We start from the raw sequence: 57,671 nt of genomic DNA, 5'->3' as shown, positions 1-57,671 counted from the left end.
CATCGACAGCCCCGTCTGCCCCGAGTTCGAGGTCTACGCCCAGAACATCGACCGCGACGACCGGCTGGTGCCCGGCGCCGAGGTCGTCCTGCACTGGAACCCGGCGCACACCTTCGGCCTGGACGCGGCCCAGTCCCTGCTTGCCGGGACGACGGGCTCCGCCGGAATCCAGGAAGAGGCGACGGCCTGATGGCGACCCTCACCGAGGCGCCGCCGCCTCTCACCCCGACCGCGCCCGAGAAGAGGCCGCCCCGCAGAAGAGGCCGCCTCACGCCGTACTGGCTGCTGCTGCCCGGCATGCTCTGGCTGGTCGTCTTCTTCGCGCTGCCGATGATCTACCAGGCCTCCACCTCCGTACAGACGGGCTCCCTGGAGGAGGGCTACAAGGTCACCTGGCACTTCGCCACCTACTGGGACGCGCTGTCCGACTACTGGCCGCAGTTCCTGCGCTCGATCCTGTACGCCGGTGCCGCGACGATCCTCTGCCTGGTGCTGGGGTATCCCCTGGCGTATCTGATCGCGTTCCGCGCGGGACGCTGGCGGAACCTGATCATGATCCTGGTGATCGCGCCCTTCTTCACCAGCTTCCTGATCCGCACGCTCGCCTGGAAGACGATCCTCGCGGACGGCGGCCCGGTCGTCGGCGCACTCAACACCCTGCACGTACTGGACGTCACCGACTGGCTCGGCTGGACGGCCGGCGACCGCGTGCTGGCCACCCCGCTCGCGGTGGTCTGCGGTCTGACCTACAACTTCCTGCCGTTCATGATCCTGCCGCTCTACACCTCCCTGGAGCGCATCGACGGACGGCTGCACGAGGCCGCGGGCGACCTGTACGCCAGGCCGGTCACCACCTTCCGCAAGGTGACCTTCCCGCTGTCGATGCCGGGCGTGGTCTCCGGCACGCTGCTGACCTTCATCCCGGCGGCCGGTGACTACGTCAACGCGGACCTGCTCGGATCCACCGACACCCGCATGGTCGGAAACGTCATCCAGACGCAGTTCCTGCGCATTCTCGACTACCCGACGGCCGCGGCCCTCTCCTTCATCCTGATGGCCGCGATTCTCTTCATGGTCACGCTCTACATCCGCAGGTCCGGGACGGAGGATCTGGTTTAAATGGCCTTCGTCAACTGGCTCAAGCGCCATCTCGTCGTCATGGCGGGACTGTGCACGCTCGGTTATCTGCTGCTGCCGAACGTCGTCGTCACGGTGTTCTCCTTCAACAAACCGAAGGGCCGTTTCAACTACGAGTGGCAGCATTTCTCCACGGACGCCTGGCAGGACCCCTGCGGGGTCGCCGGTATGTGCGGCTCGCTCTCCCTCAGCCTGCAGATCGCGTTCTGGGCGACGATCGGCGCGACCGTCCTCGGCACGATGATCGCCTTCGCACTTGTCCGCTACCGCTTCCGGGCGCGCGGCGCGGTGAACTCGCTGATCTTCCTGCCGATGGCGATGCCCGAGGTCGTCATGGCGGCCTCGCTGCTCACCCTGTTCCTCAACATGGGCGCCCAGCTGGGCTTCTGGACCGTCCTCATCGCGCACATCATGTTCTGCCTGAGCTTCGTCGTCACGGCGGTCAAGGCGCGCGTGATGTCGATGGACCCGCGCCTGGAGCAGGCCGCCCAGGACCTCTATGCCGGGCCTTTCCAGACCTTCATCAGGGTCACCCTGCCGATCGCGGCCCCCGGAATCGCCGCGGGTGCGATGCTCGCCTTCGCGCTCTCCTTCGACGATTTCATCATCACCAATTTCAACGCGGGCTCGACCGTCACCTTCCCCATGTTCGTCTGGGGTTCGGCACAGCGCGGAACGCCCGTCCAGATCAACGTCATCGGTACGGCCATGTTCCTGGTCGCCGTGCTGCTGGTGCTGACCTCCATGGTCATCGGCAACCGCCGTAACAAGCAAAAGGCATAAGGCTTTTCGCGCACCTTCCGTAGGGAGTTGAAATCATGGCCCCAAGCGCCATGAGCCGTTGGACGAAGTCACTCTCCGAAGCGCAGCCGGTCCCGTACTGGCTCGAAGACCCGGGCAAACCCCACCCCGAGCCCGCGCTCACCGGCGCCGAGACCTGCGACCTGCTGGTCGTCGGCGGTGGCTACAGCGGGCTGTGGACCGCGCTGAACGCCAAGGAGCGCGACCCGGGGCGGGACGTGGTCCTGCTGGAAGGCCGCGAGGTGGGCTGGGCCGCCTCCGGCCGCAACGGCGGCTTCTGCGCCGCCTCGCTCACCCACGGCCTGGCCAACGGTCTCGCCCGCTGGCCGGACGAGATCCACACACTGGAGGAGCTGGGCGCCCGCAACCTCGACGAGATCGAGGCGGCGGTCGCCCGCCACGGCCTGGACTGCGACTTCGAACGCACCGGCGAGATCGACGTCGCCACCGAGCCCTACCAGGCCCGGGAACTGCGGGACTGGTACGACGAGATCGCCGGCCGGGGCCTCGCCGACGGCATCGAGTTCCTGGACGCCGACGCCGTACGCGACCAGGTCGCCTCACCGACGTTCCGCGCCGGCCTGCACGACCGCCGGGGCGTCGCCATGCTGCATCCGGCCAAGCTCGCCTGGAACCTCAAGCGGGCGTGCCTGAACCTGGGCGTCCGTGTCTACGAGCACACCCCCGCGCTCGGCCTCAAGGCGTACGGCGCCGGCATGGCCGTCCGCACCCCCTACGGCCAGGTCCGTAGCCGGCAGGTGGCGCTCGGCACGAACATCTTCCCCAGCCTGGTCCGGCGCGTCCGCGCGTACACCGTGCCCGTCTACGACTACGCCCTGATGACCGAGCCGCTCACCGCCGAGCAGCTGGCGTCGGTCGGCTGGAAGAACCGGCAGGGGCTCGGGGACTCGGCCAACCAGTTCCACTACTTCCGGCTCAGCGCCGACAACCGCATCCTCTGGGGCGGCTACGACGCGGTGTACCCCTACGGCGGCCGGGTGCGCGCCGAGTACGACGACCGGCCGGAGACGTACGCCAAACTCGCCGGGCACTTCTTCACCTGCTTCCCCCAGCTGGAGGGCCTGCGGTTCACCCACGCCTGGGGCGGCGCGATCGACACCTGCTCCCGCTTCTCGGCGTTCTACGGCACCGCCCACCAGGGAAGAGTCGCCTACGCGGCCGGTTACACGGGGCTGGGGGTGGGCGCCACCCGGTTCGGCGCGGACGTCATGCTCGACCTGCTCGCGGGCGAGCGCACGGAGCGCACCGCACTGGAGATGGTCCGCAGGAAGCCGCTGCCGTTCCCGCCGGAGCCGTTCGCCTGGACCGGTATCGCCCTCACCAAGTGGTCCCTGGCCCGCGCCGACTCCCACGCCGGGCGCCGCAACCTGTGGCTGAAGGCCATGGACCGGCTGGGACTGGGCTTCGACAGCTGAGACACCGGAACCGGAGTCCGAGGGTCGGCGGGGCGTGAAGGCGCGCACGTGATCGACAGGCGTACGCCCCGCTGGGGCGGGCTACTTCCTTCACCACCAAGAAGTGGTCGGAACCCGCGTAATGACCGGCCGGAACCTCTGTCTGTGCTCCTGACGCGAAAACCGCGTCCGACGGAGCTCTAGAGAGAGGAAGGTCCCTGTCATGACTGGGGCCAAGACGGCGGCCGAGTGGCTGGCATCCGTGTCACCGGATCCCGAGGCCTGCCGCCGGGAGTGGGAGCGCAACCCCCTGGGGGTCGCCCTGCTTCCGGCGGGCAGGGCCTGGGACGTGCTGATCCTGCCGGGCTTGCTCGGCTATCCCACCCTCGATGTCCTCACCCGCATCATCGACCGGCCCGGACCCGTGCTCGCCGACTTCGGCGACGACCGCATGGGTTTCTTCGTCCCGCCGGGCACGGCGTCGCGGTGGCTCGGGACGGGGGTGCGCAGCGCGGGCGGCGGCACCTGGATCGTGGTGCCGTACCCGGGACGGCAGACCGGCGGGGTCCGCTGGCTGATCCCGCCGGACGGCAGCGGCACCCTCACCGATCCGGCACTGCTCGAACTGGCGATGCACGAGGCGGCGGCGAGCCTGGCCAGGGACGAGGACCGGCAGCCGGGGAGCTGAGGACCACAGCCGACGGCGGCCGTCCCCCGGCCGCCCGGGTGGGGTGACGGCGGTCCTTCCCGGCCGTTCAGCGCTCTCGTCGGCCGCCCGTGCGGCCGACGCGGACGTCACCCGCGAGGACTTCCGGGCCCCCGGAACCACAGCGAGGAGAGCAGCGGCACGCACACGCACCAGCTCGCCACCACGTCGAGCGGCCAGTGGTATCCCTGACGCACGAGACCGAAGCCGACCCCGAGGTTCAGCACGACCGCGAGGACCACGACCGCGCGGCGCGCGGGGGCGCCGCGCAGCAGGGGCAGCAGGAGCAGGACGGCGGCGCCGTACGCGACGGAGGCGGTCGCGGTGTGGCCGGAGGGGTAGAAGCCCGTGCCCGGTCCCATGACCGGCGGACCCGGCCGGGCGATGAGTTCCTTCAGCGGGATCACCCAGAGCGGTACGGCGGCCAGGAGGAGCGCCGCCGCGGCGGACGGCCGCCACGCGTACCGCCGGCCGTCGGCCCGCGCGCGCCACGCGACGACCAGCAGTACGAGGGCCAGGACCGGGACGGCGACCGAGACGTTGCCGAGGTCGGCGAGGAACTGGGTGGGCGCTCCCCGGTGGACGAGCAGGTCGCTGAGGCGTTCGTCCGCCCGGGCCAGCGGGCCGTGCGCGAGGATCTGCCAGGTGATCAGGGAGAAGAGCAGGGCCGGGGCGCCGAGAAGGAGGAGGGCGGCGGGCCGGCGGAAGGGGCCGGAGAAGATGGTCGGCCGCCCTCGAACAGGGGGGGTGGTTCGAGGACGGCCGTCCGGATCGGTGTGCCGCTCGCCCCGGGGGGTTTGGGGCGGGCGGCCGTCCGATCCGTGAGGAGATCCGGAGCCGGAAGCTCCGTGTGTGTGCGCGAGGGCACGACCAGGGCGAAGCTGGGGAGGCCCCGACCCGGTGTCGCCCACAGTCCCCTGTGGGCGGGGTGTATCTCTCATCTGTATCAGAACCTACGGCAGGGAACGCGGCCGGGACAGCCGGAATCGCGACCCCTCATGCACTTTGCACACCTTCTTCACGCGCTCCGACGTCTGTGCGCGCGGGCCGGAATCCGGATCGGACCCCTGGTCGGATTCCGGTTCCGGGGAGCGTGGGACGTCGGGGGCGGGTGGGGGATTCCGTATGCGGGCGCCCCGCATGCAGGGGCGCCCGGGCACGGTGCGGGGGTGCGTCAGACGCCGGCGAACGCCTGCTCGATGATGTCGAGGCCCTCGTTCAGCAGGTCCTCGCCGATGACGAGCGGCGGCAGGAAGCGCAGCACGTTGCCGTAGGTGCCGCAGGTCAGGACGAGCAGGCCCTCCTGGTGGCAGGCCTTCGCCAGCGCGGCGGTCGCCTCCGGGTTCGGCTCCTTCGTCGTACGGTCCTTGACCAGCTCGATGGCGATCATGGCGCCGCGGCCGCGGATGTCGCCGATGATGTCGAACTTCTCGGCCATGGCGCCGAGGCGGGCCTTCATCGTCGCCTCGATGCTCTTCGCCCGGGCGTTGAGGTCCAGCTCCTTCATCGTCTCGATCGAGCCGAGGGCGCCCGCGCAGGCGACGGGGTTGCCGCCGTAGGTACCGCCCAGGCCGCCCGCGTGCGCCGCGTCCATGATCTCCGCGCGGCCGGTGACGGCGGCGAGCGGGAGACCGCCGGCGATGCCCTTGGCGGTGGTGATCAGGTCCGGGACGATGCCCTCGTCCTCGCAGGCGAACCACTGGCCGGTGCGGCAGAAGCCCGACTGGATCTCGTCGGCGACGAAGACGATGCCGTGGTCGGCGGCGAACTTCCGGATCGCGGGCAGGAAGCCCTTGGCCGGCTCGATGAAGCCGCCCTCGCCGAGCACCGGCTCGATGATGATCGCGGCCACGTTCTCCGCGCCGACCTGCTTGGCGATCTGGTCGATCGCCTGCGCGGCGGCCTCGGGCCCGGCGTTCTCCGGGCCGGTCGGCCAGCGGTAGCCGTACGCCACCGGCACGCGGTACACCTCGGGCGCGAACGGGCCGAAGCCGTGCTTGTACGGCATGTTCTTCGCGGTCAGCGCCATCGTGAGGTTGGTGCGGCCGTGGTAGCCGTGGTCGAACACGACCACGGCCTGCCGCTTGGTGTACGAGCGGGCGATCTTCACCGCGTTCTCGACGGCCTCGGCGCCGCTGTTGAACAGCGCGGACTTCTTGGCGTGGTCGCCCGGGGTCAGCTCGGCGAGGGCCTCGGCGACGGCGACGTAGCCCTCGTACGGGGTGACCATGAAACAGGTGTGCGTGAAGTCCTGGAGCTGGGCGGTGGCCCGGCGGACGACGGCCTCGGCGCTGGCGCCGACGCTGGTGACGGCGATGCCCGAACCGAAGTCGATCAGCCGGTTGCCGTCGACGTCCTCGATGATGCCGCCGCCCGCGCGCGCGGTGAACACGGGCAGCACGGACCCCACGCCCGCCGCGACGGCGGCGACACGACGAGCCTGCAGTTCCTGGGACTTCGGTCCGGGGATGGCGGTGACTACGCGGCGCTCCTGAGGAAGTGCGCTCATGTGGGGCTCCTGGGGCTCTTGCGGACGCTTGTCTTCTTTTACTCGCAGGCTAGGACCGGGAAGGAACACTGGGCATGCTCCATGTGGGCGTTGTTGACGGCACCGCTTGTCCTTGATGGACATGGCGCGTCGCCGGAGCCGAATCCTCGATCGAGGGGCACGGACGGACCGCTTCACGGCCCGCCCGGCCGCGTAAGCGGTGAACTCCCCTTGCGAGGGCGTTAGATTGGCTCGCTGATGGTGGACGGAACGGCTGGTCAGGGGGCAAGCGCGATGGACAGCGACGGGACGCGCGACGTGCGGGGCACCCAGGCGAATCCTGTGCCGCGCCCGGCGGGGCCACCCGAGGGGCCCTTGACGCCCCCGCGCCCCGGGCACGCACCAGGGGTTCCGCCGATGCCGGACGGGTCTTCGTTTCTCGCGTGGCTGCGGGCGCCGCGGCCGGACGCGGCACCGGGGATGTGGCGGTTCGGGCACGAGTCCCGGCCCGATGAGGAGCCGGAGACCGTCCCCGCCCGGCAGCTGCTCGGCGGCGCGCTCATCGCCTTCCTCGTCGGCTGGCTGATCTGGTCCCTGCTCTGGAACGGCTATCTCGGCGGCTGGTGGCTGGTGCCGCTCTTCGCGATGATCCCGGACTCCTGGGCGCCGGCCCACTCCTACTCCGCCGTGGTCATCAGCTACGTCTGGTACACGGTCGTCGCCCTCGCGATCCTGGTCGGCGTCGGGCGGCTCGGCCGCTGGGGCGAGGTCTGGCGCCGGTACGGCGCCCCGCGCCTGCGCCAGCCCCAGGCACGCCAGGTGGTCCCGCCGCCCCAGGACGACCCCGCCCGATGGAACCCGCTCCGCGAGGCCGGGGCCGGGGAGGCCGCCGAGCGGCTCGCGACGGAGGCCGCGGCCGGGCTCATGCGGGACGTGGACCATGCGCGGATCATGCGGGCGTGGCAGGGCGTGCGCAGCGGACGGCACAGTCTGGCCACCTTCACCGGCGCGGTGCTGAAGGACGGCGCGGCGGCGTGCCTGCACCCCTCCGGGGAGCGGGACCTGCCCGCCCGGCTCGCCCGGCACGACCTGGTCACCGGCCAGGTCCGCCTGGGCGGCACCGTCGACGACCCGCGCAACCCCTACGCCTACCGGGGCGCGGGCGTCGCCCTCGGCCCCGATCTGCTCGGCACCTCCCTGCTGGCCGTCGGACCCGCCGGATCGGGCAAGACCGGCAGCGTGGTCTGGCCCGTCGCCGAGTCGCTGTGCCTGCACGCGCTCGCCGGACGGGCCGCGGTGGTGGTCGTGGGGGCGGCCGGGGCCGGACTCGGACCCGCCGACGCCTACGACGTCGTCGTACGCATCGGGAACCCCGAATCCGTCTACGACCTCGACCTCTACGGCGGGACCACGGACCCCGACGAGGCCGCCGCCGTCCTCGCGGAGGCGCTCGTCGGCGACCTGGCCGACCCGCACCCCGGCGGCGACAGCCGGCGCTCCACCACCGTCCTCGCCCAGCTGCTCGGCCCGTACCGGGCGGTGCACGGGCGTTTCCCGTCGGTGCCGGAGCTGCGCCAGCTGCTGGACGGTTCGCCCGGTCCGCTGGGCGAGCTGCGCCGGGCCCTCCAGAACGCCGGGCAGGAGTCCCTGCTGCGGGAGCTGGACGCGCGGGAGCGCCAGCTCGGGCACCCCGGCGACGTCGGAGGGGTCCTGGCCGACCGGGTCGCCCTCCTCGACCGGCCCGCCTTCGCCGCGTTCTTCGACACCTCCGGGCAGTCCCGGCCCTTCTCCCTGCGCGCCCTCGACCACCCGGTGCGGGTCCGTATCGACCTCCCCGAACGCGGCCACGCCGACGCCTCGCGCATCCTGGCACGGCTGGTGCTCGCACAGTTCACGGCGAGCGTCGCCGTACGGGAGGACCGGTCGCTGTTCGCCTGCCTCGTGCTGGACGACGCGACCGGGGTCGTCACCCCGGAGGCCGTCCGCGGCATCCAGCGGCTGCGCTCGACCAACGCGGGCGCCGTCCTCACCCTGCGCACCCTCGACGACGTGCCCCGGCCGCTGCGCGGGCCGCTGCTCGGAGCCACCGGCTGCCGGATGGCGCTGTCCGGACTCACCCCGTGGGACGGGCAGGACTTCGCCGAGGTCTGGGGCAAGGAGTGGACCGAGGCGCGGGACGTCACCGACCGGCAGATCATCGCCGACTCCCCGGCCGGAAAGGCCTGGCACGCGCTGCGCCGGATGATCACCGGCCACGCGCCCACCGCACGGGCCGTGACCGTGCGCCAGGTCGAACGGGAGCGCTGGTCCGCCTCCGAGCTCGCGCACGGCGTACCGCCGGGGCACGCGGTGCTGTCGCTGACGACCGTGCGGGGCGAGCACGCGCCCCCGCTGCTGGTGGATCTTCGAGGCTGAGCGGCGAAGAGGTCCGAGCGGCTGAGGCGGCCGAGCGGCTGCCGGTCGAGTGGCTGAGCGGCGGGGCCCGGGGCCGCTCGGTTCGAGCCATTCGAGGGGCGGTGTGGGGGACCTGTGACCGTACGGTGAGGCAGAATCGGGACAGGTCGTTCATACGCGGCGGCCAAAAGGCCACCCGACAGTTCCCCCCCCGGTGCCCGCGAAGCCCACGTCGACCTGAAGGTCTCATGCCCCCCACGCTCGCCTCGCTCGTCCACCACTCCACGCTCAAGCTGACCGTGCGGGCGGGCGAGGACCGCCTGGACGTGCCGGTGCGCTGGGCGCACGCCAGCGAGCTGGCCGATCCCGTGCCGTACATGGAGGGCGGGGAGCTGCTGCTGATCACCGCCCTGAAACTGGACGCGGAGGATCCGGAGGCGATGCGGCGCTACGTCCGGCGCCTGGTGGGCGCCGGGGTCGTCGGGCTCGGCTTCGCCGTCGGGGTGCACTACGAGGACGTCCCCGAGGCCCTCGTCGCCGCGGCCCGGGGGGAGGGCCTGCCCCTGCTGGAGGTGCCCCGGCGCACGCCCTTCCTCGCCATCAGCAAGGCGGTGTCGGCCGCCATCGCCGCCGAGCAGTACCGGGCGGTGACGGCGGGGTTCGCCGCCCAGCGGGAACTCACCCGGCAGGCGCTGACCGACGGTCCCGAGGGGCTGCTCGGCGCGCTCGCCGGGCAGGTCGACGGGTGGGCCGCCCTGTACGACGCCTCCGGCGCGGTCGTCGCGGTGGCGCCCGAGTGGGCGGAGCGGCGGGCCGGCCGGATCACCGTCGACGTCGAACGGCTGCGCGACCGGCCCGCGCCTGCCAGCGCGGTCGTCGGCGGCGAGGACCGCGTCGAACTGCACTCCCTCGGCACCGGGCGCCGGGCCCGTGCCGCCCTCGCCGTCGGCACGGCGGCGGCCCTCGGCACGGCCGAGCGGTACGCCGTCCACTCCGCGATCGCCCTGCTGACGCTCACCACGGAACGCTCGCGCTCGCTGCACGCCGCCGAGCAGCGGATCGGCGCGGCGGTGCTGCGGATGCTGCTGGCCGGGGAGTGCGACCACGCGCGCGCCGTCGCCGGGGATCTGTACGGAGGGCTGCTGGACGCCCCCTTCCGGCTGATCCTCGCGGAGTCCGCCTCGGGGCCGGCGGGCGCCGTCGGCCCGGGCGGTGATCTGCTCGGGCAGCTCGTGGAGGTGGTCGAGGCCGCCGCCGCGCGGGCCGGGGAGGCCGTGCTCGTCGTGCCGGACGGGGAACGGCTGGTGGTGCTCGCCGTGGACGGGGGTGCTGCGGTCGCCGCGTGCGGGGTGTTCGCGGGGGCGTTGGAGACGGCTCGGGCGGAGGGGCGGGACCCGGGGGCCGGGGCCGGCGGCTCCGGCCCCGCGGGTGTCCCCGCCTCCGTCGAGGAGGAGGAGCTCGTCGTCGGGCTGTCCGCGCCCGCCGGGCCGATCGCGGCCGCCGCCGCGTACAAGCAGGCCGAGCAGGCGCTGTCCGTGGCCCGGCGGCGTGGGCGGTGTCTCGTCGAGCACGAGGAGCTGGCCGCGGGGTCCGTGCTGCCGCTGCTCGGTGACGACGCGGTGCGGGCGTTCGCGGACAGTCTGCTCCGGCCGCTGCGGGAGCACGACGCGACCGGGCGCGGTGACCTCGTGGCCTCGTTGCGGGCGTGGCTGTCCCGGCACGGGCAGTGGGATGCGGCCGCCGCCGATCTGGGGGTGCATCGGCATACGTTGCGGTACCGGATGCGGCGGGTGGAGGAGATCGTGGGGCGGTCGCTGGACGATCCCGATGTGCGGATGGAGTTGTGGCTGGCGTTGAAGGCGACGGCTGCCGCGGGGGAGTAGGGGGTCTTTTTCGCCCCCGCCGCCCCTACCCGTCCCATCCTCCAGGGGCTGCACCCCTTCGACCCCAGGCGTCCGCCCGGTGGGGGCTGGTCGCGCAGTTCCCCGCGCCCCTGAAAGCATCAGGCCCTGAGGGCCTGAAAGCCGAGCCCGTGCGGGCCTGAAAGCCACCGGCGCTGCGGGCCCGAAAAGCAGTGGGCGCAGCCCCTGCTTTTCAGGGGCGCGGGGAACTGCGCGAGAAGCCCCACCGGACGCGCACCCGACCACCCCGCCAATCCGGCACACCCCCCGACCGTACTCATACGTCCCGGACAAGCCGGCCTCCGCCCTCGCGGGCCTACCGTGGTTGCCGGAAGACGACATGTGTACCCACCGAAGGGCCGGGATCGACTATGACCGCCACTCACGACTTCTGGCTCGCCGGCCGTCGGGCCACCGGTGCGACCACGTTCGATGTGACGTCGCCCTGGGACGGCCGTCTGGTCGGCACGGTGAGCGTGCCGACGGACGAGCAGGTCGAAGAGGCCGTGGCCGCCGCGTACGCCGTACGGGACGAGTTCGCGGCGACGCCCGCGCACGTGCGGGCGGCCGTGCTCGACCACGTCAGCAAGAGCCTCGTCGAGCGGACGGAGGAGATCGCGCAGCTGATCTCCGCCGAGAACGGCAAGCCGATCAAGTGGGCGCGCGGCGAGGTCGGCCGGGCGGTCTCGGTGTTCCGGTTCGCCGCCGAGGAGGCCCGGCGGTTCAACGGCGGTGAGGCGCAGCGGCTCGACACCGACCTGGGCGGACAGGGCCGGCTCGCCCTCACGCGCCGCTTCCCCAAGGGCGTCGTCCTCGGGATCGCGCCCTTCAACTTCCCGCTCAACCTCTGCGCCCACAAGATCGCCCCGGCGATCGCGGCGGGTGTGCCGATCATCCTGAAGCCGGCGCCGGCCACCCCCCTGTCCGGGCTGATCATCGGTGACCTGCTCGCGGACGCGGCGACCGCGCTCCCCGCTGGGTCCTGGAGCATCCTGCCGGTCGCGAACGACCGGATGCCGGCCCTCGTCCAGGACGAGCGACTGCCCGTGATCTCCTTCACCGGGTCCGAGAAGGTCGGCTACGCGATCATGGACTCGGCGCCGCGCAAGCACTGCACCCTGGAGCTGGGCGGCAACGGCGCGGCGGTCGTGCTCGCCGACTACGCGAGCGACGAGGACCTCGACTGGGCCGCCGGCCGCATCGCGACCTTCTCGAACTACCAGGGCGGCCAGTCCTGCATCTCCGTGCAGCGGGTGATCGCGGACGCCTCCGTGTACGACCGGCTGCTGCCGCGGATCGTCGCCGCGGTCGAGGCGCAGGTCACCGGCGACCCGTCCGACGGCGCCACCGACGTGGGCCCGCTGGTCAGCGAGGACGCCGCCAAGCGGGTCGAGGCATGGGTCCAGGAGGCGGTCGACGCCGGCGCCACGCTGCTCACCGGTGGCAAGCGCGACGGCGCCTCGTACGCGCCGACCGTCCTCGCCGACGTGCCCGCCGACGTGAGCGTCTCCTGCGAGGAGGTCTTCGGGCCCGTCCTCACCGTGCGCAAGGTGGAGGGGGAGGCCGCGGCCTTCGCCGCCGTCAACGACTCCAAGTACGGCCTGCAGGCGGGTGTCTTCACGCACGACCTGCAGACCGCCTTCCGGGCCCACCGCACGCTGGAGGTGGGCGGCGTGGTCATCGGTGACGTGCCGTCCTACCGCGCCGACCAGATGCCGTACGGCGGGGTGAAGCAGTCCGGCGTCGGCCGGGAGGGTGTCCGCTTCGCCATGGACGACTACACCTACGAGCGGGTGATGGTGCTGACGGGGCTCCAGCTCTGAGCGTCGCCCGAACCGGCGGATCGCCCGCAGTTCCCGGCCACCTCTAGCTTGTGACAATCATTTTCATGTAGTCTCGGGTCGGATCCCGGGACGAAGGGGCCCGGCGCCGATGCCTTCCGGTGCCGGGCCCCTTCTCTGTGCCGGCTCGCTCCGGACCCTCAACCGGAGAAGCCGACGTGCGCCAGCCGCAGCGGGCCGCGCAGCACCAGGCGGACGTCACGCGTCCCGGCCGCCGAGACGGCGGCCCGCAGGGTCGTGTACGCGTACGGGCCCGCGGTGGGCCGGTCGAGCGTCAGGGTGACCGGGGCCGGGCCGTCGGCGAGAGCCAGCTCGACGCTCCCCGCACCCGCCACCTCGACCGTCACCTCGGTGACCCCGGCCCCGAAGTCGCAGGCGCGGTACAGCAGTTCACCGGGGCGGTCGCCCGCCGGAGTCACCGCGTCGCCGGACACCCTGGTGCGGTCGACGATCTCCGTGTCGCGCTGTTCGTCGTAGTCCGCCGCGTCCAGACCCCGGGCCAGGACCGGGCGCGGGGCGAGGGGTTCGCCGTCGACGGTGACGGTCGTGCGCAGGCGGATGTCCTCGCTGGACGCGCCGGCCAGCAGTTCGTAGGCGCCCGGCTCCCGGTGCCAGGCGCCGTGCGTCACGTCCCAGAACTCCAGTACGGAGAGCGGGAGCCGGAAGGTCAGCTCCGTGGAGGCGCCGGGGGCGAGGGTGACCCGGCGGTGGCCCGCCAGCTCGCGGCGCGGACGCGGGACCGACGGGTCCTCGGCACGGACGTAGAGCTGGGCGACCTCGTCGGCGGTCACCGCGCCCGTGTTGGTGACGGTGAAGGAGACCGTCAGATCGGCGTCACCCACGCGGGCGGTCAGGTTGCCGTAGGCGAACTCGGCGTAGGACAGGCCGTGCCCGAACGGGAACAGCGGGGTGCCCTCGAAGTAGAGGTACGTCTGGCGGGAGCCGATCACGTCGTAGTCGAGGAGGCCGGGGAGGTCGGCGTCGGACGCGTACCAGGTCTGCGGGAGGCGGCCCGCGGGGGAGACGTCACCGGCGACGACCCGGGCCAGGGCGGTGCCGGCGGCCTGGCCGCCGTGCGCGGTCCACAGGACGGCGGGCAGACCGGTGACGTCGACGGCGTAGGGATAGGCCGAGACCAGGACCAGGGCCGTGTTCGGGTTGGCCGTGCGGGCCGCGCGCAGCAGCCGTTCCTGGTGGGCGGGGAGGGCGAGGGTCGTACGGTCCTCGGTCTCGCGGCCGTTGATGTGCGGGTCGTTGCCCGCGACCACGAGGACGACGTCGGCCTCGGCGGCCGCCCGCGCGACGGCGGCCTCGCCGTGTTCGGTCACGACCACGTCGAAGGTTTCCGGATCACCGTCGGCAACCTTCACTCCGTCGGTGCCGACAGTCACGTACCGGCCTGTTCCCAGGTGCTTGAGGAGGTGGCCCGTTCCGTGGGGTGCGCAGGGCTCCAGGCGGAACGTCTCCTGGACGAACCAGCCCCCCGGCTGGTCGGCGGAGGCGCGCAGGAATCCGTCGTCGGCGACCGAGAGATAGCGGCCGTCCGGCGCGCGGAGGGTGAGCACGCCCTCGCCCCAGTCGACGAGGGCCAGTTCGCTGCCGTCCGGGTCCGTGGTGAGAGGCGAGAGGTCGGTGCGGCCGGCCAGCAGCGCCGGGTCGAGCGCCCCCTGCGCGCCGCGCACCTCGTCGGCGGCCTCCGGGGCCTCGGGGACGGACACGAACGCGCCGGTGGAGTGCGCCCGCAGGCGTACGCGGTCCACGCCCTCCGCGAACGTCACACGCTCCGCGCCGAAGCGGTCGTACAGACCTTCGAGTGGGGTCGAGCGGTGCAGCAGGGTGCCGCTGTACCAGTCGAGCTTGCACTCGTCGGCGAGCGGACCGACGACGGCGACGCGGGTGTCGGCGGCCAGCGGCAGCAGACCGCCCTCGTTCCTGAGCAGGACGACCGCCTGTTCCGCGGCCTCCCGGGCGAGGGCACGGTGGGCGGGAGTGTCGAAGTCCTCGACGCCGGCGTACGGGTCGCTGCCGGGGTCGAACTCGCCGAGGCGGAAGCGGACGGAGAGCTGGCGGCGGACCGCCTCGTCGATGTCGTCCATGGTCAGCAGGGACCGGGTCAGGGCGTCCCGGACGCGTCCGGTGATCGTCGAGCCGTCGGTGCCGTGGTCGGTGAAGCTGTCGACGCCGGCGCGCAGCGAGGCTGCGGTCGCCTCCTCGTGGGTGTCGAAGTAGTGCTCGGAGTCGACCAGGTTCGACGGCGCGCCCGCGTCCGAGCAGACCAGCAGGGGCTCGTCGGTCCAGGTCCGCAACTGCTCGGCCAGCAGGGGCGAGACGTGGTTGGGGCGGCCGTTGACCAGGTTGTAGGCGGGCATCACGCCGGCCACCGCGCCCGCCTCGACGGTCTCGCGGAAGGCGCGCAGGTCGTACTCGCGCAGGACCCGGGGGCGGACCGAGGAGGAGGTGGTGGAGCGGTCGGTCTCGTTGTTGTGCGCCAGCCAGTGCTTGAGGACCGGGGCCGTGCGCCAGTACGTGGGGTGGTCGCCGCGCAGGCCGCGGGTGTACGCGGTCGCGATCGCCGAGGTCAGCCGCGGGTCCTCGGAGTAGCCCTCCTCGTTGCGGCCCCACAGCGGGTGGCGCAGCAGGTTGACCGTGGGGGACCAGACGTTGAGGCCGACCCGGTCGTCGCGGGCCCGCATCGCGCGGACCTCGCCGGACACGGCCTCGCCGACCCGGCGCACGAGCTCCTCGTTCCAGGTCGCGCCGAGGCCGACGGCCTGCGGGAACACCGTCGCCGGTCCCATCCAGGCCACCCCGTGCAGCGCCTCCTGACCGGTACGGAACGCGGCCACCCCGAGGCGGTCGACGGCGGGCGCGAACTGGTGCAGGAACGCGATCCTCTCGTCCGGGGTGAGCCGCTGGAGCAGATCGTCGATGCGCTTCGCGACCGGCAGCTGCGGATCGCGGAAAGGTGGCGTGGGGGTCGTCTCTGCGGTCACGTGGGGATCCCTTTGCGATGGAGCGACGAGATGCTTTCGAAGCGCTTCGATGCTGGTTCGACGGTGGGGTGGGTGTCAAGGGACCGCGAGGCGACAGATCCGTACCCTCACCCTCAATCGGGCCGTGGAGAGCGAAGATCGGAAGGCTGTGCTCCAGTCCCCGGCGACGCCGAGGAATCTGCGGATCGACCCTTGTGCGCCCCCGGTCGTTCACTTAACCTCGCAGCAACATCGAAGCGCTTCGACTGTGGAGGGCACCGCTTCGCCTGCTCCCCCTCCCCCCGGCGCGCATCGCTTCTGCACAGCCAGTTCTGTCGAAGACACCGCAGCCGACGGCCACCGCCGGGTGTCCTGGTGTGCGCCATGAAGGGTTGACGCAATGACGCCGAACTCCGCCCCCTCCTCCCCCAGCCGGAGAAGCTTCCTGGCTTCCACTGCGGTCGCCACCGCAGCGGTGGCCGGGGGCCTGCCGCTGCTGTCCGCCTGCGGCGGCTCGGACGGCGGCTCGCGTGAGGGCACCACCTCGGGCAAGGACGCCAAGAAGATCCTTCCGGCGCACGTGGCCAGCAACGTGGTGAAGCCGGACATCCCGGCGAAGTACGGCTCGTCGACGGGCTTCACCGCCCCGCTCGACGGCTCCGCGCTCAAGACCTCGGTCGCCAAGAAGCTCGGCAAGGGCGGCAGGGTCACCATCATGTCGCCGTTCTGGGGCTCGCCGCCCAAGAGCGACAACTCCTACTACACGTCGATGAACGACCTGATCGGCGTCGACGTCCGGTGGCGGAACCAGGACGGCAACACCTACGACCAGAAGCTCGGCGCGGTCCTCGCCTCCAGCGACGTCCCGGACATGGTCGTCATCCCTGGCTGGAACATGATGGGCAAGATACCCAGCGCCATCATCGGCAAGTTCGCCGACCTCGGCCCGTACCTCTCCGGCGACAGGATCGAGGAGTACCCCAACCTCGCCGCGATCCCCAGCGACGCCTGGCAGCGCTCCATCTTCGGCGGCAAGCTGATGGGCCTGCCGATGCCCGCCCCGACCGTGCCGAACATCGTGCCGCTCTACCGCCAGGACATCTTCGACAAGGAGGGCTACGAAGTCCCGCGGTCCGCCGAGGAGTTCATGGCCCTGTGCAAGGACATCACCAACGCCCGGGCCAAGCGGTGGGCCTGCGGCGACATGAAGTGGACCGCGATGAACAACTTCGGGGTGATCGGGGGCGGTGAGAAACCGCTCTGGTGGAACATGGCCGACGGCAAGCTGGTCAACCGCATCGAGACCCCGGAGTACCTGGAAGCCATCGAGTGGACGCGGAAGCTGTTCGCCGCCGGGGTCGTCCACCCCAACTTCAAGCTGGGCAAGAGCCAGATCGCCGACCCGGCACCCAAGTTCGCCGCCGGCGAGTTCCTGATCTGGAACAACAACATCGTCCACTGGTACGGCCAGCAGGCCTCCCAGATCACCCAGAACCCCGACTTCAAGATCTGGGGCATGGACATCTGGGGGCACGACGGCGGTGATCCGGTGCTGTACGCCGGGAACCCGGCCGGCATCTTCTCCTTCGTCAGCAAGAAGGCGTCCGAGTCCGTCATCCGGGACGCGCTGGCGATCGCCAACGTCACCGCGGCGCCGTACGGCACCAAGGAATGGATGATGACCAACTACGGCGTCGAGGGCACGCACTACACGATCAAGGACGGCATCCCCGTCAAGAACGACAAGGGCAACAACGAGGTCCTCAACGCCTACGTCATGGTGGCGAGCCCGGCCGCGACCACCGCCCACCCGGACATGCCGGACTACACCAAGGCCATGGTCGAGTGGGAGCAGCGGATGGGCGCCTTCACCACGAAGACACCCTTCTGGGGCCTGCAGATCACCGAGCCCTCCCGCTACACCAACCTCGCCAACGACTTCGAGCAGCTCGAGGACGACATCATCCGCGGGCACAAGAAGATCGGCGACATGCAGCAGGCCGTGTCCGACTGGAAGAGCAAGGGCGGCGACAAGCTGCGCGACTGGTACAAGAAGCTCCTCGACGAGAACGGCTCGGCGGCGAGCTGACCAGGCCCTGAGGCAAGGAGAACGGCTGTGTCCCACAGCACGGTGCCTCGCAGCAGAGCCGAGGCCAGCACGCCGGAGAAGACCCGGGTGGCGCCCGGCGGCCCCACCGGCTCCCCCGGGAGCCGCCTCCCGGAGCAGCTGAGCCGACGGCACAGGTTCCGACGCGACCGCGTCCTGCTCCTGATGACGCTGCCGGCCGTCGTGCTGGTCCTGGTCTTCAACTACCTGCCGGTCCTCGGCAACGTCGTCGCCTTCCAGGACTACGACCCCTACATCAGCGACAACGGCATCGTGTCCATGCTGAACAGTCCCTTCACGGGCCTGGAGAACTTCCAGCGGATCTTCGAGGACTCGGCCTTCTGGAACGCCGTCCGGAATACGCTGGTGCTGTTCATCGTCCAGCTCGTGCTGTTCTTCCCGATCCCGATCCTGCTCGCGCTGCTCATCAACAGCGTGGTCCGGCCCCGGGTGCGGGCCGTCGCCCAGGCCGTGCTCTACCTGCCGCACTTCTTCTCCTGGGTGCTCGTCATCGCCGTCTTCCAGCAGATGTTCGGCGGCGCGGGCATGCTGTCCCAGCTGCTGCGTCAGAACGGGTACGACGGCCTCGACATCATGACCAACCCGGACACCTTCGCGTTCCTGATCACCGCGCAGAGCGTGTGGAAGGACGCCGGGTGGGGGATCATCGTCTTCCTCGCCGCACTGGCCTCGGTGCCCTCGGACCACTACGAGGCCGCCGCGATGGACGGCGCCGGACGGTGGCGGCGCATGTGGCACGTCACGCTGCCCGCCCTGCGTCCGGTGATCGCCCTGCTGCTCGTGCTGCGCGTGGGCGACGCCCTGACCGTCGGGTTCGAACAGATCCTGCTGCAACGCGACGGCGTGGGACCGGGTGCGGGGGAGGTCCTCGACACCTTCGTGTGGTGGAACGGCGTCCGCAACCAGGACTTCGGATACGCGGCCGCCGCCGGCCTCGTCAAGGGCGTGGTCAGCATCGGCCTGGTCCTCGCCGCGAACAAGGTGGCCCACCTCATGGGCGAAGCGGGGGTGTACAAGAAATGACATCCGTGATGGCGCGGCCGCGTCAGGACACCGGGCCGGACGAACGGGAGCCCGCGCCCCGCTGGTGGCAGGCCCCGCCCCGGCCGTCCTGGGAGGAGGCGCCCTCGAAGGCCGGCCTGGCGGGCAAGGGGATCGCCCTGTCGTTCGCCTGTCTGGCGGTGCTCTTCCCGCTGTGGATCGTGGTCGTCACCAGTCTGTCGTCGCGGAAGACCATCGACGAGGCGGGCGGCCTGGTGATGGTGCCCAAGGGCATCACCTTCATCGCCTACGAGGAACTGCTCAGCGGCGGCCAGGTCACCCGCGCCGCGGTCATCAGCGTCCTCATCACCCTGGTCGGCACGCTGTTCTCCATGGCGGTGTCCGTGCTGTGCGCCTACGGCCTCTCGCGCACCGGCTCCTTCGGCCACCGCTGGATCCTGATGACGCTGCTGGCGACCATGTTCTTCAGCGCGGGGCTCATCCCCACCTATCTGCTGGTGCAGTCCCTCGGCCTGATGGACAGTTACCTCGCGCTGATCCTGCCGAGCGCGGTGAGCATCTTCAACATCCTGGTGCTGCGCGGCTTCTTCATGGGGATCTCGCCAGAACTCATCGACAGTGCGCGCATCGACGGCGCCGGCGACGTCCGGATCCTCTGGCAGATCGTCATGCCGCTGTCCCGGGCGGTCCTCGCCGTGATCACGCTGTTCTACGCCGTCGGGTACTGGAGCGCCTGGTTCAACGCGTCGATCTACCTGAACGACCAGGACATGATGCCGCTGCAGAACGTCATGATCCAGCTCGTGCAGAAGCAGGAAGCCCCGGTCGGACTGAGCCAGGCCATCAGGACCGGCCAGCTGTCGGGGCTGGCCGTCCAGATGGCGGTCATGGTCATGGCCCTGCTCCCCGTCGCCGTCCTGTCCCCCTTCGTCCAGAAGCACTTCAAGAAGGGGATGCTGACGGGCGCGGTCAAGGGCTGACCGGGGCGCCCGCCCCTCCGGGGGGTGCGGGTTCGTGGGCGGGTGCGGGTGGTTCGTTGTTGCTCGCGCAGTTCCCCGCGCCCCTAGAAGCCCAGGCCCTGCGGGCCTGAAAAGCACCGGGCGCAGCCCGTGCTTTTCAGGGGCGCGGGGAACTGCGCGACCAGCCCCCACTCACCCGCGGTCGCCGACGAACCCGCACCCCCGAGCCCCAAGGCGCCCACCCCCCACCCCTCCCCGCAAAACGAGGTATGCCATGCGCACCCCACAGCCGAGCCGCCGCACCGTACTCGCCGGAACGGCAGCCGCCGCAGCCCTCACCACCTTCCCCGCACCGACAGCCCAGGCTCACACCACCGGGGTTCACAGCGGCCCCACCGCCGGGCGCTACCGCTGGCGCACCGCCGTCATCGGCGGCACCGGCTTCGTCACCGGCGTCCTCTTCCACCCGGCGAGACGGGGCCTCGCCTACGCCCGCACCGACATCGGCGGCGCCTACCGCTGGGACGATCACAAGGCCCGCTGGACCCCTCTGACCGACCACCTCGGCTGGGACGACTGGAACCTCCTCGGCGTGGAGGCCATCGCCGTCGACCCGGCCCATCCGGAACGCCTCTACCTCGCCCTCGGCACCTACACCCAGTCCTGGGCCGGCAACGGCGCGATCCTCCGCTCCGAGGACCGCGGCGCCACCTGGACCCGCAGCGACCTCATCGTCAGGCTCGGCGCCAACGAGGACGGCCGGGGCACGGGCGAGCGCCTGCTCGTCGACCCGCGCGACAGCGACACCCTGTGGCTGGGCACCCGGCACGACGGTCTGCTCAGGTCGACCGACCGGGGCGCCACCTGGGCGCCGGTGACCGGCTTCCCGGCGGCTCCCAGCGCCTCGGGCCAGGGCGTCACCCTGCTCGTCGCCGCCGGACGCACCGTCTACGCCGGCTGGGGCGACGGCGACGGCACCACCGCCAACCTCTACCGGACCGGCGACGGCGCCACCTGGGAAGCCGTCCCCGGCCGCCCCACCGGCGCCTCCGCCAAGGTCCCGATCCGCGCCGCGTACGACCGGCACTCCCGCGAGCTGTACGTGACGTACGCCGACGCGCCCGGCCCCAACGGCCAGTCCGACGGCAGTGTGCACAAGCTCCGCACCACCACCGGCACCTGGACCGACGTGACCCCGGTGAGGCCGGGCGGCACCACGGGCGACGGCGGCACCGACTCCTTCGCCTACGGCGGGGTCGCCGTCGACGCCCGGCGCCCCGGCACGGTGGTCGTGTCGACCAACAACCGCTGGGCCGAGATCGACACCGTGTTCCGGTCCACCGACGGCGGCCGCACCTGGACGTCCCTCAAGGACTCCGCCGTCCTCGACGTGTCCGAGACCCCGTACCTCAAGTGGGGCGCCGACCAGCCGAAGTTCGGCTGGTGGATACAGGCCCTCGCCCTCGACCCGTACGACTCGAAGCACCTCGTGTACGGCACCGGCGCGACCCTCTACGGCACCCGGGACCTGAAGCGCTGGGCGCCGCAGATCCGGGGCCTGGAGGAGACCTCCGTGCGTCAGCTGATCTCACCGCCGACCGGCGAGGCGCACCTGATCAGCGGCTGCGGGGACATCGGCACGGTGTACCACGAGCGGCTCACGGCGTCCCCCTCGCGCGGCATGGCGTCCAACCCCGTGTTCTCGACGGCGACGGGACTCGCGCAGGCCGCGGCGAAGCCGTCGTACGTGGTCCGCACCGGCTGGGGCGACCACGGCAACGGGGCCTTCTCCCACGACGGCGGGCGTACCTGGGCGCCGTTCGCGGCCCAGCCCGGGATCGCCAAGGACGCGCCGGGGCCGATCGCCACCAACACCGACGGCACCGCGCTGCTGTGGTCCTTCGCGCACTGGGACGGCACGAAGTACGCCGCCCACCGCTCCGCCGACAACGGCGCCACCTGGACCGAGGTCCCCTCCTTCCCCAAGGGCGCCACACCGGTCGCCGACCCGGCCGACCCGGCCCTCTTCTACGCGTACGACACCGATACGGGGACGCTGTACGCCAGCACCGACGGCGGCCGGTCGTTCACGGCGCGCGCCGGCGGACTGCCGCAGGGGGACAGCCAGTTCGAGCTGGTCGCGGCCCCCGGACGCACCGGCGACCTGTGGCTGAGCCTGAAGGGGAACGGGCTGTACCGCTCCACCGACGGCGGGGCGGCCTTCGCGAAGCTCGACGGCTGCCGGGCCGCGTACGCCCTCGGCTTCGGCAAGGCGGCCAAGGGCGCCCGCTACCCGGCGGTCTACCTGGTCGGCACGACGGACACCGGCACCGCCGTCCACCGCTCCGACGACGGCGCGAAGACCTGGACCCGCATCAACGACGACGCCCACCAGTGGGGCTGGACCGGCGAGGCGATCACCGGCGACCCGCGCCTGTACGGCCGGGTGTACCTGGCCACGAACGGGCGCGGCATCCAGTACGGGGACCCGGTCTGATGCCGGGGGAGACACGGCCGTCCCTGGCCGCGGTCACCCGCGGACGGGTCCTGTTCGGCGGCGACTACAACCCCGAGCAGTGGCCCGAGGAGGTGTGGCACGAGGACGTCCGCCTCATGCGGGAGGCCGGCGTCACCACCGTCACCCTCGGCGTCTTCTCCTGGGCGAAGCTCGAACCCCGCCCGGGCGCGCGGGAGTTCGGCTGGCTGGACACGCTGATGGACCTGTTGCACGCGAGCGGCGTCGGCGTCGTCCTGGCCACCCCCACCTCCTCCCCGCCGCCGTGGATGGGCCGCCTCCACCCCGAGACCCTCCCGCGCGACGAGAACGGACAGGTCGAGTGGTGGGGCTCCCGCCAGCACTTCTCCCACTCCTCCGCCACCTACCGCCGCTACGCCGCCGCCATCACCGAGGACCTGGCCGCCCGCTACGCCGGCCATCCGGCCCTCACCCTGTGGCACATCAACAACGAGTACTGCACCTACGACTGGGGCGACGAGGCGGCGGCCGCCTTCCGCGACTGGCTCCGGCGCAGGTACGGCACCCTCGACGCGCTCAACCGGGCCTGGGGCACGGCCTTCTGGAGCCAGTCCTACGACGGCTGGCACGAGATCATCCCCCCGCGACGCGCCCACTACCTGCGCAGCCCCACGCACGTGCTCGACTTCAGGCGCTTCACGAGCGACATGCTCCTGGAGTGTTACGCCATCGAGCGCGACATCGTCCGCCGGCACACCCCGCACATCCCGGTCACCACCAACTTCATGCCGATGTGGGCGGGCCAGGACGCCTGGCGGTGGGCCGGGGAGGAGGACGTCGTCTCGGTCGACATCTACCCGGACCCGCGGGACCCGCTCGGCGCGCAGCACGGGGCGCTGGTGCAGGACATGACGCGCTCCCAGGCGGGCGGCGGGCCGTGGATGCTCATGGAACAGGCGGCCGGTCCGGTCAACTGGCGCGGCGTCAACCATCCCAAGCCCCGCGGCCTCAACCGCCTGTGGTCCCTCCAGGCCGTCGCCCGGGGCGCGGACGCCGTCTGCTTCTTCCAGTGGCGGCAGTCCCGGCAGGGCGCGGAGAAGTTCCACTCCGGCATGGTCTCCCACGCGGGCGAGCAGGGGCGCACGTACCAGGAGGTCAAGCGGATCGGGGCCGAGCTGGCGGCCGTGGGACCGGCGGTGGCGGGCCGGCCCCTGCACGCCGAGGTGGCGGTGCTCTTCGACTGGCACTCCTGGTGGGCCGGCGACCACGACGGCCGGCTCTCGTCCGAGGTCGACCTCGCCGAGGTCGTCCGCTCCTGGCACCGCGCCCTGTGGGAGTCGAACCTCACGACCGCCTTCGCCCACCCCGGGCACGACCTCTCCGCGTACCGGATGGTCGTCGTGCCGCAGCTCTACCTGCTCACCGACGCGGCCGTCGAGAACCTCCTCGCCTACGTACGGGGCGGCGGCACCCTCGTCAGCGGTTTCCTGACCGGTGTCGCCGACGAGGACGACCGGGTGCGCCCCGGCGGCATGGACGCGCGGCTCCGCGACCTCTTCGGCATCCGCACCCTGCACGAACGGTGGCCGCTGGACGCCGGGGAGGAGGTCGGGTGCGCGGGCCCCCGGGGGGTGTTCCGGGGGTCCCTGTGGTCCGAGGAGATCGAGGCGGCGGACGCGGACGAGACCTTCGCCTACAAGGGCGGTGAACTCGACGGCCACCCGGCCTTGTTGCGCAGGGGCCGGGCCTGGTACGTCTCCACGCTGCCCGAACCGGCCGCGCTGCGGGACCTGCTGGCGGGCGTCGCGGCCGACGCCGGGGTGCGACCCGTGCTGGACGGCCTGCCCGACGGGGTCGAGGCGGTCCGCCGCGGCGATGTGCTCTTCGTGCTCAACCACGGCCGCGACGCGGTCACCGTCGAGGTGCCGGGCACCCTTCACGACCTGCTCACGGGGGCGGTCGTCACCGGCACGCTGTCCCTCGGCCGCTACGGCGTGGCGGCGCTGAGGTAACCCGGACTTCCTCCGGCGCCGGACCCTGCGTGGCGATCGACCCCGTCGCCGGAGAAGACCGCGTCCTCACCCCGAGGACGCGGTGGCTCCCCGCTCCATCCCCCACCCATGGAAGGAACGACACCCATGGCAACACGCACCCGCACCCGCTCGCGCACCCTGGGCCGGATCGGCAAGGGCCTGCTGGCCCCCGCCCTCGCCCTCGGCGCCACCGTCGGTCTCGCCTCCGCCCCCGCCTCGGCCGCCGTCTGGAACACCTGCGACCAGTGGGGCAACACGAGCCTGGGCGGCTACACCCTCTACAACAACATCTGGGGCTCCGGCGCCGGCAGCCAGTGTGTCTGGGCCAACTCCGGTACCAACTGGGGCGTCTGGGCCAACCACCCCAACACCGGCGGCATCAAGTCGTACCCCAACTCCAAGAAGGTGATCAACAAGTCGATCACCTCCCTCGGCTCGCTCAACAGCAGCTACAACGTCACGGTCCCGTCCTCGGGCGCGTACAACACCTCGTACGACGTCTGGGACACGGACCACGACTACGAGATCATGCTGTGGGTCAACCGCACCGGTGCCGTCGGCGCCCTCGGCAGCTTCCAGCAGAGCGTGTCGGTCGGCGGCCACAGCTGGAACGTGTACAAGGGCCGGGCCTACCGGTCCGACGGGACGTACTGGGACGTGATCTCGTTCCTGCGCACCTCGAACTCGACCTCCGGCACGGTCCAGATCCTCCCGGTCCTGAAGTGGATCAAGGACACGAAGGGCTGGATGGGCAACGAGACCATCGGCGACGTGCAGTTCGGTTTCGAGGTCACGTCGTCCTCCGGCGGCCTGAACTTCACCGCCAACAACCTGACGGTCAGCAGCAGCTGACACATCGTCGTCACCCGGCCGCGGACGAACCCCTCGTCGCGCTGTCTTGACGACTCCCGTGTGACCGGTCACAATTCCCGCATGAATGTGGCCGGTCACACCAGGCGCCCGGCGAGTATCCGGGACGTCGCGACAGCTGCCGGGGTCTCGTACCAGACCGTCTCCCGGGTGATCAACAACCACCCCAGCGTCAAGCACACGACGCGGGAGCGGGTGCAGGCGGCCATCGACGAACTGGGCTTCCGGCGGAACGCCACCGCACACGCGCTGGCCAGCGGGCGCACCCGGTCCGTGACCGTGCTGACCGCCAACACCACGCACTACGGCTACGCCTCGATCATCCAGGGCGTCGAGGAGGCGGCGCGGGCGGCGTCCTACACGGTCGGGATCGGTGTCCTGGAGTCGGCGGACGAGGCCGCGGTCGCCGCCGAGGTACGGCGGGCGGCGGACGCCGGCGGCGGCCTCATCGTGATCGCCTACGACCCGCCCGGTGTGGCGGCCCTCGGCGCGGTACCCGCCGCGCTGCCGGTCGTCGGCGTCGTCGAGACCCCCGCGACCCCGCCCCGCGGCGACCGTCCCTGGGTGTGGACCGACGACCGCGAGGCCGCCCACGAGGCCACCCGCCATCTGCTCTCCCTCGGCCACGAGACCGTGCACTACGTCGCCATCCCGTCCAGCACCCGGCGCGCCGGCGCCGCCCGGACCGCCGGCTGGCGCCAGGCGCTCAAGGAGGCCGGAGCGCCGGTGCCCCGGCCGCTGCAGGGGAACTGGGGCCCGGCGGGCGGTCACGCGGCCGGGCTCAGGCTGGCGGCGGACCCGTCGGTCACCGCGGTCCTCTGCGGCAACGACGACCTCGCGCTCGGTGTGCTGCGCGCGCTGCACGAGGCCGGGCGTTCCGTGCCCGGGGACGTGAGCGTCGCCGGGTTCGACGACGCCCCGCACTCCGCGTATCTGACCCCGTCGCTGACGACCGTGCGCCTGGACTTCACGGGCCTCGGGCGGGCCGCGTTCGCCCTGCTGCACGGGGTCGTGGAGGAGTCCGAGTCGATCGCCCCGCACCGCGTCTCCGTGCCCGAACTGGTGGTGCGCGAGAGCGCCGGCCCACCGCCGGACAGGCGCTGAACACCTCGCCCGCCCGGACGCGCACCGCTGTTCCGGTTCCGGACCGAGGGGAGCGTCGTGGTGACGAGCCTGCCGAGGGGAGCGTCGTGGTGACGAGCCCGCAGATGCCCGCCGTCGTCCTCGTCGCCCGGCGAGAGATCGTGCCCGGTATCACCCGCGGAGCCGTCACACGACCGAGGTCCAGCAGCGTGAGCCCCCACACCGGTACGCGCACCACCGAGCGATCCCGCACCAGAACCGCCCTGGTCACCGCAGTGCTAGGAGTCACCGCCATGACAGGCAGCACCCTTCCCGCCACCGGAACGGCCACGGCCGCGGCGGCTGCCCCGCAGCGCCTCTCCGTCGACCTCTCCGCCTCCGAGGGCCCGGTGATGCTCGGCGCCAACGGCGCGCTCTACGGGCTCAGCGACGACGGCGTGCCCAGCGACGCGGCCCTCGCCCCACTGAAGATCACCAGCATCTCGCAGAAGCCGGAGGGCGGCGCCCAGCACCCCAACGGTGACGCGCTCACCGTCTCCAAGGCGTTCTTCCGCAACGGCGGCGGCGAGATCAACGTGATGATGCAGGACATCTACGCCAAGTGGCCCTACGAGGACCTCGGCATCGACGACTACCTCCCCAAGGTCGACAGGATCGTCAAGGAGGTGGCGGCCGACCCGAACAGCGAACGCTTCGTCTACATCCCGTTCAACGAGCCCGACCAGATCTGGTACCAGCTCGACGTCGCCGACCAGGCCCAGTACGAGATCAACCGCGACCGCTTCTTCCGCGACTGGAAGACGGTCCACGAGCGCATCCGCGCCATCGACCCCGACGCGCGCATCGCCGGCCCCAACGAGGCCGCGTACCACTCCCGTCTGCTCGAGGACTTCCTGGCCTTCGCCCGGCGCGAGAACGTCCTGCCCCAGGTGATGACCTGGCACGAGCTGGGCCCCGGCTCCCTCAGGGACTTCCAGGCCCACCACGACGACTACCGCGCCCTGGAGCGGGCGGCGGGCATAGCCCCGCTGAAGATCAGCATCGATGAGTACGCCAACCGCCGCGACCTCTCCGTCCCCGGACAACTCGTCCAGTGGGTCTCGATGTTCGAGAGGAACAAGGTGTACGCCAACCAGGCCTACTGGGACGCGGCCGGCAACATGGACGGCAACGTGGTCCGCTCCAACATCCCCAACGGCGGCTGGTGGTTCTTCCGTTGGTACGCGGGCCTGACCGGGGAGACCGTCGAGGTCACCCCGCCGCAGGCGAACACCGTCGACACCCTCCAGGGCCTCGCCTCCCTCGACACCGCGCGCCGCCAGGCCCAGGTACTGCTCGGCGGCTCCGACGGCGACACCGACGTCGTGGTCCGGAAGGTCCCCCGCTCCCTCTTCGGGCGCACGGTCACCGCCACCGTCGCGGAGGCCGCCTGGTCCGGCTACGAGGGCCGGCACGCCGCCCCGCGCGTCCTGTCCCGGACGAAGACACGCGTCGCGGACGACGGCACGGTGACCGTCCCGCTGCGCGGCCTGCACCGGATGTCGGCCTACCGCGTCGTCCTCACCCCCGGCGGCGACGGCACCCCCGCCACCCCGTCCGTCCCCTGGACCGCCTCCTACGAGGCCGAGGACGCCGCGATCACCGACGGCAAGGTCTCCACCCTGGGCACGGTCGACGACGCCAACGGCTACGCCGCCTCCGGCACCCGGGACGTGGGCTCCCTCGACCGGCCGGGCAGCAAGGTCGGCTTCACGGTCTCGGTCCCGCAGGACGGCACCTACGACCTGGCGGTCCTCTACGGCAACCAGTCCGGGACCCCGGCCACCCAGAAGCTGACGGTCGACGACGGCGACCCGGTCACCGTCACCTACCCGTCCACCGAGAACCGGGCCCACCGCGCCAAGAAGGACCTCACCGTCCGGCTCACGGCCGGAACGCACCGGCTGACCCTGTCCAAGGGGGACGCCGAGGTCACCCTCGACCGGATCGACCTCACCGCCCGCACCGGCGAGCCCGCCGCCTCCTACGAGGCCACCCTCGCCGACATCGGCGGCCGGCCGTCGTACGACTACTCCTCCTCGAAGGGCGTCGGCACCGGCGAGCTGGTCCTGCGCACCGGGGACCGGGCCGTGTTCGACGTGTACGCGCCCCGCGACGGCTACTACCGGGTCGTGCCCCGGGCGTCGGCGCCGGTGACGCTCGCCCTGCACGGGCAGTCGGTGGCCGCGGTGCCCGACCGGCCGCTGCGGCTGTACCTGGTGGAGGGCAACAACCGGATCACCGCGACCGCCCGGCACACCGGCCTGCGCTCCCTCGACGTCACCGGCGCCGGCTCTGCCACCGGCACCCTCGCCTACGAGGCCGCCGCGGCCACGCTCACCGGCGGAGCCAGGCTCGTCGACTCCGCGCACGCCCCGTCGGGCTCCTACATCGGACAGCTCGGCAACAGTGCGGACAGCACCGCCGAGTTCACGGTGCACGCCCCCACCGAGGGCCGCCACATCCTGGTCGTCCACTACGCCCACGACGACCGCCGCGACAACGGCCACGCCTACAACACCGACATCATGTCCCGTACGGCGGACATCACCGTCGGGACGGCCGGGCCGCGCACGGTCACCTTCAAGAACACCTGGAGCCGGGACGACTACTGGACCGTGGGCGTCCCGGTCGACCTGAGCAAGGGCCCCAACAAGGTGACCGTCGGCAACGCCGGCGCCTGGGCGCCGAACATCGACCGGATCGAGGTCGGCCGGGTCGTCGGCTAGGCCGTACCGGACGCCGGGACCCCTGCCCCCGTCAGGCCGGGTCGACCTCGGCGCGCAGGGCGTTGTAGTCGGCGAACGCGGACTCGACGTCCGCCGGGGTCAGTCCGTAGCGGGCCAGGTCGTAGCGGTGGGGCCGGCCGCCCCGGGCGTGGGCGGCGGCCCGGGGGAGCCGGGCCGCGTCGGCCTCGGTCCAGCGGGCGCCGACGGCCTCGTACAGCTTCGGGGCGCCTGCGGCCGGGTCGGCGCCGAGCGAGGAGTAGGGCACGTCCACCAGCGCGTCGGGGGCGATGCCGGTGCGGGCCGCGAGACCGCGCCGGACCGACCGGCTGAGCAGGTCGAGCCAGGTGGCGCCCAGCTCACGCGGATCGAAGCTGCGCAGCGAGGTGACCATGCCGACCTCGACCAGGCTGCAGAAGGACGCGACGGCGGCGGCCGGGTCGCGGTGGGTCCACACGAGCGTGGCGTCGGGGAAGACCTTGACCAGCGCGTCCAGGTTCCCGGTGTGGAAGGGGGACTTCAGGATCCAGCGGCGGCGCGGCCGGCCGTACTGCAGGACCTGCAGGGCCTGCCTGAGGTGACGGTAGTCGGGGGTGAAGTCGTGCTCGAAGTGCCAGGCGTGGTAGGCGGGTATGCGGGCCTGGGCGAGCGGTACCAGCGCGTGCGGGAGGAGGAACGTGCACTCCTCGGGGCCCTCGGCGGTCATGGGGTGGATGTCGCGGAAGCGCGGGCTGAGCAGATGGCTGCCGTTCAGGACGCGGCGCGCGGTCGTGATCCGCTTCTGCCGTTCCCGGGGCGACGGTTCCAGATCGGGAGCCAGCAGTTCCCACAGCAGCGGACAGCGGTGGTCGTCCGAGACGGAGAGCACCCCGTGGGTGAGCGTGCTCGCGGTGCGTGGCAGGCCGACCACGAACACCGGCTTCTCGACGGGCTCCTGACCGATGGCCGGGTTCTCGGCGATCAGCCGCCCGATCCGGGCCCGGTTGGTGAGATGCCGGCGGACGTGCGCCTGCGCGGACTGCCAGCCGACCGGCCCGAGGTCCTCGTCCTTGGCCCACTCCCGCAGCAGGAACCGGAAGTTCCCGGTGAACTCCTCGTCGCCGTCCGCCCCTCCGGCGCCGGCGGCGATCCGGTCGAAGACCCGGTCCGGGTCGTGGCGGGAGCCGAGCGTGGGCCGGAGTAACAGGTTGGCCAGGGTGAGGGGCAGGGGAGTGGACGCCATCGGGGACTTCCCTTCGATGCGGGCGGAGGGGGCACGGCCCGGGTCCGGGCACGGGCGCCCCCGGCGGCCGCCCGGGTGGGGCGGCCGCCGCTGATCATCCTGCCGCGCGGGTCATCTCGCGCGCCGCCGGGGTCCCGGCCGCGCCCGCCCCGTCCCCGTAGCGCGACCGCAGCTCCGACAGCACGCCCGAGACCGCCGCCGTCAACGGCACCGCGAGGAGCATGCCGAGGATGCCGGCGAGGGAGGCGCCCGCCGTGAGGGCCAGCAGGATCGCCGCCGGATGCATCTGCACGGTCCGGCTGTGGATCATCGGCTGGAGCACGTTGCCCTCGAGGAGCTGCACCGCGAAGACGACGCCGACCGCCCACAGCGCGGTCACCAGACCGCGGTCCGCGAACGCGACGAGGATCGCCACCGCACCCGACAGGAACGCGCCCAGGTACGGGATGTACGCACCGACGAAGACGAGCGCGCCGAGGCCGACCGCCCCCGGCACCTGGAGTATCAGCAGACCCACGGCGATACAGACACCGTCGATGAAGGCGATGAGCGTCGTCCCCCGCATATAGCCCTCGATCGCCCGGAACGCGCGCCTGGCCATCACCTCCAGGGTGTCGCCGCTGCCGCGCGGCGCGAGCGAGTGCAGGGACGCGACCGCCCGGTCGGAGTCGCGCAGGAAGAAGAACATCAGCAGCATCGCCAGCACGGCCGCCGCCAGGAACTCGCTGACCGCGCTGACACCGGTGAGCACCCCGGAGGCCGCCGTGCCGCCGAACTTCGACAGCAGCTCCTTGGCGTTCTGCGCAAGGTCGTCCAGCGACGTCCCGGCCAGCCCGAACTCGTCGCTGAGCGACTTCGCCGCCTGCCGGAGCGAGGAGATGATCTGGTCACCGGTGTCGATCAGCGCGGCCACCACGATGTACGCGGCCCCGCCCATCACCACCACCACGGCGGCACAGGTGAGCCCGGCGGCGAGGGACTTGTTGAACCTCATCGCCACCAGCCGCCGGTAGAACGGGCCGAGCAGCGCCGTACCCAGCAGGGCGATCAGTATGGGCGTGACCGTCGTCTGGAACGTCACGCAGATCCACACGCCCACGTAGACGACGCCCGTCACCAGCAGCGTGAGCGCGCTCCACACGGCGATGTGCCGCGCGGGCCCCGGCAGGAACCCCCGGGGAGCGTCCTCGCCCGACGGCCCGGCCGCCCTCGGCGCCACCGCGTACCCGCCGGTGGTGCGTATCGTCGTGCGCGTCCGGTGGACAGGTCTGCGCGCGGCCCCGCCGCCCCGGCCCCGCCGTCCCCCGCGTACTGCGCGGGAGTCTCCCGTACGGCTGTTCATCCTCGCCATCTCCACTCACTCCAGGTCGCGCGCATCCCTGAGGATCATGGGATGGCCGTGGCGCCACAGCGTAGACCCGGCCTCCGGGCGGGCGGCGGGCGCCTACCCGGCGATCGGCACCGAGGCCCCGTCCCGCAGGAACACCGGAATCCGCTCCAGCGGCGCGTCCACCGTCACCGGCCAGCCTCCCTCGTACGTCTCGCCGGTCCACGCGTCGGTCCACCGCGCCCCGGCCGGCAGATAGGTGCTCCAGCGCGTCACCCCCGCCTCCAGCACCGGCGCCACCAGCACGTCCCGCCCGAACAGGTACGCGTCGTCCACCGACCAGGTCCGCTCGTCGTCCGGGAACTCCAGGAACAGCGGCCGCATCACCGGCAGCCCCTCCTCATGGGCCTCCCGCATCACCCGCAGCACATACGGCTTCAACCGCTCCCGCAGCCGCAGGCAGTCCTCCAGGATCACCCCGGCCTCCTCCCCGTACGACCACACCTCGTTGGGCCCGCCGGTCATGGCCGGACCCAGCGGCATCCCGGGCTCACGGAACCCGTGCAGCCGCATCAGCGGCGAGAACGTCCCGAACTGGAACCAGCGCACCATCACCTCCCGGTAGGCCGGATCGTCCGGGTCGCCGCCGTGGAAGCCGCCGATGTCGGTGTTCCACCAGGGGATGCCGGACAGCGCGGTGTTCAGGCCCGCCGCGATCTGCCGCCGCAGGGTCGGGAAGTCGGTCCCGATGTCACCGGACCACAGCGCGGCCCCCCAGCGCTGACTGCCCGCCCACGCCGAACGGTTGAGGGAGACGATCTCCTCCTCGCCCGTCGCCCGCAGTCCCTCGTAGAAGGTGCGGGCGACCTCGGCCGGGTACATGTTGCCGACCTCCGGGCCGGGCCCCGCCCAGTAGCGCAGGTTCTCCTGGAAGCCGGGCTTGATCTCCGGCTCGCAGGCGTCCAGCCAGAACGCCTTGATGCCGTACGGCTCCAGGTAGTTCTCCCGCACCCGCGACCACACGAACTCCCGGGCCTCGGGGTTCGTCGCGTCGTAGAAGGCGACCTGCACCGTCGAGGCGACCTCCTTGTCCGGCCAGTCGGCGTGCGCCATCGGGCCGTACTGGGTGCCGATGAAGTAGCCGCGCTGTTCCATCAGGTGGTGGTTCTCGCTCAGCGGCGACACCGACGGCCACACGGACACCACCAGCCGGATGCCCAGCTCCTCCAGCTCCCGCACCATCGCCGCCGGGTCGGGCCACTCGGCCGGGTCGAACTTCCACTCGCCGAGGTGCGTCCAGTGGAAGAAGTCGCACACGATGACGTCGATGGGCAGGCCCCGCCGCTTGTACTCCCGTGCCACGGCCAGGAGTTCGTCCTGCGTGCGGTAGCGCAGCTTGCACTGCCAGAACCCGGCCGCCCACGCCGGCAGCATCGGCGCACGGCCCGTCACCGCGCTGTAGCGGCGCTGCGCCTCGGCCGGGGCACCGGCGGTGATCCAGTAGTCGATCTGCCGGGCCGAGTCCGCGACCCAGCGCGTGCCGTTGCCCGCCAGCTCGACGCGGCCGATCGCCGGGTTGTTCCACAGCAGGGTGTAGCCGCGGCTGGAGGTGAGCACGGGGATGCCGACCTCCGCGTTGCGCTGCACCAGGTCGAGCACCAGCCCCTTCTGGTCGAGCCGCCCGTGCTGGTGCTGCCCGAGGCCGTACAGCTTCTCGTCGTCGTACGCGGCGAAGCGCTGCTCCAGGCGGTGGTGGCCGTTGCCGACGGCCGTGTAGAGGCGTGAGCCGGGCCACCAGAAGTGCGCGCGGGCCTCCGACAGCAGCTCGGAGCCGTCGGCGGTGCGCGTGTACCGGACCAGGCCCTCGGCGTCGACCTCGACGGTGAGCGCGCCGACGATCAGCCGCCCCAGCCCGTCCTCGATCTTGACGGTGCTTCCGGTGCTCTCCGCCTCGTCGAGCAGGGCGCCCGGCAGCCCGTCGAGGACCGGTCCGCCCAGGCGGGCGCGGACCCGGACGGCGTCAGGCCCCCAGGGTTCGATCCGCAGGGTCTCCTGGCGTCCGCTCCATTCCAGGGCGCCGTCCCGCTCACGGAACGTGCCGACGGTGGGGGAGGACTGGGCGAGGCTGACCGCGCCCGTCGGGGTCGGGTTCTCGGCAGACAGATTCACGGAATCTCCTGGGAGGGAGGAGTGACGGCACACCCGGCTCGGCTCCGGCGGGCACGGGCGGTGGGCAGGAGGGGGCCGTACGGGGTTTTCCGTACGGCACGGCGATTGGTGCGGTCGGGTGCGGGTGCGGGCGAGCCGACCGTCTCAGCCGGTCGTGGACAGCGGTCCCGTGCTCGCGCGGACCGTCAGCTCGGGGGCGAGGAGCACCACTTCGTCGGCGTCCCGGCCCTCCAGCTTGGCGATCAGCTGCTCCACCGCCCGACGGCCCATCTCCTGGGCCGGGATGGCGACGGACGTCAGCCGTACCGAGGCCTGCACGGCGACCTGGTCCGGGCAGATCGCGATCACCGAGACGTCCTCGGGGACCGCGCGTCCCTGCTGCCGCAGCAGCGCGAGCAGCGGCTCCACCGCCGACTCGTTCTGCACGACGATCCCCGTGGTGCCCGGCCGCTCGTCGAAGATCCGGGCCAGGGTCGCGGCCATCGCGTCGTAGCCGCCCTCACAGGGGCGGTGCAGCACACGCAGCCCCAGCTCCCTTGCCCGGCCGCGGAGTCCGTCGAGGGTGCGCTCGGCGAAACCGGTGTGCCGTTCGTACACCGCGGGTGCCTCGCCGACGACCGCGATGTCCCGGTGCCCGAGCATCGCCAGATGCTCCACGCACAGCGCCCCCGTGGCCCCGAAGTCGAGGTCGACGCAGGTCAGGCCGCTGGTGTCGGCCGGCAGCCCGATGAGCACGGAGGGCTGGTCGGTGCCGCGCAGCAGCGGCAGCCGCTCGTCGTCCAGCTCCACGTCCATCAGGATCATCGCGTCGGCGAGCCCGCTGCCGGTGACCCGGCGCACCGCGTCCGGACCCTCCTCGCCGGTGAGCAGCAGGACGTCGTACCCGTAGGTGCGGGCCGTGGTGGCCACGGCGATGGCGATCTCCATCATCACCGGGACGTACATGTCGGTGCGCAGCGGCACCATCAGGGCGACGATGTTCGACCTGCTGCTCGCCAGGGCACGGGCCCCCGCGTTCGGGTGGTAGCCGAGCTCCTGGATGCTCCGCTCCACCCGCTGCCGGGTGCCCGCGGAGATGGACCGCTTGCCGCTGAGGACATAGCTCACCGTGCTCGCCGACACTCCGGCGTGCTGGGCGACCTCGGCGAGGGTGACCATCCGGCTCTCCCAGCGTGTTCAAGCGCTTCGACAGCGCACTGTTGCGGAACAAAGGCGTGTGAGGGTGGCTCGACAGTAGCCCGGCGCCGGATGGGTGTCCATAGGTTGTCGAAGCGCTTCGATCAATTGACGGACGCCCGGGCGGCCGTGGGGGTGTGTGGGGGTGCGGCCGCGGGTCCGCGGGGCTTCCCGCGCGGCTCCCCGCGCCCTCGGAACCCCTCCCGATGGGCCCGGGGGTCGGCCACAGTCTAGAACCGGCCGGTCTTCGACGGTCCCGCCCCGCACGACCCGGCCGAAGCGGCCGGCCGCGGACGCGAGGGGTGGCGGGGTCATCCCGAATCGGGTACCAACGATCGAGTAGCACCCATCGGTAACCATTCAGGTACCCATCCGGTACGAGATCCCGATTCGCGGCGAGGTGAGCCTCATGTCCGCCCCACCCCTCAAGAAGCCCGTCGTCACAGAACGTGAGGCCCGCCAGGTGGCGGAGGCCGCCCGGGAGCAGTCCTGGCGCAAGCCCAGCTTCGCCAAGGAACTGTTCCTCGGCCGGTTCCGCCTCGACCTCATCCACCCCCACCCGCTGCCCACGGACGAGGCCGTCCGGCGCGGCGAGCAGTTCCTGGCCAAGCTCCGCGCCTTCTGCGAGACGAAGGTCGACGGGGCCCTGATCGAGCGCGAGGCCCGCATCCCCGACGAGGTCATCGACGGCCTCAAGGAACTCGGCGCCCTCGGCATGAAGATCGACCCCAGGTACGGCGGTCTCGGCCTCACCCAGGTGTACTACAACAAGGCGCTGGCCCTGGTCGGCTCCGCCAGCCCCGCCATCGGCGTCCTGCTGTCGGCGCATCAGTCGATCGGCGTACCGCAGCCGCTCAAGCTGTTCGGCACCCCCGAGCAGAAGGAGAAGTTCCTGCCGCGCTGCGCCCGCACCGACATCAGCGCCTTCCTCCTCACCGAGCCCGACGTCGGCTCCGACCCGGCCCGCCTCGCCACCACCGCGGTGCCCGACGGGGACGACTACCTCCTCGACGGGGTGAAGCTCTGGACGACGAACGGCGTGGTCGCCGACCTCCTCGTCGTCATGGCGCGGGTGCCGAAGTCCGAGGGGCACAAGGGCGGCATCACCGCCTTCGTCGTGGAGACGGACTCGCCGGGTGTCACCGTCGAGAACCGCAACGCCTTCATGGGCCTGCGCGGCATCGAGAACGGCGTCACCCGTCTGCACCAGGTCCGCGTCCCCGCCGCGAACCGCATCGGTCCCGAGGGCGCGGGCCTGAAGATCGCGCTCACCACCCTCAACACCGGCCGCCTCTCGCTCCCGGCGTCCTGCGTGGCCGCCGGCAAGTGGTGCCTGAAGATCGCCCGCGAGTGGTCGGCCGCGCGCGAGCAGTGGGGCAAGCCGGTCGCCCACCACGAGGCGGTGGGCCAGAAGATCTCCTTCATCGCGGCGACCACCTTCGCCCTCGAAGCGGTGCTCGACCTGTCCTCGCAGATGGCCGACGAGGACCGCAACGACATCCGTATCGAAGGCGCCCTCGCGAAACTCTTCGCCTCCGAGATGGGCTGGAAGATCGCCGACGAGCTGGTCCAGATCCGCGGCGGCCGCGGCTTCGAGACCGCGGACTCGCTCCGGGCGCGCGGCGAACGGGCCGTCCCCGCCGAGCAGATGCTGCGGGACCTGCGCATCAACCGGATCTTCGAGGGCTCCACGGAGATCATGCACCTGCTGATCGCCCGTGAGGCCGTCGACGCCCATCTCACGGTGGCCGGCGACCTCATCGACCCGGAGAAGTCCCTCTCCGACAAGGCGAAGGCGGGCGCGAACGCGGGCGTCTTCTACGCCAAGTGGCTGCCCAAGCTGGTCGCGGGACCGGGCCAGCTCCCGCGCACCTACGGGGACTTCCACCCCGCCGGGCACCCCGACCTGGCCACCCACCTGCGCTATGTCGAGCGCAACGCCCGCAAGCTGGCCCGCTCCACCTTCTACGCCATGTCCCGCTGGCAGGGCCGGATGGAGACCAAGCAGGGGTTCCTGGGCCGTGTCGTCGACATCGGCGCCGAACTCTTCGCGATGAGCGCGGCCGTCGTCCGCGCGGAGCTGCTCCGCAGCCAGGGCGATCACGGCCGCGAGGCGTACCAGCTCGCCGACGTCTTCTGCCGCCAGTCCCGCATCCGGGTCGAGGAACTCTTCGGCCGCCTGTGGAACAACACCGACGACCTCGACCGCAGGGTGGTCAAGGGCGTTCTCGGCGGCGCCTACGAGTGGCTGGAGCAAGGTGTGATCGACCCCTCGGGCGAGGGCCCCTGGATCGCGGACGCGACCCCGGGCCCGAGCGAGAAGGAGAACGTCCACCGCCGCATCCGGTGACGTGACGCCTCCCCGCGCCCCGGGTTCTCCCGGGGCGCGGGGAACCGCGCGACCGGGCCCCCACGGCGCCGCACCCGCCCGAAGTCCGGGCGCGGCCCCCGCAACGCGCCCCCGGCTAGCAGTACTTGTCGCTGGCGTCCCGCGTGGTCCAGGAGCAGGAATCCACCTTCGAACCGTTCGCCTTCGTCAGCTTGGCCGTGTCGCTGGTGTTGTTCCAGACGTACGCCCTGCGGTTCTGGTACTTGGTCGCGGTGGTGTCCGTGCCCGACCCCGTACGGACCTTGATGTACTTCTTCGCCCCGATCCTGACGTCCGGGAACGTGTACTTGTGATTGTCGAGGTCCTTCAGCACCCAGCCCTTCAGCGAGATCGCCGACGAGCCGGTGTTCTTGATCTGCACCCACTCCGCGTTGTACTGCGCGTTCGTCCGCGTGTCCGTGCCGGGGCTGTCGAAGTACACGCGGTGGATGACCACGCCCCCCGCGGCCTCGGCCGGGCTGCTCAGCAGGGTGCCGGTCAGGGCAACCGCTCCGGCGAGCGCGGGCACGGCGGCGCGTATGCGCTTGTGCATGAATCCCCCCAGGATCCTTGTTCATGATCGACTGATACGACAATCGGATCAGTAAGGGGGAAGTCATATCACTCCCGCCTTCACGTGTGCTTCACAAACGGAGAAATGCGCTCGTCAACCGCACACGGCACGAAGTGGGTCAACCAGGGGGCGCGCGGTCCTGCCGGACACCGGATGCGGCCACAATGGGGGGATGAGCGACAGTCCAGCCCCTCTCGCCGATCCGCATCTCGTCTTCGACCCGGTCGACGGCGCACGGGACGTAGTGATCCTCGGATCGACCGGCTCGATCGGCACCCAGGCCATCGACCTCGTCCTGCGCAACCCGGACCGCTTCCGCGTCACCGGGCTCTCCGCCGCCGGAGGGCGGGTGCAGCTCCTGGCCGAGCAGGCGCACCGGCTGCGCGTGCGGACCGTCGCCGTCGCCCGCGAGGACGTCGTACCGGCCCTGCGCGAGGCCCTGGCCGACACCTACGGCACCGGGGAGGCCCTCCCCGAGATCCTGGCCGGCCCCGACGCGGCCACGGCCCTGGCCGCCTCCGACTGCCACACCGTGCTGAACGGCATCACCGGCTCCATCGGCCTCGCCCCGACCCTCGCCGCCCTGGAGGCGGGCCGCACCCTCGCGCTCGCCAACAAGGAGTCGCTCATCGTCGGCGGCCCGCTGGTCAAGGCGGTGGCGAAGCCCGGCCAGATCATCCCGGTCGACTCCGAGCACGCCGCCCTCTTCCAGGCCCTCGCCTCCGGCACCCGGGCCGACGTGCGCAAGCTCGTCGTCACCGCCTCCGGCGGCCCGTTCCGCGGCCGCAGCAAGGAGGAACTGGCGGACGTGACCCCCGCCGACGCCCTCGCGCACCCCACCTGGGCCATGGGCCCGGTCATCACCGTGAACTCCGCGACCCTGGTCAACAAGGGCCTGGAGGTCATCGAGGCCCACCTGCTCTACGACATTCCCTTCGACCGCATTGAGGTCGTCGTGCACCCCCAGTCGTATGTCCACTCGATGGTTGAGTTCACGGACGGATCGACGATGGCCCAGGCGACGCCCCCCGACATGCGCGGGCCCATCGCCATCGGCCTCGGCTGGCCGCAGCGCGTCCCGGACGCCGCGCCCGCCTTCGACTGGACCAAGGCGTCCAGCTGGGAGTTCTTCCCCCTCGACGACGACGCGTTCCCGTCCGTCGGGCTCGCCCGGCACGTGGGACAGCTCGCGGGCACCGCCCCGGCGGTGTTCAATGCGGCGAACGAGGAGTGCGTCGACGCGTTCCTGTACGGGGGTCTCCGGTTCGACGCGATCATGGAGACCGTCACACGGGTGGTCGAGGAGCACGGCACCCCCGCCTCGGGAACTTCCCTGACCGTGGCGGACGTCCTCGAAGCGGAGACCTGGGCACGTGCCAGGGCCCGCGAACTGACCACCTCGACCACCTCGACCGGCAAACCCACCGAGCGGACGACCGCGGAGGCCCGTGCATGACGACCCTGATGTTCATCCTCGGCATAGTGGTCTTCGTGATCGGTCTCGCGTTCTCGATCGCGTGGCACGAGCTGGGCCACTTCTCGACCGCCAAGCTCTTCGGCGTCCGCGTGCCCCAGTTCATGGTGGGCTTCGGCCCCACCGTCTGGTCGAAGCGGAAGGGCGAGACCGAGTACGGCGTCAAGGCGATCCCGCTCGGCGGCTACATCCGCATGATCGGCATGATCCCGCCCGGTCCGGACGGCCGGATCGAGAGCCGCTCGACCTCCCCGTGGCGCGTCATGATCGAGGACGCCCGCGCGGCGTCCTTCGAGGAGCTCCAGCCCGGCGACGAGGACCGTCTCTTCTACACGCGCAAGCCGTGGAAGCGCGTCATCGTGATGTTCGCCGGGCCCTTCATGAACCTGATCCTGGCCTTCGTGATCTTCCTCGGCGTGATGATGACCTTCGGCGCCCAGACCTCGACGACCACGGTCAGCAAGGTCTCGGACTGCGTCATCTCCGCCGGCGAGAACCGTTCGAAGTGCAAGGACAGCGACAAGGAGGCCCCCGCCAAGGCGGCGGGCCTGAAGCCCGGCGACAGGATCGTCGCCTTCGACGGCACCCCCGTCGAGGACTGGTCCGCCCTGCAGGCCGACATCCGCGACAACCCCGGCAAGCAGGTCACGCTCACCGTGGACCGCAAGGGCGAGAAGGTCGACCTGACCCCCACGCTCATCAAGAACAAGGTCAGCCAGACCGACGGCCAGGGCGGCTACGTCAAGGACAAGTACGTGTACGCCGGCTGGCTCGGCTTCACCCCGGCCTCCGACATCCTCCCGCTCTCCTTCGGCCAGTCCGTGGACCGCATGGGCGACATGATGCAGAACGGCGTCGAGTCCCTGCTCTCCCTGCCCGCCAAGGTCCCCGCCCTGTGGGACGCCACCTTCGGCGACGGCGAACGCCAGGCCGACTCGCCCATGGGCGTCGTCGGCGCGGCCCGGGTCGGCGGCGAGATCTTCACCATGGACATCCCCGCCACCCAGCAGCTCGCCAGCTTCCTGATCCTGCTGGCCGGCTTCAACCTCTCCCTGTTCCTGTTCAACATGCTTCCGCTGCTCCCGCTCGACGGCGGGCACATCGCGGGCGCCCTGTGGGAGTCGCTGCGCCGGAACGCGGCCAAGGTGCTGCGGCGGCCCGACCCCGGCCCGTTCGACGTGGCCAAGCTGATGCCCGTCGCGTACGTGGTGGCAGGCATCTTCGTCTGCTTCACGCTCCTGGTGCTGATCGCGGACCTCGTGAACCCGGTACGCATCTCCTAGTCACCCGCGGTTCACGACGGCCGGGCACCCTCACCCAGGGGCCCGGCCGCCGTCGTTCGCGTCCGAACCGGTCACCCCGGTCACCCGCGCCCGAACATCGCGGCGGGCGTCCCCGACGGGTGGGTTTACGGACCGTGATGTGCCTGGGTCCTTGCCCGTGCCGTAATCTCGAAGTCCTGGAGCCCGCGCGTACCGGGACCCGATCCTGATCCACAACTTGGGGTTGCACAGCAGATGACTACTGCGATTTCTCTCGGCATGCCGTCCGTTCCGACCAAGCTCGCCGAGCGCCGGAAGAGCCGGCAGATCCAGGTCGGGTCCGTGGCGGTCGGCGGAGACGCCCCGGTGTCGGTCCAGTCGATGACCACGACGCGTACGTCGGACATCGGCGCCACCCTGCAGCAGATCGCCGAGCTGACGGCGTCCGGCTGCCAGATCGTCCGCGTCGCCTGCCCCACGCAGGACGACGCCGACGCCCTGTCGACGATCGCCCGCAAGTCGCAGATCCCGGTCATCGCCGACATCCACTTCCAGCCGAAGTACGTCTTCGCGGCGATCGAGGCCGGCTGCGCCGCCGTCCGCGTCAACCCGGGCAACATCAAGCAGTTCGACGACAAGGTCAAGGAGATCGCCCAGGCGGCGAACGACCACGGCACCCCGATCCGGATCGGCGTCAACGCCGGCTCCCTGGACCGCCGCCTCCTGCAGAAGTACGGCAAGGCCACCCCCGAGGCGCTGGTCGAGTCCGCCCTGTGGGAGGCGTCCCTCTTCGAGGAGCACGGCTTCCGGGACATCAAGATCTCGGTCAAGCACAACGACCCGGTCGTCATGGTCAACGCCTACCGGCAGCTCGCCGCCCAGTGCGACTACCCCCTCCACCTCGGCGTCACCGAGGCCGGACCCGCCTTCCAGGGCACCATCAAGTCCGCCGTCGCCTTCGGCGCGCTGCTCGCCGAGGGCATCGGCGACACGATCCGCGTCTCCCTCTCGGCCCCGCCGGTGGAGGAGATCAAGGTCGGCAACCAGATCCTGGAGTCGCTGAACCTCAAGCCGCGCCGCCTCGAGATCGTCTCCTGCCCCTCCTGCGGCCGCGCCCAGGTCGACGTCTACAAGCTCGCCGAGGAAGTCACCGCCGGCCTCACCGGCATGGAGGTCCCCCTCCGCGTCGCCGTCATGGGCTGCGTCGTCAACGGCCCCGGCGAGGCCCGCGAGGCCGACCTCGGCGTCGCCTCCGGCAACGGCAAGGGCCAGATCTTCGTCAAGGGCGAGGTCATCAAGACCGTCCCCGAATCCAAGATCGTCGAGACCCTCATCGAGGAGGCGATGAAGATCGCCGAACAGATGGAGGCGGACGGCATCACCTCGGGCGAGCCGACGGTGGCGGTAGCGGGCTGAGGAGGGCTTGGCGTCTTCTGAAGACAGGCCCGTCAGGGCCGTCTTCAGGGGCGCGGGGCTGTTTCGATGTGCGGCTCCGCCGCGTGGGCGCGACAAGCCACGACGCACCCGCACCCGCCACGACACAGGGACCCCCGAGCTGTAAGGCGCCCCCGGCCGCGGCGCAGCCGCAGGGCGCCCTCGCACAGCCCGGCAGGGTATCGTGCCAAGACCAGCGCAGACCCCAGGGTGAGGCCCCCGCACGTGTTGACCCAGACCACCACCAGGGTCCTCGAACCGAGTGACCTGGACGCCGCACTCGCCGTCCTGGACCGAGACCCCGTCGCGAACGCCTTCGTGACGTCCCGCGTCCAGGTCGCCGGGCTGGACCCGTGGCGGCTCGGCGGCGAGATGTGGGGCTGGTACGAGGACGGCGCCCTGACCTCCCTCTGCTACGCCGGCGCCAATCTCGTCCCCATCTGCGCCACCCCCCGCGCCGTGCGCGCCTTCGCCGACCGCGCCCGCCGGGCCGGCCGCCGCTGCTCCTCGGTCGTCGGCCCCGCCGAACCCACCGCCCAGCTGTGGCGGCTGCTCGAACCCAGCTGGGGCCCGGCCCGCGAGGTCCGCTCGCACCAGCCCCTCATGGTCACCGACCGGCTCCCCGACCCCGCCGACGTCGTCCCCGACCCGTACGTCCGCCGCATCCGCAAGGACGAGATGGACACGATCATGCCGGCGTGCGTGGCGATGTTCACCGAGGAGGTCGGCGTCTCCCCGCTGGCCGGCGACGGCGGCCTCCTCTACCAGGCCCGGGTCGCCGAACTCGTGGGCTCCGGCCGCTCCTTCGCCCGCCTCGCCCCCGACGGCCGCGTCCAGTTCAAGGCCGAGATCGGCGCCGCGACCGCCCGGGCCTGCCAGATCCAGGGTGTCTGGGTGGCCCCCGAGTTCCGCGGCCAGGGCCTGGCCGCCCCCGGCATGGCGGCGGTCCTGCGCTACGCCCTGGCCGACGTGGCCCCCGTCGTCAGCCTCTACGTCAACGACTTCAACACGGCGGCGCGGCGCACGTACCGACGCGTGGGCTTCCAGGAGGTCGGCGCCTTCATGAGCGTCCTGTTCTGAGCAGCCGTCCGGCCCGGCGCGGGGACGACCGGCCACATCCGGCCCGCACCCCGCGGACACCCCGAACCCCCCTGTAGCATCCGCAACATGGACCTCGTCATCGGCCCCTTGGACCTCTCCGCCCACGTAGACGAGGCCCTGGCCGTACAAGCCGTCGCTTTCGGACTGGGCCCCGACGAGGTCGCGGTCCGCCGCCAGATCGTCCTGCGCCACATGACCTACCCGGGGGCGAGGGCCCTGGGCGCCACCACCGCCGGACGGCTCGTGGGCTTCGTCTACGGCATGCCCAACGACCGCTCCCACTGGTGGTCCACCGTCGTCGAGCCCTACCTGCGCGCCCTGCACCACGAGCACTGGCTCGACGACTCCTTCGTGATCACCGAGCTGCACGTCCACCCCGACCACCAGAACCACGGCGTCGGCCGCGCCCTCATCACCGCCATCACCGACAGCGCCGCCGAACCCCGCTCGATCCTCTCCGCGATCGACGTCGACAGCCCGGCCCGCGGCCTGTACCGCTCCCTCGGCTACACCGACCTCGCCCGCCGGGTCGTCTTCCCCAGCGCCCCCAGGCCGTACGCGGTCATGGGCGCCCCCCTGCCCCTGCGCCGCAGGTAGCGCCCCGCCCCCGCCGCCGGATTTCCACGGGCCCGTGTACCCCCGCTAACCTCCTGCCATCACCCGATCCGCAGCAGGAGTACGAGAATCATGGCGAACCCACCGGTCCAGCGCATGTCCCAGTTGATGGCGAAGACGCTGCGCGACGACCCGGCGGACGCCGAGGTGCTCAGCCACAAGCTCCTCGTCCGCGCCGGGTACGTCCGCCGCACCGCGGCCGGCGTGTGGACCTGGCTGCCGCTCGGCAAGAAGGTCCTCGCCAACGTGGAACGCATCGTCCGCGAGGAGATGGACGCGATCGGCGCCCAGGAGGTGCTGCTCCCCGCCCTGCTGCCGAAGGAGCCGTACGAGGCGACCGGCCGCTGGGACGAGTACGGCCCCGAGCTGTTCCGGCTGAAGGACCGCAAGGGCGGCGACTACCTCCTCGGCCCCACCCACGAGGAGATCTTCACGCTGATCGTGAAGGACCAGGCGTCCTCCTACAAGGACCTGCCGGTGATCCTCTACCAGATCCAGACGAAGTTCCGCGACGAGGCCCGCCCCCGCGCCGGCATCCTGCGCGGCCGCGAGTTCCTGATGAAGGACTCGTACTCCTTCGACACCGAGGACGAGGGCCTCGCCCAGTCGTACGCCCTGCACCGCGCCGCGTACCAGAAGGTGTTCGAGCGTCTGGGCCTCGACTACCGCATCTGCGCCGCCACGGCGGGCGCGATGGGCGGCTCCAAGTCGGAGGAGTTCCTGGCCCCGGCGGGCGCCGGCGAGGACACCTTCGCGGACTGCCCCGCCTGCGACTTCGCGGCGAACACCGAGGCGATCACGTTCGAGCTGAAGCCGGTGGACGCGGGCGACACCCCCGCCCTCGAAGAGATCCCGACCCCGGACACCCCGACGATCGAGACCCTCGCCGCCTACCTCGGCGTCGAGCCCTCCGCCACCCTGAAGAACCTCCTCGTCAAGGTCGACGGCGAGATCGTCGCCGTCGGTGTCCCCGGCGACCGTGAGGTCGACATGGGCAAGGTCGAGGCGCACTTCGCCCCGGCCGTCGTCGAGATGGTCACCGAGGCGGACTTCGCGGGCCGCCCCGACCTGGTCCGCGGCTATGTCGGCCCGCAGGGCCTCGGCGAGAAGGTCACCTACGTGGCCGACCCGCGCGTCGCCCCCGGCACCGCCTGGATCACCGGCGCCAACAAGCCGGGCACCCACGCGAAGAACGTCGTCGCCGGCCGCGACTTCGAGGTCGGCGCGTACGTCGACGTCGTGGTCGTCCAGGAGGGCGACCCCTGCCCCAACTGCGGCACCGGCCTCAAGCTGGACCGCGCCATCGAGATCGGCCACATCTTCCAGCTCGGCCGCAAGTACGCCGACGCCCTCAAGCTCGACGTCCTCGGTCAGCACGGCAAGCCCGTCCGCGTGACCATGGGCTCCTACGGCATCGGCGTCTCCCGCGCGGTCGCCGCCCTCGCCGAGCAGAGCGCCGACGACAAGGGCCTGTGCTGGCCCGCCGAGGTCGCCCCGGCCGACGTGCACGTCGTCGCCGCCGGCAAGGCCCTGCAGACCGAACTGGCCCTCGACGTCTCCGAGAAGCTGCGGGCCGCCGGTCTGCGCGTCCTGGTCGACGACCGCGCGGGCGTCTCCCCGGGCGTGAAGTTCACCGACTCCGAGCTGATCGGCGTACCCAAGATCCTGGTCGCCGGCCGCCGCTCCGCCGAGGGGGTCCTGGAGCTGAAGGACCGCCGTACCGGTGAGCGCGAGGAGCTGACGGTCGACGAGGCGATCGCCCGCCTGACCGCCTGACCGCCTGACCGGCCGACCCGTAGCCGGGCCGCATCCGACCGTTCCCCGACCGCAGGGCGTGACCGCACGCCACCGCGGCGGGGAGCGGTCGGGGATCGCACGCCCCCCGGCCGGTCAGAGCCAGCCGGCGAACTCGAGCAGCAGTTCCGCGTCCCTCGGCCGGCCCACGCGCAGCGCCCGCACCCCCGACTCCACGGCCCGGAACAGCGTCCACCCCCGCAGCCGCTCCTGATCCACGTCCAGCGACTCGGCCAGTTTTTTGATCCGCCGCCGGGTGATCGCGGCCCCCGACGGCGAGGCGATCAGATCCTCCACCCGGTCGCGCACCAGCCGGGCCAGGTCGAACGCACACTCGCCCACCACCGGGTCCGGCCCCACCGCCAGCCACGGCAGCCGCTCCCCGGCCAGTACCTTGCTCTGCCGGAACGTGCCGTGCAGCAACCGCTCCTCGGGCGCGTCCGCGAGCAGCTCCTCCCGTACGGCGAGAGCGGCGTCGACCAGCGCCCCGGTCTCCCCGTCGGCGGAGCCGGAGCGCATCAGCCCGGCCTGCCGTTCCGTCCGCCCCGCCACGGTCTCGAAGACATGGGCCTTGGGCGGTTCGACCCACAGCCGCCGCAAGGTCGCCGCGGCCTCCAGCAGCGCCTTCGCCTCGGGGAGCGACCGCACCGACAGATCGGGTCTCAGCCGCTCCAGCAGCAGCACGCCGTGCCCCGCCCCGGGGTCGAGCAGCTGCACCGCGCCCCGTCCGTCCCAGTGCGCGAGGGCCGCCCGCTCGCTCTCCGGCCGGGCCCGCTCGGGCGCCGCCTTGAGCACGGCGGGGGTGTCGTCGATCAGCCGGACGAGGACCACCACACTGCTGCGGCCGCCGGGAGCCTGTACCCGCTCGACGGTCAACTCGCGTAGATCCACGGCCTGTTGCAGCAGATCGGGGAGCCCTTCCAGCCATGCGCCGGTCCCGTCACCACCGTCCGGCCGCCGGGTCTCGGCGAGCGCTCGCACCAGCCGCCGCGGCGGTTCGAAGTCCTCGAAAACCCTGCGCGCCATGTGCGAGTCGTTCCCTTCCGGACCGTGATCAGGTGTGCGGTGTCGCCGACGGACCGGCGGCGGCCGTCCGCTCGGCGAGACCAGGGAAGGCTACGCTTTCGCCCCGCCACCGCACCGCCCGCACCGCCGCTTCCCGCAGTGCCTCGGCCGCCGCGCCGCGCCGGTCACCCTCGGATGCCCGGACGAGATCGGAGTACACGCCGGCCACCCGCTCCTCCAGCTCGGCCGCGAGCCGTTCGGCGGAGCCGGAATCGGTCACCTGGAAGGGCAGCGCGTATCCGGCCGCCGCCGCGGCGGGCTCGCCGCCCAGGTCGCGCACGACCCGGACGAGCCGGTCCCGGCGGGCCCGGTGCGCGTCGTACGCCGAGCGTGCCTCGCCCTGCCGTGCCTGGCCGATCTTCCCGCCGACGACGCCGTACCCGTACACGGCGGCGTGCTCGGCCGCCAGGGCCGCCTGGACCGCCTTCAGCTCACCGCTGCTCACTTCGCGCCCTCCGTCAGCATGTACGCGTGCCCGGCCCCCGCCGCCGCCACCGAAGCCATCAGCCGTGCCACCTCGCCCGGCACCTCCAGCAGCGTCTTGGCCCGCCGGTCGGCGAGCCTGCGCTCGGCGGCGGCCAGCTCGGTCAGGGCGGCCTCGGGGCTGTCCGGCACGGGCGAGGGGGACGCCGACGCGGAGGGCGAGCCGGAAGGAGAGACGGACGGCGACGCGGAGCCGCTGCTCGCGCCCCTCTTCTTCCCGGCGCGTGCCGCCTTCCCGCCCCCGAACGCCTCGGCGTGCCGGACGACCTCAGCCCGCAGCGGGGTCAGCAGCCCGGCCAGAGCGGGATGCGCGGCGGCGACGGCGTCGTACCGCTCGGCGAGCGCCTCGCTGTCCCGTGCGGCACGCGCGCGTGCCCGCTCCACGGCCGACGGGCCGCTCCCGGCGACGTCCGCACCCTCACCCCCGGACGAGCACCCCGCGAGCAGGCCCGCGCCGGCGGCCCCGACGAGCAAACTCCTTCTGCGCGGCCCCGACAGGGCACGCGCCGGCAGGCTGAACGACACAGAGACGTCCTAGGGAGGTCGTACGAACAAAGAAGCGGTGCGATCACCGTACCCGCGCAGGTGATCCAAGGTCGCCACCACCGCGCCCCGAAGCGGCGCGGGGAACCGCGCGGTGTGCCGCGCACCACCCGTGTCCGCCGCCCCACGACGGCCGCCCGAGCCCGGAGGCGGACGGCAACACCCCAGCGGAGCGGCTACCCTTTGACCTGACACGCGCCCTACCCACAACAGCACACGCGGCCGAGGAGTCACCCGGATGAGCACCACCCAGAGCGAGAGGCTGCGAGAACTGCTGGAACCGCTCGTACGCTCCCAGGGCCTCGATCTCGAAGAGATCGCAGTGGACTCGGTCGGACGCAAGCGGGTGCTGCGCGTGGTCGTCGACTCCGACGAGGGCGCGGATCTGGACGCGGTCGCCGACGTCAGCCGCGCGCTCTCGGCCAAGCTGGACGAGACGGACGCGATGGGCCAGTCGGAGTACACCCTGGAGGTCGGGACGCCGGGCGCCGAGCGCGCCCTCACCGAGCACCGCCACTACCGCCGCGCCGTCGACCGTCTGGTGAAGTTCACGCTCCGCGAGGACGGGGAACTGATCGCCAGAATCCTGACCGTGGACGACGAGGGCCTCGACCTCGAAGTGCCCGGCGTGAAGGGCCGCAGGGCCACCTCCCGCCGGCTCGCCTTCGACGAGATCGACAGGGCCCGCGTCCAGGTCGAGTTCAACCGCAAGGACAAGAAGGACATGACGGAAGAAGAGGAGGCGTAGCCGTGGACATCGACATGAGCGCCCTGCGGGGTCTGGTCCGGGAGAAGGAGATCTCCTTCGACCTGCTCGTCGAGGCGATCGAGGCGGCCCTCCTCATCGCCTACCACCGCACCGAGGGAAGCCGCCGCCACGCGCGCGTGGAGCTCAACCGGGAGACCGGCCATGTGACCGTGTGGGCGAAGGAGGACCCCGAGGACCTGGAGGAGGGGCAGGAGGCACGCGCGTTCGACGACACCCCGTCGGACTTCGGGCGCATCGCCGCCACCACCGCCAAACAGGTGATCCTGCAGCGCCTGCGGGACGCGGAGGACGACGCGACGCTCGGCGAGTACGCGGGGCGCGAGGGCGACATCGTCACCGGTGTGGTCCAGCAGGGCCGCGACCCGAAGAACGTCCTCGTCGACATCGGCAAGCTGGAGGCCATCCTGCCCGTGCAGGAACAGGTCCCGGGGGAGACCTACCAGCACGGCATGCGGCTGCGCTCGTACGTCGTCCGGGTGGCCAAGGGCGTGCGCGGTCCCTCCGTGACGCTCTCGCGGACCCACCCCAGCCTCGTGAAGAAACTCTTCGCGCTGGAGGTGCCGGAGATCGCCGACGGGTCCGTCGAGATCGCCGCCATCGCCCGCGAGGCCGGTCACCGTACGAAGATCGCCGTCCGCTCCACCCGCAGCGGTCTGAACGCCAAGGGCGCCTGCATCGGCCCGATGGGCGGCCGGGTGCGCAACGTCATGGGCGAGCTGAACGGCGAGAAGATCGACATCGTCGACTGGTCGGACGACCCGGCGGAGATGGTGGCGAACGCGCTCTCCCCGGCCCGGGTCTCGAAGGTCGAGGTGGTGGACCTCGCGGCCCGCTCCGCCCGGGTGACGGTGCCCGACTACCAGCTGTCGCTGGCCATCGGCAAGGAGGGCCAGAACGCCCGCCTCGCGGCCCGCCTGACCGGCTGGCGGATCGACATCCGTCCGGACACCGAGCAGCCGTCGGAGTGATCACCCGACCGGACGTCCGAACGGGGCGTCCGGACCGGGTGTCCGGGCTCGCCCCGGGAGCCGGGGAACAGATCCAAGCCGCACGTCGCTTGGATCACGTCAGTTATATGCGCGGCAACTGTTCGATTCTTGCCCCAAAGGGGTGAGGTCGGTGCGGGGAGGTAGACTTAACAGTGTCTGGCCGGACGCGTGCCCGCGCATGCCCTGAACGCACCTGTGTGGGGTGCAGGCAGCGAGCGGCCAAGACCGAACTGCTGCGGGTCGTGGCGATCGAGGACGAATGCGTCCCCGATCATCGCGGTACGCTGCCCGGCCGGGGTGCGTACCTGCACCCCGCCCAGGTCTGTCTCGACCTGGCGGTACGCCGCCGGGCGTTCACGAGGGCGCTGCGTGCCCCGGGAGCGCTCGACACAAAGGCGTTGCGCCGATACGTGGAGCAGACGACAGTTGCCGAACAGGCGACACCGTAGGACGCGTCGTACGGAACCCTCCGTACGGCCCTGGTACCCCGCGAGTTGGAAGTAGGTCGAGATTGCGATGAGCACTCGATGAGCACGCGATGAGTACGCCCATGAAGTAGCGACGGTCCGGACGCACCCGGACCTAAAAAGGAGCGAAGTGGCTAAGGTCCGGGTATACGAACTCGCCAAGGAGTTCGGGGTTGAGAGCAAGGTCGTCATGGCCAAGCTCCAAGAGCTCGGTGAATTCGTCCGTTCGGCGTCCTCGACGATCGAGGCGCCCGTTGTACGCAAACTGACTGACGCCCTCCAGCAGGGCAGCGGCGGCGGCAAGCCCGCCCCGCGCAAGGCCGCCCCGGCTCGTCCGGCGGCCCCCTCTCCCGCGCAGGCCGCACGTCCGGCCGCGCCCCGTCCCGGCCCGGCCGCGCCGAAGCCGCCCGCCGCTCCGGCCCCGGGTCCGCGCCCGATGCCCGGCCCCAAGCCGGGGACGCCGAAGCCCGCTCCGGCCTCCCCGGCCCCGAGCGTGCCCGAGTTCCAGGCGCCCCCGTCGGCCCCGGCCGCCTCCTCCGCCCCGACCGCACCGCGTCCGGGCGCCCGTCCCGGCCCGGCCGCGCCGCGTCCCGGCGGTCAGCGTCCCGGTGGTCCCGGTCAGGACCGGCAGGACCGTCCGGACCGCGGCCAGGGTCCGCGTCCCGGTGGTCAGCGTTCCGAGCGTCCCGGTGGCGCCGGCGCGCCCAAGCCGGGCGGTGCCCGTCCGGCCGGTCCGCGTCCGGGCAACAACCCCTTCACCTCCGGCGGCTCCACCGGCATGGGACGCCCGCAGGCGCCCCGTCCGGGCGGCGGCGCACCGCGCCCCGGCGGCCCCGGCGGCGCCCAGGGCGGCGGTCCGCGTCCGCAGGCTCCCGGCCAGGCTCCCCGTCCGCAGGGCGGTCCCGGTGGCGCTCCGCGTCCCCAGGGCGGTCCGGGCGGCGCCCGTCCCACCCCGGGCGGCATGCCCCGTCCGCAGGCGCCCCGTCCCGGCGGCGGCCCCGGCGGCAACCGTCCCAACCCCGGCATGATGCCGCAGCGTCCGGCTGCCGGCCCGCGTCCCGGCGGCGGTGGCCCCGGTGGCCGCGGTCCCGGTGGTGGCGGCGGCCGTCCCGGCGGTCCCGGTGGCGGCGGCGGTCGTCCCGGTGGCGGCGGCTTCGCGGGTCGTCCCGGTGGCGGCGGCGGTGGCTTCGCCGGTCGTCCCGGCGGTCCCGGTGGTGCCGGTGGCGGCGGCGGCTTCGCCGGTCGTCCCGGTGGTCCCGGTGGCGGCGGCGGTCGTCCCGGCTTCGGTGGCCGTCCCGGCGGTCCCGGTGCCCGTGGTGGCACGCAGGGCGCCTTCGGCCGTCCCGGCGGTCCCGCGCGTCGCGGTCGCAAGTCGAAGCGGCAGAGGCGCCAGGAGTACGAGGCCATGCAGGCCCCGTCGGTCGGCGGCGTGATGCTGCCTCGCGGCAACGGACAGTCCGTCCGCCTGTCGCGCGGTGCGTCGCTCACCGACTTCGCCGAGAAGATCGGCGCCAACCCGGCGTCGCTCGTCGGCGTGATGATGAACCTCGGCGAGATGGTCACTGCCACGCAGTCCGTCTCCGACGAGACGCTGAAGCTCCTCGCGGACGAGATGAACTTCATCCTCGAGATCGTCAGCCCGGAGGAGGAGGACCGAGAGCTTCTCGAGTCCTTCGACATCGAGTTCGGCGAGGACGAGGGCGGCGAGGAGCTCCTCGTCGCGCGTCCGCCGGTCGTGACCGTCATGGGTCACGTCGACCACGGTAAGACCCGCCTGCTCGACACCATCCGCAAGACGAACGTCGTCGCGGGCGAGGCCGGCGGTATCACGCAGCACATCGGCGCGTACCAGGTCGCGACCCAGGTCAACGACGAAGAGCGCAGGATCACCTTCATCGACACCCCGGGTCACGAGGCGTTCACCGCCATGCGTGCCCGTGGTGCGAAGTCGACCGACATCGCGATCCTCGTGGTGGCGGCCAACGACGGTGTGATGCCCCAGACGATCGAGGCGCTGAACCACGCCAAGGCGGCCGACGTGCCGATCGTGGTCGCGGTCAACAAGATCGACGTCGAGGGTGCCGACCCGACCAAGGTGCGCGGTCAGCTCACCGAGTTCGGTCTGGTGGCCGAGGAGTACGGCGGCGACACGATGTTCGTCGACATCTCCGCCAAGCAGGGTCTGAACATCGACGCCCTGCTGGAGGCCGTGGTCCTGACCGCGGACGCCTCGCTCGACCTGCGGGCCAACCCCCAGCAGGACGCGCAGGGCATCGCGATCGAGTCCCACCTCGACCGCGGCCGCGGTGCGGTCTCGACCGTCCTGGTCCAGCGCGGCACGCTGCGCATCGGCGACACGATGGTGGTCGGCGACGCGTACGGCCGTGTCCGGGCGATGCTCGACGACAACGGCAACAACGTCGAGGAAGCGGGTCCGTCGACCCCCGTCCTGGTCCTGGGTCTCACCAACGTCCCGGGTGCCGGCGACAACTTCCTGGTCGTCGACGAGGACCGCACGGCCCGTCAGATCGCCGAGAAGCGCGCGGCGCGTGAGCGCAACGCCAACTTCGCCCGGCGTGGAGTCCGGTTCTCCCTGGAGAACCTGGACGAGGCCCTCAAGGCCGGTCTGGTGCAGGAACTCAACCTCATCATCAAGGGCGACGCGTCCGGTTCGGTGGAGGCCCTCGAGTCCTCGCTGCTCCAGCTCGACGTCGGCGAAGAGGTCGACATCCGCGTCCTGCACCGCGGCGTGGGTGCGGTCACCGAGTCGGACATCGACCTGGCGACCGGCTCCGACGCGATCGTCATCGGCTTCAACGTCCGCGCCGCGGGCCGCGCGGCGCAGATGGCGGAGCGCGAGGGCGTCGACGTCCGGTACTACTCGGTGATCTACCAGGCCATCGAGGAGATCGAGGCGGCCCTCAAGGGCATGCTCAAGCCGGAGTACGAGGAGGTCGAGCTCGGCACGGCGGAGATCCGCGAGGTCTTCAAGTCGTCCAAGCTGGGCAACATCGCCGGTGTCCTGGTCCGCTCGGGCGAGGTCAAGCGAAACACGAAGGCTCGACTCGTCCGCGACGGCAAGGTCATCGCGGAGAACCTCACCATCTCCGGTCTGCGTCGCTTCAAGGACGATGTCACCGAGCTCCGCGAAGGGTTCGAGGGCGGTATCAACCTCGGCAACTTCAACGACATCAAGATCGACGACGTCATCGCGACGTACGAGATGCGCGAGAAGCCGCGTTCGTAACCAGCGGTGGTCCATGCCGGCCGGGGGTGATCCGTTCACCCCCGGCCGGTGTGGCCGTTCCCGGGGGCTTCGCCCCGGGCCCTCTGGGCCCCGGCGAACAATCCCGTCGAGGGTGTCCGCCTTTCGATGTACGGTTCTGATGTTCCTGCCCGACACAGGGGCAGGTCGTCTATCCCGTACCGGCGGGTGAACCGGACACACACATGTACGTGGGGACTCTGTCCTTCGATCTCCTGCTCGGCGACGTACGGTCGCTGAAGGAGAAGCGCTCCGTCGTCCGTCCGATCGTGGCCGAGCTGCACCGCAAGTTCGCGGTGAGCGTGGCGGAGGTCGACCATATGGATCTGCACCGCCGGGCCGTGATCGGGCTGGCGGTGGTGTCGGGTGACACGGGGCACCTGACCGACGTACTGGACCGGTGCGAGCGGCTGGTCGCGGGGCGCCCCGAGGTCGAACTGCTCTCGGTCAGACGGCGGTTGCACGGTGACGACGACTGAACCGTCGCGCTCGCACAGACAAATCGACAACCAGCAGCAACGCAGAACGAGCTAGGAGACGGACCAGTGGCCGACAACGCGCGTGCCAAGAGGCTGGCGGACCTCATCCGAGAGGTGGTGGCCCAGAAGCTGCTGCGCGGGATCAAGGACCCGCGGCTCGGCTCCCACGTCACCATCACGGACACCCGGGTGACCGGGGACCTGCGGGAGGCGACCGTCTTCTACACGGTGTACGGGGACGACGAGGAGCGGGCGGCGGCCGCCGCGGGGCTGGAGAGCGCCAAGGGCATCCTCCGCTCCGAGGTCGGGCGGGCCGCTCAGGTGAAGTTCACACCGACCCTCACCTTCGTGGCCGACGCCCTCCCGGACACCGCCAAGACCATCGACGACCTCCTCGACAAGGCGCGGGCCTCGGACGCCCAGGTGCGCGAGAGCGCGTCGGGCGCCAAGTACGCCGGTGAGGCCGACCCGTACCGCAAGCCGGACGAGGACGACGCCGACGAGGACGACGCCACCGCATGACCCAGCAGCGCCAGAAGAACACCACGCCCGACGGCCTTGTCATCGTCGACAAGCCGTCGGGCTTCACTTCGCACGACGTCGTCGCGAAGATGCGCGGCATCGCCCGGACCCGCCGGGTCGGGCACGCGGGGACGCTCGACCCGATGGCCACCGGAGTGCTCGTCCTGGGGGTGGAGAAGGCGACCAAGCTGCTCGGTCACCTCGCGCTCACCGAGAAGGAGTACCTCGGGACCGTCCGGCTCGGGCAGACCACGCTCACCGACGACGCCGAGGGCGAGATCACGGCGTCGGTCGACGCGTCGAAGGTCACCCGGGACGCGGTCGACGCCGGTGTGGCCGAACTGACCGGCCGGATCATGCAGGTGCCGTCCAAGGTCAGCGCCATCAAGATCGACGGCGTGCGGTCGTACAAGCGGGCCCGGGACGGCGAGGACTTCGAGATTCCCGCCCGGCCCGTCACCATCTCCTCCTTCGCCGTGTACGACGTCCGTGAGGCCGTCGCCGAGGACGGCACCCCCGTCCTCGACCTGGTGGTGTCGGTGGTGTGCTCCTCCGGCACGTACATCCGCGCCCTCGCCCGCGACCTGGGCGCCGGACTCGGCGTCGGCGGCCACCTCACCGCGCTGCGCCGGACCCGTGTGGGGCCGTACAAGCTGGACTCCGCGCGGACCCTGGACCAGCTCCAGCAGGAGCTGACCGTGATGCCGGTGGCCGAGGCCGCCGACGCCGCGTTCCCCCGCTGGGACGTGGACGACAAGCGGGCGCGCCTGCTGTTGAACGGGGTGCGCCTGGAGATGCCCGAGGAGTACGCCGAGCGCGGGGCCGTCGCCGTCTTCGACCCCGCCGGCCGCTTCCTTGCCCTGGTGGAGAGCCAGAAGGGCAAGGCCAGGAGCCTGGCCGTCTTCGGCTGAGCCCGCCTCCCCAGGGGGCGGGCGAACTGCCGGCGAACCGTGGAGCGGCGGTCACGGGGACTGCCGTTCCCGCCGCTCCACGGTCCCCCCTCGGTTCCCCCACCCAGAGGTGTATCCATCCGCCCGGTGCTATTCACCCCTTCGTGCAGGCGCTCGGAGTGAACCGAGGGAGCGGAAGGGGGCGCGTTCGCCGCGCGATCTGTTCCGCTGATCTTCACGTGCCTACCGTCGGAACACAGGTACGACGGGGAGGTCAGGACATGGCGGTACGGGGCCGTCGGGCGACCGACGACGGCCGCCGGGCGGCGCGGGACGAAGTCCTCGTGCGGGTCGGCGATCTGGCGGGACGACCGCGCGGCACGGGCTTCGTGGCCGATCACCACGGCACGGTCGTCACCAGTCATGAGGCGGTGGACGGACTGGCCCGCATCGTGGTGCGCGCCACCGGCGACCGTGTCTGCGTGGTGAGTTCCGACGCGGTGACCGCGCTGCCCGCCCTCGATCTCGCGCTCATCCGCACCGAGGGGCTGTGCGTGGACCCGCTGCCCTTCGCCCTGCGGGACGAGGTCGCGACGGGCGCGTACGTCCGCATCGCGGCCGGTGGCTGGCGCGAGGCGCGGGTGCTGGGCACGGCGGACGTCACGTACACGGCGACCGACGGTTTCCATCTGCTGCGCGGCGCCCTGGAGCTGGCGATCGGCACGGCCGGCAGCGAGGCGCTGCGGCTGGGCGGGGGCGCCGCCGGCGGACCGGTCCTCGACGCGGCCACCGGCACGGTGGTGGGCGTGCTCGGCACGGCACTGGAGGCGGCACACCGGACCACCGGCTTCGCGGTGCCCCTGCGCGACTGGCGCTCCGAGAGGCCCCTGGCCGAACTGCTCGCACGCAACGCGGCGACCGTGGCCGCGTACGGCACCGATCTGAACCTGGCCGGGGTGCTGGAGCTGACGGCCACCACGGTGGGGTCGGACGGGCCCGGAGCAAGTGCCGGGGCCGTCGCGGCCGCCGGTGCCGAACCCGTCGAACGCGCCGATGTCGTAAGGGAGTTCACCGCCTTCGTCGACGGCCCGGCCACGGTCCTCGGCCTCGTCGGCGCCCCCGGCAGCGGCCGTACGACCGAGCTGGCCGCGCTCGCCGCCCGGCGCGTCCGGGGGCCCGAGCCCGCGCCCACGCTCTGGCTCCGCGGCGCCGATCTCCTCTCCGAGGACGACTCCGTGGCGGACGCGGCACGCCGCTCGCTGGAACGGGCGGGACGGATCGTGGCGGCATCGGCCTCGGCGACGGCGTCGGCTGCGAGGCCGGACGGGGCCGGGGCTCGGGCGCCGTCGGGGACGCCCGGGACGGCGGATGCCCCAGCGGCCCCGGACCGCCCGTCCGACGAGGCGGAGCGCCCTCCCTCCGGCCGGTACGGCGGTGAGCTGGGGGACATCCGGCCCGAGCGGCTCGCCCGGCTCGCCGCGGAGCGCGGGCGGCCCCTGCTGCTGCTCCTCGACGGACCCGAGGAGATGCCGCCGGCACTCGCGCACCGACTGGCCGAGTGGACCGCCGGGACGGCCCGGTGGCTGCGGGAGAACGGGGCCCGGCTCGTGGTGGCCTGCCGTGCCGAGTACTGGGAGCGGGCCGGGGCGCACTTCCCCGCGGAGCTGCTGCACGGCGAGCTGTCCGGCGCCCAGGGGCCCCCGCTGCCCGCCTGCGTACGGCTGGGCGACCTGACGGAGGGCGAGGCCCGGCGGGCCCGGCTCCGGTACGGGCTCCCCGAGGACGCGCCGGCCGGGCCCGACGCCCGGCATCCGCTCACCCTGCGGCTCCTGGCCGAGGTGCGGGCGGCGCTGCCGGACACCCCGGCCGGGCGGCCCGGCGAGGATGGCGCCTCCGCCGGACCGCCCGGCCGGGACGAGGTGCTGGGTGCCCACCTGGATCTGATGTGTCTGCGCGTCGCCGTGCGGCTCGCGGCGGCGAACGGTGTCCGGGGGACGGCCGTGCGGCGGCTCGCGGCACAGGTCGCCGGGCAGGTGCACGAGGCGGCCCGACGGTGCCTCGGCCCCGGACAGGGAGAGCTGGACCGGACGGCGTTCGAGGCGCTGTTCCCCTGGGGGCCGGTGCCGGGCGGTCGGCTCGGCGGCACCACCGGCTGGGCCTCCGCCGTGCTCACCGAGGGGCTGCTCGTCCCGGCGGGTGAGGGCTACCGTTTCGCCCACGAGGAGCTGGCCGACTGGATCCAGGGCGCCCACCTGGACCTCGACGCGGCCCTGCACGCGCTGGTGCACCGGGGCTGGACCGCACAGGACGAGGCCCGGCGCGGCTGGGGCACTATGCCGTCCCAGGCCCAGGTCCGCCGCCATGCCCGCCGGGCCACCCGCGACCTGCCCGTGCCCCGCCACCGCGTGGGCCCCGTCGTGCACGCCCTCCTCCTTCTCGGCCGCCAGCAGGGCCCCACCGAACTCGCCGGGCGCCTGGAGGAGTTGCTCGACGCCCTGGACGCTCTGCTGCCGCCGGGTTCCGCCGCCCCCGACGACCCCACCTGGTGGGCCGCCCGCCTCCTGTCCCAGGTGCTGCTCCGGGTGCCCGACGCGACACCCCACACCCGGGTGCTGCGTTTCCTCACCGAGCGCATCGGGGCCTGGCGTGCCCAGGGCCGTGGCGTACCGGGGGAGTTCGGGCCCGACTTCTGGGCGGAGCTGCCGCTGCCCG

Annotated in this window: 42 protein-coding genes (2 of these 42 only partly in view); 31 read left to right on the top strand and 11 right to left on the bottom strand. The window is 72.1% G+C overall.

The features are described from left to right. The 5 genes from SCAB_RS12165 to SCAB_RS12145 all read left to right on the top strand — a co-directional run. Positions 1 to 190, top strand: the 3' portion of a protein-coding gene (locus SCAB_RS12165; protein ID WP_013000367.1) for an ABC transporter ATP-binding protein. The gene continues 995 nt to the left of window position 1, outside the view; only the last 190 of its 1,185 coding nucleotides appear in the window; its start codon lies beyond the left edge, outside the window; the stop codon is at positions 188 to 190. Next, positions 190 to 1,119, top strand: coding sequence for an ABC transporter permease (locus SCAB_RS12160; RefSeq protein WP_013000366.1), 930 nt, complete (start codon positions 190 to 192; stop codon positions 1,117 to 1,119). The genes SCAB_RS12165 and SCAB_RS12160 overlap by 1 nt, the downstream gene beginning before the upstream one ends. After that, on the top strand, positions 1,120 to 1,920 hold the full coding sequence (locus SCAB_RS12155; protein WP_013000365.1) for an ABC transporter permease: 801 nt from the start codon (positions 1,120 to 1,122) through the stop codon (positions 1,918 to 1,920). A gap of 35 nt (positions 1,921 to 1,955) precedes the next feature. Continuing rightward, positions 1,956 to 3,374, top strand: a complete 1,419-nt coding sequence (locus tag SCAB_RS12150) for an NAD(P)/FAD-dependent oxidoreductase (protein ID WP_013000364.1) — start codon at positions 1,956 to 1,958, stop codon at positions 3,372 to 3,374. Positions 3,375 to 3,576: 202 nt separating this feature from the next. Beyond that, positions 3,577 to 4,041: a hypothetical protein gene (locus tag SCAB_RS12145; RefSeq protein ID WP_013000363.1), complete on the top strand. Its 465-nt coding sequence runs from the start codon at positions 3,577 to 3,579 to the stop codon at positions 4,039 to 4,041. Positions 4,042 to 4,148: 107 nt separating this feature from the next. Here the strand turns inward: SCAB_RS12145 and SCAB_RS12140 are convergent, their stop codons facing one another. Both SCAB_RS12140 and gabT read right to left on the bottom strand, forming a co-directional pair. Next, entirely contained in the window at positions 4,149 to 4,970 is an 822-nt protein-coding gene (locus SCAB_RS12140) for a phosphatase PAP2 family protein (protein WP_013000362.1), read from the bottom strand. A 263-nt stretch (positions 4,971 to 5,233) separates the two neighbouring features. Then, complete coding sequence (gene gabT / locus SCAB_RS12135) at positions 5,234 to 6,568, bottom strand: 4-aminobutyrate--2-oxoglutarate transaminase (RefSeq protein WP_037728259.1); 1,335 nt, start codon at positions 6,566 to 6,568, stop codon at positions 5,234 to 5,236. A gap of 273 nt (positions 6,569 to 6,841) precedes the next feature. Between gabT and SCAB_RS12130 the strand changes: the two genes are divergently transcribed. The 3 genes from SCAB_RS12130 to SCAB_RS12120 all read left to right on the top strand — a co-directional run bounded on the left by SCAB_RS12130 (position 6,842) and on the right by SCAB_RS12120 (position 12,665). Then, positions 6,842 to 8,962, top strand: coding sequence for an ATP-binding protein (locus tag SCAB_RS12130; RefSeq protein ID WP_078580101.1), 2,121 nt, complete (start codon positions 6,842 to 6,844; stop codon positions 8,960 to 8,962). 227 nt (positions 8,963 to 9,189) lie between these two features. Then, positions 9,190 to 10,824, top strand: coding sequence for a PucR family transcriptional regulator (locus SCAB_RS12125; RefSeq protein ID WP_013000359.1), 1,635 nt, complete (start codon positions 9,190 to 9,192; stop codon positions 10,822 to 10,824). Positions 10,825 to 11,213: 389 nt separating this feature from the next. Next, positions 11,214 to 12,665, top strand: coding sequence for an aldehyde dehydrogenase family protein (locus tag SCAB_RS12120; protein WP_013000358.1), 1,452 nt, complete (start codon positions 11,214 to 11,216; stop codon positions 12,663 to 12,665). Between the two features lie 158 nt (positions 12,666 to 12,823). On the opposite strand, the gene SCAB_RS12115 is transcribed toward SCAB_RS12120, so the two are convergent. Continuing rightward, entirely contained in the window at positions 12,824 to 15,676 is a 2,853-nt protein-coding gene (locus SCAB_RS12115) for a glycoside hydrolase family 3 C-terminal domain-containing protein (protein WP_013000357.1), read from the bottom strand. Between the two features lie 379 nt (positions 15,677 to 16,055). Between SCAB_RS12115 and SCAB_RS12110 the strand changes: the two genes are divergently transcribed. From SCAB_RS12110 to SCAB_RS12075, 8 genes are all read left to right on the top strand, one after another. Then, positions 16,056 to 17,744: an extracellular solute-binding protein gene (locus SCAB_RS12110; RefSeq protein ID WP_013000356.1), complete on the top strand. Its 1,689-nt coding sequence runs from the start codon at positions 16,056 to 16,058 to the stop codon at positions 17,742 to 17,744. Between the two features lie 27 nt (positions 17,745 to 17,771). Next, positions 17,772 to 18,806, top strand: coding sequence for an ABC transporter permease (locus tag SCAB_RS12105; protein WP_013000355.1), 1,035 nt, complete (start codon positions 17,772 to 17,774; stop codon positions 18,804 to 18,806). Further along, positions 18,803 to 19,765 carry a carbohydrate ABC transporter permease gene (locus SCAB_RS12100; protein WP_013000354.1) on the top strand — a complete coding sequence of 321 codons (963 nt, stop codon included), beginning with the start codon at positions 18,803 to 18,805 and terminating at the stop codon, positions 19,763 to 19,765. The genes SCAB_RS12105 and SCAB_RS12100 overlap by 4 nt, the downstream gene beginning before the upstream one ends. 253 nt (positions 19,766 to 20,018) lie before the next feature. After that, positions 20,019 to 22,241 carry a sialidase family protein gene (locus SCAB_RS12095; RefSeq protein WP_013000353.1) on the top strand — a complete coding sequence of 741 codons (2,223 nt, stop codon included), beginning with the start codon at positions 20,019 to 20,021 and terminating at the stop codon, positions 22,239 to 22,241. Further along, entirely contained in the window at positions 22,241 to 24,232 is a 1,992-nt protein-coding gene (locus tag SCAB_RS12090; protein ID WP_013000352.1) for a beta-galactosidase, read from the top strand. The genes SCAB_RS12095 and SCAB_RS12090 overlap by 1 nt, the downstream gene beginning before the upstream one ends. 126 nt (positions 24,233 to 24,358) lie before the next feature. Further along, positions 24,359 to 25,105 (top strand): glycoside hydrolase family 12 protein, encoded by a 747-nt coding sequence (locus SCAB_RS12085; RefSeq protein WP_037728264.1) that lies wholly within the window; start codon positions 24,359 to 24,361, stop codon positions 25,103 to 25,105. 81 nt (positions 25,106 to 25,186) lie between these two features. Beyond that, entirely contained in the window at positions 25,187 to 26,227 is a 1,041-nt protein-coding gene (locus tag SCAB_RS12080) for a LacI family DNA-binding transcriptional regulator (RefSeq protein WP_049875696.1), read from the top strand. Between the two features lie 272 nt (positions 26,228 to 26,499). Further along, a complete protein-coding gene (locus tag SCAB_RS12075; protein WP_041670565.1) occupies positions 26,500 to 28,974 on the top strand; it encodes a carbohydrate-binding protein in 2,475 nt (824 codons plus the stop codon). Between the two features lie 31 nt (positions 28,975 to 29,005). Here SCAB_RS12075 and SCAB_RS12070 read toward each other — a convergent pair whose 3' ends face one another. The 4 genes from SCAB_RS12070 to SCAB_RS12055 form a co-directional block, all read right to left on the bottom strand. Then, entirely contained in the window at positions 29,006 to 30,193 is a 1,188-nt protein-coding gene (locus tag SCAB_RS12070; protein WP_013000348.1) for a sulfotransferase family protein, read from the bottom strand. A 94-nt stretch (positions 30,194 to 30,287) separates the two neighbouring features. Next, entirely contained in the window at positions 30,288 to 31,334 is a 1,047-nt protein-coding gene (locus SCAB_RS12065) for an AI-2E family transporter (RefSeq protein ID WP_041670564.1), read from the bottom strand. Between the two features lie 303 nt (positions 31,335 to 31,637). Next, complete coding sequence (locus tag SCAB_RS12060) at positions 31,638 to 33,689, bottom strand: glycoside hydrolase family 31 protein (RefSeq protein ID WP_013000346.1); 2,052 nt, start codon at positions 33,687 to 33,689, stop codon at positions 31,638 to 31,640. A gap of 144 nt (positions 33,690 to 33,833) precedes the next feature. Continuing rightward, a complete protein-coding gene (locus SCAB_RS12055; protein ID WP_013000345.1) occupies positions 33,834 to 34,847 on the bottom strand; it encodes a LacI family DNA-binding transcriptional regulator in 1,014 nt (337 codons plus the stop codon). 427 nt (positions 34,848 to 35,274) lie between these two features. On the opposite strand from SCAB_RS12055, the gene SCAB_RS12050 reads away from it, so the two are divergent. Beyond that, positions 35,275 to 37,215 (top strand): acyl-CoA dehydrogenase family protein, encoded by a 1,941-nt coding sequence (locus tag SCAB_RS12050; RefSeq protein ID WP_013000344.1) that lies wholly within the window; start codon positions 35,275 to 35,277, stop codon positions 37,213 to 37,215. 115 nt (positions 37,216 to 37,330) lie between these two features. On the opposite strand, the gene SCAB_RS12045 is transcribed toward SCAB_RS12050, so the two are convergent. Further along, complete coding sequence (locus SCAB_RS12045) at positions 37,331 to 37,786, bottom strand: lamin tail domain-containing protein (RefSeq protein WP_013000343.1); 456 nt, start codon at positions 37,784 to 37,786, stop codon at positions 37,331 to 37,333. 193 nt (positions 37,787 to 37,979) lie between these two features. Here SCAB_RS12045 and dxr point away from each other — a divergent pair, with 193 nt between their 5' ends. The 6 genes from dxr to SCAB_RS12015 all read left to right on the top strand — a co-directional run bounded on the left by dxr (position 37,980) and on the right by SCAB_RS12015 (position 45,469). Beyond that, positions 37,980 to 39,263: a 1-deoxy-D-xylulose-5-phosphate reductoisomerase gene (gene dxr / locus SCAB_RS12040; protein ID WP_013000342.1), complete on the top strand. Its 1,284-nt coding sequence runs from the start codon at positions 37,980 to 37,982 to the stop codon at positions 39,261 to 39,263. After that, positions 39,260 to 40,564 (top strand): M50 family metallopeptidase, encoded by a 1,305-nt coding sequence (locus SCAB_RS12035; RefSeq protein WP_013000341.1) that lies wholly within the window; start codon positions 39,260 to 39,262, stop codon positions 40,562 to 40,564. The genes dxr and SCAB_RS12035 overlap by 4 nt, the downstream gene beginning before the upstream one ends. A gap of 258 nt (positions 40,565 to 40,822) precedes the next feature. Next, positions 40,823 to 41,959 (top strand): flavodoxin-dependent (E)-4-hydroxy-3-methylbut-2-enyl-diphosphate synthase, encoded by a 1,137-nt coding sequence (gene ispG, locus SCAB_RS12030; RefSeq protein WP_037728271.1) that lies wholly within the window; start codon positions 40,823 to 40,825, stop codon positions 41,957 to 41,959. A gap of 243 nt (positions 41,960 to 42,202) precedes the next feature. Next, positions 42,203 to 43,057, top strand: coding sequence for a GNAT family N-acetyltransferase (locus SCAB_RS12025; RefSeq protein ID WP_037728273.1), 855 nt, complete (start codon positions 42,203 to 42,205; stop codon positions 43,055 to 43,057). 87 nt (positions 43,058 to 43,144) lie between these two features. Continuing rightward, positions 43,145 to 43,675: a GNAT family N-acetyltransferase gene (locus tag SCAB_RS12020; protein ID WP_037728274.1), complete on the top strand. Its 531-nt coding sequence runs from the start codon at positions 43,145 to 43,147 to the stop codon at positions 43,673 to 43,675. A gap of 90 nt (positions 43,676 to 43,765) precedes the next feature. Then, the gene (locus SCAB_RS12015) at positions 43,766 to 45,469 is read left to right on the top strand and encodes a proline--tRNA ligase (protein WP_013000337.1); all 1,704 of its coding nucleotides are present in this window, start codon (positions 43,766 to 43,768) and stop codon (positions 45,467 to 45,469) included. A 114-nt stretch (positions 45,470 to 45,583) separates the two neighbouring features. On the opposite strand, the gene SCAB_RS12010 is transcribed toward SCAB_RS12015, so the two are convergent. The 3 genes from SCAB_RS12010 to SCAB_RS12000 are packed head-to-tail and all read right to left on the bottom strand — an operon-like array spanning position 45,584 to position 47,560. Then, complete coding sequence (locus SCAB_RS12010; RefSeq protein WP_013000336.1) at positions 45,584 to 46,513, bottom strand: aminoglycoside phosphotransferase family protein; 930 nt, start codon at positions 46,511 to 46,513, stop codon at positions 45,584 to 45,586. Between the two features lie 28 nt (positions 46,514 to 46,541). Further along, positions 46,542 to 46,997, bottom strand: a complete 456-nt coding sequence (locus SCAB_RS12005) for a ferritin-like domain-containing protein (protein ID WP_013000335.1) — start codon at positions 46,995 to 46,997, stop codon at positions 46,542 to 46,544. Further along, positions 46,994 to 47,560, bottom strand: a complete 567-nt coding sequence (locus SCAB_RS12000; protein WP_231884981.1) for a hypothetical protein — start codon at positions 47,558 to 47,560, stop codon at positions 46,994 to 46,996. Before SCAB_RS12000 ends, SCAB_RS12005 begins: the two co-directional genes overlap by 4 nt. 256 nt (positions 47,561 to 47,816) lie before the next feature. Between SCAB_RS12000 and rimP the strand changes: the two genes are divergently transcribed. The 8 genes from rimP to SCAB_RS11955 all read left to right on the top strand — a co-directional run. Next, complete coding sequence (gene rimP / locus SCAB_RS11995; protein ID WP_013000333.1) at positions 47,817 to 48,326, top strand: ribosome maturation factor RimP; 510 nt, start codon at positions 47,817 to 47,819, stop codon at positions 48,324 to 48,326. A 2-nt stretch (positions 48,327 to 48,328) separates the two neighbouring features. Next, positions 48,329 to 49,315, top strand: a complete 987-nt coding sequence (nusA, locus tag SCAB_RS11990; protein ID WP_013000332.1) for a transcription termination factor NusA — start codon at positions 48,329 to 48,331, stop codon at positions 49,313 to 49,315. Positions 49,316 to 49,488: 173 nt separating this feature from the next. Continuing rightward, entirely contained in the window at positions 49,489 to 49,785 is a 297-nt protein-coding gene (locus SCAB_RS11985) for a YlxR family protein (protein WP_162934779.1), read from the top strand. Positions 49,786 to 49,933: 148 nt separating this feature from the next. After that, on the top strand, positions 49,934 to 53,050 hold the full coding sequence (gene infB / locus SCAB_RS44740; protein ID WP_013000330.1) for a translation initiation factor IF-2: 3,117 nt from the start codon (positions 49,934 to 49,936) through the stop codon (positions 53,048 to 53,050). Positions 53,051 to 53,253: 203 nt separating this feature from the next. Further along, complete coding sequence (locus tag SCAB_RS11970; RefSeq protein WP_013000329.1) at positions 53,254 to 53,547, top strand: DUF503 domain-containing protein; 294 nt, start codon at positions 53,254 to 53,256, stop codon at positions 53,545 to 53,547. A 66-nt stretch (positions 53,548 to 53,613) separates the two neighbouring features. Next, on the top strand, positions 53,614 to 54,069 hold the full coding sequence (rbfA, locus tag SCAB_RS11965) for a 30S ribosome-binding factor RbfA (RefSeq protein WP_013000328.1): 456 nt from the start codon (positions 53,614 to 53,616) through the stop codon (positions 54,067 to 54,069). After that, a complete protein-coding gene (gene truB / locus SCAB_RS11960; RefSeq protein WP_013000327.1) occupies positions 54,066 to 54,980 on the top strand; it encodes a tRNA pseudouridine(55) synthase TruB in 915 nt (304 codons plus the stop codon). Before rbfA ends, truB begins: the two co-directional genes overlap by 4 nt. Before the next feature lie 260 nt (positions 54,981 to 55,240). Beyond that, a protein-coding gene (locus SCAB_RS11955) for a trypsin-like peptidase domain-containing protein (RefSeq protein WP_013000326.1) crosses the window boundary here: on the top strand, positions 55,241 to 57,671 show its 5' portion. Its footprint extends 1,316 nt past the window's final position; 2,431 of the gene's 3,747 nt are visible here — the first part of the coding sequence; its start codon is at positions 55,241 to 55,243; the stop codon falls past the right edge of the window.

The sequence above is a fragment of the Streptomyces scabiei 87.22 genome (assembly GCF_000091305.1).
In the GTDB taxonomy this organism is placed as follows: Bacteria; Actinomycetota; Actinomycetes; order Streptomycetales; family Streptomycetaceae; genus Streptomyces; species Streptomyces scabiei.
This window is presented reverse-complemented; position numbering and strand designations above follow the sequence as displayed.

Coding starts and splice junctions, on each gene's coding strand:
- SCAB_RS12160 (WP_013000366.1), top strand. CDS start 190: ATGGCGACCCTCACCGAGGCGCCGCCGCCTCTCACCCCGACCGCGCCC.
- SCAB_RS12155 (WP_013000365.1), top strand. CDS start 1,120: ATGGCCTTCGTCAACTGGCTCAAGCGCCATCTCGTCGTCATGGCGGGA.
- SCAB_RS12150 (WP_013000364.1), top strand. CDS start 1,956: ATGGCCCCAAGCGCCATGAGCCGTTGGACGAAGTCACTCTCCGAAGCG.
- SCAB_RS12145 (WP_013000363.1), top strand. CDS start 3,577: ATGACTGGGGCCAAGACGGCGGCCGAGTGGCTGGCATCCGTGTCACCG.
- gabT (WP_037728259.1), bottom strand. CDS start 6,568: ATGAGCGCACTTCCTCAGGAGCGCCGCGTAGTCACCGCCATCCCCGGA.
- SCAB_RS12130 (WP_078580101.1), top strand. CDS start 6,842: ATGGACAGCGACGGGACGCGCGACGTGCGGGGCACCCAGGCGAATCCT.
- SCAB_RS12125 (WP_013000359.1), top strand. CDS start 9,190: ATGCCCCCCACGCTCGCCTCGCTCGTCCACCACTCCACGCTCAAGCTG.
- SCAB_RS12120 (WP_013000358.1), top strand. CDS start 11,214: ATGACCGCCACTCACGACTTCTGGCTCGCCGGCCGTCGGGCCACCGGT.
- SCAB_RS12110 (WP_013000356.1), top strand. CDS start 16,056: ATGACGCCGAACTCCGCCCCCTCCTCCCCCAGCCGGAGAAGCTTCCTG.
- SCAB_RS12100 (WP_013000354.1), top strand. CDS start 18,803: ATGACATCCGTGATGGCGCGGCCGCGTCAGGACACCGGGCCGGACGAA.
- SCAB_RS12095 (WP_013000353.1), top strand. CDS start 20,019: ATGCGCACCCCACAGCCGAGCCGCCGCACCGTACTCGCCGGAACGGCA.
- SCAB_RS12090 (WP_013000352.1), top strand. CDS start 22,241: ATGCCGGGGGAGACACGGCCGTCCCTGGCCGCGGTCACCCGCGGACGG.
- SCAB_RS12085 (WP_037728264.1), top strand. CDS start 24,359: ATGGCAACACGCACCCGCACCCGCTCGCGCACCCTGGGCCGGATCGGC.
- SCAB_RS12080 (WP_049875696.1), top strand. CDS start 25,187: ATGAATGTGGCCGGTCACACCAGGCGCCCGGCGAGTATCCGGGACGTC.
- SCAB_RS12075 (WP_041670565.1), top strand. CDS start 26,500: ATGACAGGCAGCACCCTTCCCGCCACCGGAACGGCCACGGCCGCGGCG.
- SCAB_RS12070 (WP_013000348.1), bottom strand. CDS start 30,193: ATGGCGTCCACTCCCCTGCCCCTCACCCTGGCCAACCTGTTACTCCGG.
- SCAB_RS12055 (WP_013000345.1), bottom strand. CDS start 34,847: ATGGTCACCCTCGCCGAGGTCGCCCAGCACGCCGGAGTGTCGGCGAGC.
- SCAB_RS12050 (WP_013000344.1), top strand. CDS start 35,275: ATGTCCGCCCCACCCCTCAAGAAGCCCGTCGTCACAGAACGTGAGGCC.
- SCAB_RS12045 (WP_013000343.1), bottom strand. CDS start 37,786: ATGCACAAGCGCATACGCGCCGCCGTGCCCGCGCTCGCCGGAGCGGTT.
- dxr (WP_013000342.1), top strand. CDS start 37,980: ATGAGCGACAGTCCAGCCCCTCTCGCCGATCCGCATCTCGTCTTCGAC.
- SCAB_RS12035 (WP_013000341.1), top strand. CDS start 39,260: ATGACGACCCTGATGTTCATCCTCGGCATAGTGGTCTTCGTGATCGGT.
- ispG (WP_037728271.1), top strand. CDS start 40,823: ATGCCGTCCGTTCCGACCAAGCTCGCCGAGCGCCGGAAGAGCCGGCAG.
- SCAB_RS12020 (WP_037728274.1), top strand. CDS start 43,145: ATGGACCTCGTCATCGGCCCCTTGGACCTCTCCGCCCACGTAGACGAG.
- SCAB_RS12015 (WP_013000337.1), top strand. CDS start 43,766: ATGGCGAACCCACCGGTCCAGCGCATGTCCCAGTTGATGGCGAAGACG.
- SCAB_RS12010 (WP_013000336.1), bottom strand. CDS start 46,513: ATGGCGCGCAGGGTTTTCGAGGACTTCGAACCGCCGCGGCGGCTGGTG.
- rimP (WP_013000333.1), top strand. CDS start 47,817: ATGAGCACCACCCAGAGCGAGAGGCTGCGAGAACTGCTGGAACCGCTC.
- SCAB_RS11970 (WP_013000329.1), top strand. CDS start 53,254: ATGTACGTGGGGACTCTGTCCTTCGATCTCCTGCTCGGCGACGTACGG.
- truB (WP_013000327.1), top strand. CDS start 54,066: ATGACCCAGCAGCGCCAGAAGAACACCACGCCCGACGGCCTTGTCATC.